This window comes from Vibrio sp. Vb0304, assembly GCF_033338995.1.
Classification (GTDB): Bacteria; Pseudomonadota; Gammaproteobacteria; order Enterobacterales; family Vibrionaceae; genus Vibrio; species Vibrio alginolyticus.
The window spans coordinates 1-57671 of sequence record NZ_JAWOTT010000010.1 but is presented as its reverse complement, the minus strand read 5'-3'; the positions used below and the strand labels follow the sequence as shown (position 1 = coordinate 57671).

General features: G+C 44.3%; 46 protein-coding genes (1 of these 46 running past the window's edge). 38 read left to right on the top strand and 8 right to left on the bottom strand.

Translation table 11 applies throughout. The features are described 5' to 3' along the window. The 28 genes from R7P35_RS13720 to queD form a co-directional block, all read left to right on the top strand. Window positions 1–176: the end of a hypothetical protein gene (locus tag R7P35_RS13720; protein WP_020840900.1), read on the top strand. It extends 406 nt beyond the left edge of the window; the window shows 176 of its 582 coding nt (coding positions 407–582); the start codon falls outside the window, past its left edge; it ends in the stop codon at window positions 174–176. Window positions 177–417: 241 nt separating this feature from the next. Beyond that, window positions 418–840 (top strand): hypothetical protein, encoded by a 423-nt coding sequence (locus R7P35_RS13715; RefSeq protein WP_020840898.1) that lies wholly within the window; start codon window positions 418–420, stop codon window positions 838–840. A 38-nt stretch (window positions 841–878) separates the two neighbouring features. After that, window positions 879–1796 carry a hypothetical protein gene (locus tag R7P35_RS13710; RefSeq protein ID WP_021822543.1) on the top strand — a complete coding sequence of 306 codons (918 nt, stop codon included), beginning with the start codon at window positions 879–881 and terminating at the stop codon, window positions 1794–1796. After that, window positions 1786–3579, top strand: coding sequence for a terminase (locus R7P35_RS13705; protein ID WP_254664655.1), 1794 nt, complete (start codon window positions 1786–1788; stop codon window positions 3577–3579). The genes R7P35_RS13710 and R7P35_RS13705 overlap by 11 nt, the downstream gene beginning before the upstream one ends. An 11-nt stretch (window positions 3580–3590) precedes the next feature. After that, complete coding sequence (locus tag R7P35_RS13700) at window positions 3591–5696, top strand: portal protein (protein WP_065969351.1); 2106 nt, start codon at window positions 3591–3593, stop codon at window positions 5694–5696. Window positions 5697–5715: 19 nt separating this feature from the next. Then, window positions 5716–6228, top strand: coding sequence for a hypothetical protein (locus tag R7P35_RS13695; protein ID WP_046265293.1), 513 nt, complete (start codon window positions 5716–5718; stop codon window positions 6226–6228). Window positions 6229–6232: 4 nt separating this feature from the next. Continuing rightward, window positions 6233–6550: a Gp49 family protein gene (locus tag R7P35_RS13690; protein ID WP_031856816.1), complete on the top strand. Its 318-nt coding sequence runs from the start codon at window positions 6233–6235 to the stop codon at window positions 6548–6550. 26 nt (window positions 6551–6576) lie between these two features. Next, window positions 6577–7062 (top strand): hypothetical protein, encoded by a 486-nt coding sequence (locus tag R7P35_RS13685; RefSeq protein ID WP_020840892.1) that lies wholly within the window; start codon window positions 6577–6579, stop codon window positions 7060–7062. Between the two features lie 207 nt (window positions 7063–7269). Next, window positions 7270–8382 (top strand): hypothetical protein, encoded by a 1113-nt coding sequence (locus R7P35_RS13680; protein WP_139110275.1) that lies wholly within the window; start codon window positions 7270–7272, stop codon window positions 8380–8382. 14 nt (window positions 8383–8396) lie between these two features. Beyond that, window positions 8397–9620 (top strand): N4-gp56 family major capsid protein, encoded by a 1224-nt coding sequence (locus R7P35_RS13675; RefSeq protein WP_021453721.1) that lies wholly within the window; start codon window positions 8397–8399, stop codon window positions 9618–9620. A 59-nt stretch (window positions 9621–9679) separates the two neighbouring features. Beyond that, window positions 9680–10126 (top strand): hypothetical protein, encoded by a 447-nt coding sequence (locus R7P35_RS13670; RefSeq protein ID WP_318092211.1) that lies wholly within the window; start codon window positions 9680–9682, stop codon window positions 10124–10126. A 113-nt stretch (window positions 10127–10239) separates the two neighbouring features. Further along, on the top strand, window positions 10240–10704 hold the full coding sequence (locus R7P35_RS13665; protein WP_020840888.1) for a hypothetical protein: 465 nt from the start codon (window positions 10240–10242) through the stop codon (window positions 10702–10704). Continuing rightward, entirely contained in the window at window positions 10704–11282 is a 579-nt protein-coding gene (locus R7P35_RS13660) for a hypothetical protein (protein WP_064490279.1), read from the top strand. Before R7P35_RS13665 ends, R7P35_RS13660 begins: the two co-directional genes overlap by 1 nt. Window positions 11283–11290: 8 nt before the next feature. Continuing rightward, window positions 11291–11962, top strand: coding sequence for a DUF6682 family protein (locus R7P35_RS13655; RefSeq protein WP_065969345.1), 672 nt, complete (start codon window positions 11291–11293; stop codon window positions 11960–11962). A 19-nt stretch (window positions 11963–11981) separates the two neighbouring features. Continuing rightward, window positions 11982–16526, top strand: coding sequence for a hypothetical protein (locus R7P35_RS13650; protein ID WP_064490280.1), 4545 nt, complete (start codon window positions 11982–11984; stop codon window positions 16524–16526). After that, the gene (locus R7P35_RS13645; RefSeq protein WP_065969342.1) at window positions 16523–17383 is read left to right on the top strand and encodes a DUF4376 domain-containing protein; all 861 of its coding nucleotides are present in this window, start codon (window positions 16523–16525) and stop codon (window positions 17381–17383) included. Before R7P35_RS13650 ends, R7P35_RS13645 begins: the two co-directional genes overlap by 4 nt. A gap of 121 nt (window positions 17384–17504) precedes the next feature. After that, window positions 17505–17729 (top strand): hypothetical protein, encoded by a 225-nt coding sequence (locus R7P35_RS13640; protein WP_020840883.1) that lies wholly within the window; start codon window positions 17505–17507, stop codon window positions 17727–17729. After that, complete coding sequence (locus R7P35_RS13635) at window positions 17729–19339, top strand: hypothetical protein (protein WP_053318068.1); 1611 nt, start codon at window positions 17729–17731, stop codon at window positions 19337–19339. Before R7P35_RS13640 ends, R7P35_RS13635 begins: the two co-directional genes overlap by 1 nt. Then, window positions 19340–21757, top strand: a complete 2418-nt coding sequence (locus R7P35_RS13630) for a phage tail tip protein (RefSeq protein WP_079879343.1) — start codon at window positions 19340–19342, stop codon at window positions 21755–21757. 62 nt (window positions 21758–21819) lie between these two features. After that, window positions 21820–22236: a hypothetical protein gene (locus tag R7P35_RS13625; protein WP_025507223.1), complete on the top strand. Its 417-nt coding sequence runs from the start codon at window positions 21820–21822 to the stop codon at window positions 22234–22236. Beyond that, a complete protein-coding gene (locus R7P35_RS13620; RefSeq protein ID WP_021454682.1) occupies window positions 22229–22906 on the top strand; it encodes a hypothetical protein in 678 nt (225 codons plus the stop codon). The genes R7P35_RS13625 and R7P35_RS13620 overlap by 8 nt, the downstream gene beginning before the upstream one ends. Window positions 22907–22925: 19 nt before the next feature. Continuing rightward, window positions 22926–23432: a hypothetical protein gene (locus tag R7P35_RS13615; protein WP_025558175.1), complete on the top strand. Its 507-nt coding sequence runs from the start codon at window positions 22926–22928 to the stop codon at window positions 23430–23432. Between the two features lie 9 nt (window positions 23433–23441). Continuing rightward, the gene (locus R7P35_RS13610; protein WP_021454663.1) at window positions 23442–23702 is read left to right on the top strand and encodes a hypothetical protein; all 261 of its coding nucleotides are present in this window, start codon (window positions 23442–23444) and stop codon (window positions 23700–23702) included. Window positions 23703–23713: 11 nt separating this feature from the next. Further along, on the top strand, window positions 23714–25465 hold the full coding sequence (locus R7P35_RS13605; protein WP_318092204.1) for a hypothetical protein: 1752 nt from the start codon (window positions 23714–23716) through the stop codon (window positions 25463–25465). 90 nt (window positions 25466–25555) lie between these two features. Continuing rightward, window positions 25556–36013, top strand: coding sequence for a PLxRFG domain-containing protein (locus R7P35_RS13600; RefSeq protein ID WP_318092202.1), 10458 nt, complete (start codon window positions 25556–25558; stop codon window positions 36011–36013). 42 nt (window positions 36014–36055) lie between these two features. After that, entirely contained in the window at window positions 36056–36607 is a 552-nt protein-coding gene (locus R7P35_RS13595) for a hypothetical protein (RefSeq protein WP_053318072.1), read from the top strand. 281 nt (window positions 36608–36888) lie between these two features. Beyond that, the gene (locus R7P35_RS13590) at window positions 36889–37050 is read left to right on the top strand and encodes a hypothetical protein (protein WP_153904392.1); all 162 of its coding nucleotides are present in this window, start codon (window positions 36889–36891) and stop codon (window positions 37048–37050) included. A gap of 345 nt (window positions 37051–37395) precedes the next feature. Continuing rightward, window positions 37396–37773, top strand: coding sequence for a 6-carboxytetrahydropterin synthase QueD (queD, locus tag R7P35_RS13585; protein ID WP_085344009.1), 378 nt, complete (start codon window positions 37396–37398; stop codon window positions 37771–37773). 89 nt (window positions 37774–37862) lie between these two features. On the opposite strand, the gene R7P35_RS13580 is transcribed toward queD, so the two are convergent. From R7P35_RS13580 to R7P35_RS13560, 5 genes are all read right to left on the bottom strand, one after another. Beyond that, complete coding sequence (locus R7P35_RS13580) at window positions 37863–38330, bottom strand: GNAT family N-acetyltransferase (RefSeq protein ID WP_017636099.1); 468 nt, start codon at window positions 38328–38330, stop codon at window positions 37863–37865. A gap of 94 nt (window positions 38331–38424) precedes the next feature. Further along, window positions 38425–40140, bottom strand: coding sequence for an EAL domain-containing protein (locus tag R7P35_RS13575; RefSeq protein WP_042522777.1), 1716 nt, complete (start codon window positions 40138–40140; stop codon window positions 38425–38427). Window positions 40141–40352: 212 nt separating this feature from the next. After that, the gene (locus tag R7P35_RS13570; protein WP_042522776.1) at window positions 40353–41714 is read right to left on the bottom strand and encodes an L-serine ammonia-lyase; all 1362 of its coding nucleotides are present in this window, start codon (window positions 41712–41714) and stop codon (window positions 40353–40355) included. A gap of 97 nt (window positions 41715–41811) precedes the next feature. Next, a complete protein-coding gene (locus R7P35_RS13565; RefSeq protein ID WP_005388284.1) occupies window positions 41812–43065 on the bottom strand; it encodes an aromatic amino acid transport family protein in 1254 nt (417 codons plus the stop codon). 345 nt (window positions 43066–43410) lie between these two features. Then, window positions 43411–44010 carry a CoA pyrophosphatase gene (locus R7P35_RS13560; RefSeq protein ID WP_005376901.1) on the bottom strand — a complete coding sequence of 200 codons (600 nt, stop codon included), beginning with the start codon at window positions 44008–44010 and terminating at the stop codon, window positions 43411–43413. A 231-nt stretch (window positions 44011–44241) separates the two neighbouring features. Between R7P35_RS13560 and R7P35_RS13555 the strand changes: the two genes are divergently transcribed. After that, a complete protein-coding gene (locus R7P35_RS13555; RefSeq protein WP_005388282.1) occupies window positions 44242–44781 on the top strand; it encodes a heme NO-binding domain-containing protein in 540 nt (179 codons plus the stop codon). A gap of 7 nt (window positions 44782–44788) precedes the next feature. Continuing rightward, window positions 44789–46489, top strand: a complete 1701-nt coding sequence (locus R7P35_RS13550) for an ATP-binding protein (protein WP_005376903.1) — start codon at window positions 44789–44791, stop codon at window positions 46487–46489. Window positions 46490–46854: 365 nt separating this feature from the next. Here the strand turns inward: R7P35_RS13550 and pabB are convergent, their stop codons facing one another. Further along, complete coding sequence (pabB, locus tag R7P35_RS13545) at window positions 46855–48219, bottom strand: aminodeoxychorismate synthase component I (protein ID WP_042522775.1); 1365 nt, start codon at window positions 48217–48219, stop codon at window positions 46855–46857. A gap of 270 nt (window positions 48220–48489) precedes the next feature. On the opposite strand from pabB, the gene R7P35_RS13540 reads away from it, so the two are divergent. The 8 genes from R7P35_RS13540 (at window position 48490) to R7P35_RS13505 (ending at window position 56378) form a co-directional block, all read left to right on the top strand. Then, window positions 48490–50007, top strand: a complete 1518-nt coding sequence (locus R7P35_RS13540; RefSeq protein ID WP_005376905.1) for a fumarate hydratase — start codon at window positions 48490–48492, stop codon at window positions 50005–50007. A 174-nt stretch (window positions 50008–50181) separates the two neighbouring features. Continuing rightward, complete coding sequence (locus R7P35_RS13535) at window positions 50182–50367, top strand: hypothetical protein (RefSeq protein WP_005376906.1); 186 nt, start codon at window positions 50182–50184, stop codon at window positions 50365–50367. A gap of 255 nt (window positions 50368–50622) precedes the next feature. Beyond that, window positions 50623–51999, top strand: coding sequence for a YcjX family protein (locus R7P35_RS13530; RefSeq protein ID WP_005376907.1), 1377 nt, complete (start codon window positions 50623–50625; stop codon window positions 51997–51999). Next, window positions 51996–53036, top strand: a complete 1041-nt coding sequence (locus tag R7P35_RS13525) for a YcjF family protein (protein ID WP_025767301.1) — start codon at window positions 51996–51998, stop codon at window positions 53034–53036. Before R7P35_RS13530 ends, R7P35_RS13525 begins: the two co-directional genes overlap by 4 nt. 100 nt (window positions 53037–53136) lie before the next feature. Next, complete coding sequence (gene tyrR, locus R7P35_RS13520; protein ID WP_025767302.1) at window positions 53137–54681, top strand: transcriptional regulator TyrR; 1545 nt, start codon at window positions 53137–53139, stop codon at window positions 54679–54681. Between the two features lie 36 nt (window positions 54682–54717). Beyond that, entirely contained in the window at window positions 54718–55302 is a 585-nt protein-coding gene (gene rimJ / locus R7P35_RS13515) for a ribosomal protein S5-alanine N-acetyltransferase (protein WP_025767303.1), read from the top strand. 1 nt (window position 55303) lies between these two features. Then, window positions 55304–55891 (top strand): HD domain-containing protein, encoded by a 588-nt coding sequence (locus R7P35_RS13510; RefSeq protein ID WP_005376917.1) that lies wholly within the window; start codon window positions 55304–55306, stop codon window positions 55889–55891. 13 nt (window positions 55892–55904) lie between these two features. Further along, entirely contained in the window at window positions 55905–56378 is a 474-nt protein-coding gene (locus R7P35_RS13505; protein ID WP_017636094.1) for a DUF2947 domain-containing protein, read from the top strand. 43 nt (window positions 56379–56421) lie between these two features. Here R7P35_RS13505 and R7P35_RS13500 read toward each other — a convergent pair whose 3' ends face one another. Beyond that, the gene (locus R7P35_RS13500; protein ID WP_017636093.1) at window positions 56422–57384 is read right to left on the bottom strand and encodes an integron integrase; all 963 of its coding nucleotides are present in this window, start codon (window positions 57382–57384) and stop codon (window positions 56422–56424) included. 15 nt (window positions 57385–57399) lie between these two features. Further along, the coding region (locus R7P35_RS13495; RefSeq protein WP_318092199.1) for a hypothetical protein at window positions 57400–57671 on the bottom strand (272 nt) is incomplete at its 5' end.

Genomic DNA, 57671 nt, shown 5'->3' with positions numbered 1-57671 from the left:
CTAGTAAAGAAAGAGTCAAAGCATTCCTAAACAAGAAATATGACTTTTACGCGCCGGATATGGAAGAGAACAGCAAATTCAAATGTATCGAACGCTCAGACTACTCTTTGCAGTTCTACCAAGAAGATGAGGAATATCTGATTGAGTTCCACATGAACCATGTAGATGTAGAGTAATTGTTTGTTCGGGAGGTTGTTAGCATGAACGCTGAAGTAATAACTCAAGAAATGTTCAATTGCATCTTAATAATCGTGGAATACTTTGCCATTCTTTTTATGGGAGTATTCATCGCTCGTAAACGTGGCGTATTTAAAGATAAAAATAATCCTCGAACGCATATTTAAACTAAACAAGCCAGCTTTAAAGCTGGCTTTTTTGTTATCATTCGTGTCATAAAGTTCACAGGTGAGAACAGATATGGCCGTTTATATCCCCGTCAGACACTTAGGAAAGGCTTTTATCGAAAGCCAAGCCAAAACACCGACCAAACAGCAAAGGGACATTAGCAAGGCTTACCAGAAGCTACATGCGCGTGTTCAGCGCAACCTTATCGGCTTGCCACCATATCAAACTGAAGTTCTATTTCATCCAACTCGCAAATGGCGAATGGATTACGCTTGGCCAGACTTAAAGATTGCCTTGGAGGTTCACGGCGGTACTCATTCAAATGGGCGTCACACTCGCGGCGTTGGCTTTGCAAACGACAGAGAGAAGATGAACGAAGCGCAGCTTTTAGGCTGGATTGTTATTGAGATTGCATCGGACAACTTAGGCCAGCTTAGAGGCTGGTTAGAACGTGCCTTTGATCATCGAACGAAAACAATGAATACTGAGCAGTGATAATATGTTGACGCAATTGAACACTCGGAGTTAGAGAAGTGGCGAGAATTAATTGGGAACGCATTAAAAAACAATACCTTAGCGAATACGAAGAAACTGGCGTTGACGTTAAGACGTTTTGTGTTCGCAATGGTTTAGTCTACTCCACAGCAAGAAAATACTTAAATAACAAACTGTTACAGAGAAAAGAGAACAAACCAAGCGAACAGAACGCGAACAACGAAGAAGTTCAGGGCGAAAAATTACAACCAAAAGGGATTACACCGCCCAAAACCAAAATCAAACGCAAGAAAACCGCGAATCAATCAAGTGCCAAAAATGGACACGGTGGCCGTCGAGTTGGCGCTGGCGCTCCAAAGGGAAATAGCAACGCTTTCGTGCATGGCTTGATGACTAAAGCATTTGGCAACCTAGTTAAATACTCTCATCAAGTCGATGACGAATTTAAGTTAGAAGTGCATAAGCTTGCTGCTCTTCAGGCGCTTGAGTGCTACACGCAATACAAAGATGAATTAGCCGACTTCCTCAAAGAGCTTGAAGAACGTGGCGATAAACCTACAGAACTAGAGCAGGAGTTTATTGACCGACTTGAGAAACGAATCGAGTCGAGTTTTGGCATGGTTTGCCACCACACCGGAAAGCTTGAGTATTTAGAGGGCCAAATGGCGAACCGTCGATTAACCAATCGAGCAATAAGCAAGGTTATCGCTCAAACCACACAAGTCGAAGTTGATACCAACCTTAAACGCAAAGGCATTGCGTTGGCCGAAGCGAATACTGACAAGGCTAAGGCTCAAGCTGCCCTTGCTCGTCATGATCTCGACCAGAAACAACGTGAAGGTCTAGGCGACGATGATGATCTAGGTATGTTGCTAGATGAAGTTCAAGATTTGGATGATGATGAAATCATTCAGCGCTTCAAAGATAAAGGTGGAGTGTTGAACGATGATGAATGATGGTATTCAGCCGTATAAGGATTCTATTAATGGCCGTGGCATAAACCTAGTTATGCCAGCGCTTACCGATCAGCAATTCAAAGCGCTTTCACGGCCAGAGAAGCGCCGTTACTTCAGGAACTATATGACCTGTAAGGAATGGCGCTTAAACAACCTTTACAAGATAGAGAGTGATAAAGGTCGCGTTGTCACGTTTCGAATGCGTGACGCTCAGAGAGATCTCTTTGAAACAGCCCATACCTTTGAATTGATTCTTAAAGCGCGTCAGTTGGGCTTTAGTACCTTTATCGACTTGTACGCGCTGGACTCGTGTTTATTCAATAAGAACTATGCCGCAGGTATTATCGCGCAGGATTTGGAAAGTGCTGGCGCTATCTTCCAGACAAAGGTTGTCTTTCCATATAACAATTTGCCTAATTACTTGCGTTCTCGCATTCGTGTAGTTCAACGAGCTGGTGGCGCTAACGGTGGCCGACTCAGTTTTTCCAATGGTTCACGAATCCGTGTTGCAACGTCATTCCGTTCCGGTACGTTGCAGTTTCTACATATTTCAGAGTTGGGCCGTATTTGTGCAGGTTACCCACAAAAGGCCAAAGAGATCCAAACAGGTTCGATGCCTACTGTTCACGAAGGTTGCAAACTCTTTATTGAATCGACGGCAGAAGGCGCGGCAGGACTCTTTTTTGAGTTGTGTAAGAAAGCCGAGGAACGAGCACATAGCGGAGTGAAGTTAGGTGCTAAAGATTTCCACTTTAGATTCATTCCTTGGTTCACTCATCCTAGATATTACTCACCATTGCCATTAGGCGGATTGAAGCTATCCAAATACTTTATTGAATACTTTAAGTCGATTGAGCCATTCGTGATCCGTCACTTAGGTAGACCGTTAACGGATGAGCAAAAGCAGTGGTATGTCGAAACCTATAACCACTACGAAGAGTACACAAAACAAGAGTATCCAAGTACACCACAAGAGGCGTTCTTAACGTCAGGCCGTCGTGTATTTAGCGCTCCTTCCTGTATGGCTGCGGAGTCAGCTTGTACCAAACCGTTGCTTGTCTATGACGTTAATCCAGAGACAGGTGCAATGTTTGATGTTCGAGATAGCGTAAACCGTGAAGGTAAAAGCGAGAACATGCAGAACGGATTACAGGGCTATTTGCTTATTTGGGAATTGCCTGATCCAGAAAAGGATTACGCCCTTGGCGCTGACGTTGCGGAAGGTCTGGAACATGGGGACAGAGGTTCAATTGATGTGCTGGACGAAACTGGCAATCAAGTTGCTCATTGGTTTGGTCATATCGACACAGACCAGTTTGCAAAGATTATCGCAATCATTGGAAAGATGTACGCAGGTAAAAACGGCAGAGCGGCCTACGCTGCGCCAGAACGAAACAACCACGGCCACGCCGTTTTAAACGTTCTACGCGATATCTATCCAATATCCAGAATCTACCAAGAAGAACACCACGACAAGGAAGACGAGGACGAAGAAACAGGACGATTAGGCTGGCTTACCACTCGTAAATCCAAGCCGATAATTATTTCAAACTTAAATGAGCAATTGCGCAATAATACGTCGGGCATTCGATGGATCGGGACAGTTACAGAGCTGAATACCTACGTTTATGACTCCAAAGGAAGCATGAACGCAATTGAAGGCGCATTTGATGACCAAGTGATGAGCTATGCGATTGCGCTAGAAATGGTTGTTCGAATGCCTAGAACCATGACCAAGTTACAGCCACGCACCAAGCGATCAAGCGATTGGCGTACTAAGTGAGGGGAGAATTTATGGCTTGGAATGAAGACCATGCGGAGCATGACGGCAAGGGCTTTAACCTTGCTCAATTACGCCGATTAGTCTCAAACGTGGAAGCACAACCAAACTGGCGCGACCCAGCGCAAAAGTGTTGTGATTACTACGACGGCAACCAACTAGCGCCGGAAGTAAAACAAGTCTACGAAGAACGTGGACAACCGATCATCATCAATAACCTAATAGCGCCAGCTATTGACGCCGTTTTAGGTATGGAAGCAAGAACACGAACTGATCTTGTACTTACAGCCGATGACGATGACGGCGAAGAGCTACGCGATGCACTTCAGGAGAAGTTTAAAGATGCGTGGCGACTTGCACGAGCTGATCGCGCTAATGCCGACGCTTACGCTTCACAAATTAAAGCTGGTATTGGTTGGGTAGAAGTTACCAGAAATGACGATCCTTTCTATGGTGGTGGCTACAACATCAAGCCAGTTCGCCGTCAGGAAATGTGGTGGGACTGGAACGCTCAAGAGGCCGACTTGTCTGATGCTCGATGGTTGCTGCGTAAACGTTGGATAGACGTTGACGAGGCTATTGCTCATTTCCCTGAACACGCCGAAATCATTCGCCAAGCAATGAATAATTGGGAAGACTTTGCAAACCTTGAAAGCTACGAAGAGCAAGACCAAGATTTGCTTGCTGCTTACCATGAATTTGAGAGTTGGGATCGAAATACGTCTGAATGGTTAGATCAGGCGCGTGGCCGTATCTGCTTACAGGTTATCTACTACCGTACATTTAGACGCGGTTATGTCATCGACCTAAAGAATGGCCGAACAGTTGAATACAATCCAAATAATATCGCTCAAGCCGTTGGCGTAAAAATGGGTACATTTAAACCACGAATTGCTACATGGTCAGCAGTACGCGAAGCGTGGTTTGTTGGTATTCATAGAATCATTGATCGTAAATCAGTTGCACCGAGCGGATACTTTCCAATTGTTCCGTTCTTCGGTTATCGAATGGATAAATCCGGCCAACCTTATGGTGTTGTAAGCCGAATGATTAGTGCTCAAGATGAGATCAACTATCGTCGTATGAAGCTTACGTGGCTGCTACAAGCTAAACGTGTCATTGCAGACCAAGACGCAACCAATATGAGCCGCGAAGACTTGCTCGAAGAGGTCGAACGCGCAGATGGTTACATTGAGTTAAACCCTGATCGCAAGAACAAGAAATCAATCAGTGAAGCTATCCAGATTCAGCAAGATTTCAATATTGCGAGTCAGCAGTTTACTGTTATGCAGGACTCAATGAAGCAAATCCAAGACGTTGCTGGTATCTACAATGCAATGTTGGGCCAAGACTCTTCAGCCACCAGCGGAGTGGCTATTAACTCGCTAGTGGAACAAGGCGCGACTACGCTAGCAGAGATCAATGACAACTATCACTATTCGAGAACACGAGTTGCTGATCTGTTAATGGCCTATCTAATCGAAGACCTAGCGAAGCAAAGCAATATCGCTGTAACTATCAACAAGCAAGACGCCCATAAGCGAAAAGTCATTCACCTAAACGTGACCAATGACGACGGCACAGTGACCAACGACGTTAAGCGTTGGAAAGGTCATATCGCTCAAGCTCCAATCCAGCAAACTGCCACATTCCGCGCTCAAATGGCTCAACAACTAACCGCGCTAGTTGCTCAGTTGCCACCACAAATTCAAATGGCAACGCTAGATATGGTTGTCGAGTTAATGGATGTACCTAACAAGCAAGAGATCCTGAACCGTATCAGACAAACTCTAAACATTCCAAAAGCGCCGGAAGATATGACGCCAGAAGAACAAGCAGCTATGCAGGAAGAACAACGCAAGCAGCAAGAAATGGCTGAAATTCAAATGCAGCAGCTACAAAACGAGGTTGCTTTAGGCGCGGCCAAGGTTGAAGAACTACAGGCCAAGATTGCCAAACTACAACGTGATGCAGAAAGCCAAGACGTTAAAGACAACAAGGTTGAGGCCGAAACTGCGAAAGTTTTACAGGAGGTCGCAGAAGTCAAAGCACAAGCAGATAGCACAGTTAATGCAATATTAGCGAACATCGACCAGCAATTGCTAAACCTTCAAATCTAAATGTAAGAGGTAACTAGAAGTGTGGGAACAAGTTAAAAACATCGTGGGCGAATCCGCCCCTTTGGTCGGTTCATTACTTGGCGGTGCCACTGGTAAAACAATAGGTACTCTGATCGCTGGCGTTCTTGGTGTCAAAGATACACCGGACGCCGTTATCAAAGAGCTGATAGAAAACCCTGAAGCTCTAACAAAGATTATTGAGTTTCAGAATCAACACGCAGTTAAGTTGCAAGAAATGGCGCTTAACCAGTTATCTATGCAGCTAACAGACACACAAGACGCGAGAGGCGCACACGGCGATCACTGGATGCCTTCAGCGTTAACTCTGATCTTGTGTGTCATGGTGTCAGGTATGTTTTGCTCATTGTTTTGGTGGACGGTTCCAAAATCATACGAGCAACTAATTATCATGATCGCAGGTCAGGTAATGGGCGCGTTCTCAACGGCTATCGTGTTTTGGCTAGGCTCAACGATGATGCAGGGCTTAGGTCGTACAAAGCAACCAATGAAGTTTATGAAGTGGGGGAAGTAAGTAAATGAAATTACCAGCCGAGTTTAAACCGAATACTGAAATTCAAGAAATGATGGAAGAGCTAGGTTGCACTGGCAAACGTGTAAAGCCTCAAGACATTGTTGATCGAATTGAAGAGGTTGATTTTCAAACCGTCACGCTTGCAGGTAATAAATTCATGTATTGCGGCATCAAGATGAAAGGCGGCTTTGTTGTTGTTGGTAAACCAGCAACTTGTATCGACCCTGAAAACTGGCGTGACCAGATTGGCCGACAAGTGAGTTTTAACAACACATTCGAAGAGATCTACAAGCTAGAAGCTTACAGAAAGATGAGTGCATAAGACGTAATTGTTTGGAGAGAAAAGACATGTATGACAAACGACTAAGAAGCTATCGACCTAAATGGTTTAAGACTTGGGAACTTGTGAGCAAAGCTGCTTATCAGGCGCGTGGTGAAAAGGCCATGCTTGGTATGGATGCTCGATTGCTGATCACCATTGATGAGCTGCGAACGCTGCTTAGTGAAATCGATCCGAAGAAAGCGGCGCTTATCTGTAACAACTGGAAAGCTGGTGGATCTCGTGGTTACTCAGGTCTGCGACTTGCGAGTGACAAACATTTCACTCCATTCTCTGCGCATGGCAGAGGGCAAGCTGTTGATTTGATTAGTAATCATTACACGGCTCAAGAGTTGCGTGATTTGATTATCAAACACAAAGACCGATTCCCTTATCTAACGAGAATGGAAGAAGGTGTGAGCTGGTTGCACTTGGATGTGTTCAACTTACCAGAAGATGCACCAGAGAATGCAATCCTGTTGTTTACTAAATCAGGTGAGACTCGTTACGCCTAGGTAATTATCGAACGTTAATTTTTAGTTTGCATTCGTAAATTTGTGGTACATTTATCAGCAAATTGAGTGTGCGGCGAAAAACTAACGCAACACGAGAACATAAAAAAGCCAGTTAGCGCGATTGCGTTAGCTGGCTTTCTTGTTCGCAAGTGCGGCGATAAGCACAAACCAAACGCAAGCGCAGCGATAAGCGCACATGAGGGGATTATGACTATAGAACTTGACCAAGCACTATTAACTGGCAACGTCGAAGACATTGACGCACTGCTAGATGAAATTGACCTAGATGACGATTTGGGCGTTCTCAGCGGTGAAAATGACCAAGACAACCATTCGACTGATAACGAAATGGGCGTAGGCGAGGAAGATGAGGCACTACCAAGTGTTATTGACAATACTCAGCCAAAAGGTGACGCCAACCTAGATAAATCAGAACAGGGCCAAGAGCCTAAAACGAATGCGGCCAAAGATAGCATTGGGGTTCGAGAGATTGACGGCAAGCTCTACATTGAAGTTGATCCAGACAATGCAGCGGTAGCAAGTAAGGACGGTAAACATACGATTCCTTATGCAGTTCTAGAAAAGGCTCGCAATCAGGCGAGCGAAGCGTCAAGCCGTATGCAGGAGCTAGAGCAACAGTTAAGTGAAGCTACAACCGCCAAGGAAAAACTACAGCTATACACCAAGCAATTAGAAGAAGCTGGTATTACGCCTGAAAAGCTACCTGAAGAATTGCTGAATGATGAAAATGCGCTCAATGCGCTGCGTGATGAGTTACCAGAAACGGCGGCAAATTTACTAACGGCGCTAGTTAAGCGTTTTCAAAGTAAGGCTGCGACCACTCAACAAGAAGCCAATGACGGAGTTAACGAAGTTACTAACGCGCTAAACGCTGACGAACTAACAGAACTTCGCACTTGGGAATCGAGTGACCGTGACCGTTGGGATATGGCCCTAGTTATCGACAACAAGCTCAAGAATGATCCAGCGTTCCAAGCCATGCCACTAAAAGAACGCTTTGCAGAAGTGCAACGCCGAGTGAAGGCCGCTTTCGGTGATCCGGTTCAAGCGTCAATTGATGCTGAAAAGGCACAGAAACAAGCCGAGCAAGGCCAGCAGCAACCTCAACAAACGGCAGAAAAACAAACCGTTGTACCTAATTCACCGTCTAGTCTAGGTGGTTCTTCACTGGACACTACGGCGGCAGCTAATCAGGCATTGTTGAATCAAGACGCACTAGCGCTTGAGCAATCACTTGCCAATATGTCGCCAGAGAAGGTTGAAGAGTTCCTAGCTCAAGCGGTGATAGCTCTAGATTAGTCGAGGATTTCATAATGACTACTATCACTAAAGCTCAAGCTGCTAAAGCGTTTGGTGCCGCGCTGTTTACTCATACGCGCCGCCAAAACACTTTTGTAAACATGCTAACTGGTAAAGCTCCAAAGGCAGTGCCAGCAGACCGCAACCGAAACAAAACTCAAACTGAAGCTGGTGCGCCAGTTGTAATGATCACCGACCTTACAAAACAGGCTGGTGACACAGTTGAAATGGATTTGTTCCACAACTTGGGCGGTATGCCAACGATGGGCGATAAAAAAATCGAAGGTCGTGGCGAGTCTCTATCAAAAGTTGAGTTTGAATTAGTCATTAACCAAGGCCGTCATAACGTCGATTCAGGCGGTAAGATGGCTCAACAACGCACCAAGCAAAACCTACTTCAAGTAGCTCGTACAATGCTTGGTAACTACTTCAACGATCTACAAGATGAAATCGCAACGTATCACCTAGCTGGTGCGCGTGGTGACTTCATGCCTTCCGACATGATTGTTCCAACTGCGGATCATCCAATGTTTGGTGAAATCATGGTTAACCCTGTTACCGCTCCTACAGCGGATCGCCACTTCTTCGGTGGTGACGCAACGGGTATTGCAGATATCGTGGCAGCCGACACGCTAACCCTAGCGAAGATCGATGAAATTGCGCTTTACCTAGAAGAAATGGCACATCCAATCAAGCCTATCCGCTTCGAAGCTGATGAGCTTTACGGTGAATCACCTTTCTACGTTCTATTTGTTACTCCGCGCCAATGGGCCGACCTATGGGCTGACGTTCAAGGGGCTGGCAAAGTGCAAGAGCTGATCGCGAATGCGGTTAACCGTTCGCAAGGCTTTAAGCATCCACTATTCCAAGGTGACCGCCTAATGTGGCGCAACATCTTGGTTCGTCAATACCGCAAACCAGTACGTTTCAATGCTGGCTCTAAAGTGAAAGTTGGCGCAGCAAGCGGCAACGGCACTGAAACTGAAGCTACAGCAGCTACCGTAATTGACCGCGCAATCCTACTTGGCGGCCAAGCGCTAGCAGTGGCTTACGGTAAATCTTCAAGTGGTGCTCAGTTCTCTATGCACACCGAGAAGGTTGACCACGGCAACGGTCGTGAAACGTCTATCGCTTGGATGAGCGGCGTTAAGAAAGTTCGCTTCCAAGAGAAGAATGGCCGAATCAATGACTACGGCGTAATGGTGCTAGATACAGCCGTTGGCGGTTTATCTAAGTAATAAGTGACTGGCTGGCTATCTAGCCAGCCTTTATTCATCGGAATCAAAGGAGAATTGCAATGGCAGTTAAAGTATCACCAGCTGTTAAGCAAAACGTCTACAACGGTACTCACGGTAACCTTTCAGTGATGTTCGCTGAAGTTCCGGCACTTGCTGATGGTGACTTGGTTATCGCAGCAAGCCTTGAGGCTGGCGTGAAGCTGGTGGAAGTTAAGATTCTTACCAAAGGCGAAGCGGTTACTAGTTTGACTGCACAAGCATCGCTTAATGAAGTGCTGCTAGGTGATGGTATTCATGCGCCTCAAGTTGGCACCAAGCTAGAAGATGTGATCGGTACGGCCACGGAAGTTCCGAAAGGTGCGTTGTCGTCTGATGCGGCTGGATACTTTCCGTCAGAAGATGTTGCTGAAAAAGATAAGTGTCTTGTTCTAACGTTCGCAGGTGCCGCAGTTACGGAAGACAAGATCCGTCTAGCGATTTACACCACTTCAGTCGGCACTATCTAAGATAGTCCACTCTGTTGAAAAACAGGCCAGTCAGATAATTGGCTGGTCTTTTTTATATGTTCCGTGGCAATGGCCGCAGCTCAACACATCGAATACACATAAGGGTATTGACTATGACAGCAGAAAAGAAAATTGTTTGGATCGGTGAAAAGCCAATTAAAAAAGTAAACACGCTTGGCCGTGACTACTACTTTAACCGTGGCGAACCAACCAGCGTACCGGAACAAGTGGCGCACCGATTACTGCAAATCAAATCTTGTTTTGCTACTCCTGAAAGTGCTCAGTCTCTAATCGAGAGCCTACAAGCTGAAGAACAAAAGCGCCAGCAACTAGCGGAACGAGCGGCGCAACTAAAAGCTGAAGAAGAGAAAGCAAACACTTGGCTCGTTATGGTTGATGGTGAAGTCGTCAACATTTCCAAATACACCAAGGCGAAACTTGAAACCGTTATCCTAGCAGAAGAGCTTCCGATTGATCCGTTAGCGTTGGAAGTTCCAGAAGGCGAAACACATGCGTCAGCTCTACGCATGGCAGTGCGTGACAAGCTACACGCTAAACACGGTATTCCAGAGGCTTAATGATGAGCGCACTATCTGATTTATATCGGTTAGTGCGTCAGCGTTGCGCTGGCGTTGTCGATATCATGATGGATGACGCCTTGCGCGACTCTTACCGCGAGTTTTGCGAGAAATCAGAGTTCCTAAAAACAAAGGTCAAATTGACCGCCGTTGTGTCTGGTGTGCAAATTCCGGTTGCTGGCATTCCTACCGATTCAGCAATTCTAAAAATTGACAGCGTAGTGAGTAATTGCGGTTCTCCGCTTTACGTCAATGACGACTACGTTTTTGATCCTGTAACCAACGAGTTCACATTCACGAATCACTTTGATGTGGTGACCGTTACGGCGGTACTAAAACCAAAGCTAAATTTCGATGAGAACAACCTTAATTCATACCTAGTTGAAAATTACGGCGAAGCTCTAGCGGCTGGCGCTGCTTACCGCCTCCGACTACAGGTTGGTACAAATTGGTTTAACCCTGATCTCGCGTTGATGTACGAGCGTGAATTTATAGAGGGTTATCGCTGCGCTTACCGACTAAGCAAAGACAACTTCAATTCATTCAAAAACAAAGTGCGCAAGCACAATTTCTACTAGAGGTGTGTATGTCTGCTAATAACACTCCGGTCAAACACTTGATCGATGAGGCAGCTCGTCTCGTTGTCGATAAAAACATGATCCGTTGGGATAAAGCGTTTTGGGTTGATGCGTTCAACTCGGCAGTTCGAGCAATCCTAGCAATTCGATCTGATGCGCTAACGGCCAATGAGGACTTTGTTTGTGTTGAGGGTTCAACTCAGACAATTCCAGTAGGTGCTCGTTTTGTTGTTGATGTTCTGCGAAATAAAGGCGGCGCGGCCATTTCTGGCAATGTGGATTTGAAGATGCTTGATGATTATCGCCCTGAATGGCGTTCAGAGCCTCTTGCTAGCACGGCCAAAGCGTGGCTTTACGATGACCGAAATCCAACCAAGTTTTATATGTATCCTCCGGTAGTTTCTGGAACAACCATTGAGTGCGTATTTGCAAAAGTGCCTACGCCAATAACTGAAAGCGATTACGACTCTGAAACCAAATGCGAACTAAACCCGATGTACGACAACGCAATCATTGAGTGGCTTGTCTACCGCGCATTTAGTGAGGATGCGGAGTTTACCGCTAACGCCGCTCGTGCAACCACAGCATTAAACGCCTTTAGAACAATGCTAGGCGACAAGAGCCAAGCAGATAGCATCGTTCAACAAAAGAGCGCTGATATCAAAAACCAACCACGCTAATTAATTGGAGTAGAGCACAATGAGTAGTAGCTGGTATCGAAGAGGTACGGTAACTGTAACCGACGGCTCAAAAGAGGTTGTAGGCGTTGGTACGTTATGGGTTGATGCCGGAAATAAACCGCTAGCTGGCGATATCATGTTCATAGCTGGCAGTATTTATGAGGTCGAATCGATCACCGATAACGAACATTTGTCACTGTTCAGACCATTTACTGGCGTTCCACCAGCAAATGGTGAGTATGCGATCATTCGAAATACTTCAGTAACTATTGCAACTCGTGTGGCCGCAATGGTCGCGGCGGCTATCAACTCAAAACAAGTGTTGCTTGATGACCTTCGAGGTTATTACACATCAACGGCTGACAAGGTTCTTATTCACACCGATGACGGCTCAACTATAGAGGTTGTGCCACTTCAAACACTGGTGTCAGATATCACAAACCTGATCGCTCAGTCTGAAAGTATTAAAAACGATCTAGCTAATACACAGGCAGCTCTAGATCTTGTTCGTCAATACTCTAATGCGGCGCAAGGTGTCGAAGTTGAACCTGGCAAGTATTCAGCGAAGAGCTATGCGGCTGATGCGGCGGATACGTTGGCTTTAGTGAACAAAGCAAAAAGCGATGTGGATTTAAAAGCCTCTCAAGTTCAGCAAACCAAAACAGATATTGAGCAGTTTGTAAGTACATCAAAAACTGAAATTGATGCCAAGGCTACTGCTATTAGTACGGCTATTGCTACGCAAGCGACTACCGTTAAGGGCGAAATCACAACACTGGTTACGACAAGTAAGAGCCAGATTTCTGCGCAAGTAACTACTGGTAAGAGCGATATTGCCGAGCTTATTACTGGTGGAACGGACAGCATTTCTTCACTTTCTTCTACGAGTCAAAGTGAAATAACGGCGCTAGCTACCAAAAGCAAAAGTGACATTGTGGCTCTTGCTACTCAGAGCAAGAAAGATATTACGACTCTTACGACAACGAGTAAGGGTGAAATTTCAGATCTAGTGGCTGGTGGCACTAATAGCATTACGTCACTTACCGATACGAGCAAGGGTGCAATTAACACCTTAGTTAGTGCAAGCAAAACCGAAATCACGGATCTAGCTACCACAGAAAAAGCAGCCATTTCGCAGCAATCAACCGCAGCAATTAGTGAAATGACTTCACTAAAACAGAGCGCCGAACAAGCAGCATCAACGGCAACACAAAAGGCTACTCAAGCGGCTGCTTCAGCTACAAGCGCAGCACAAAGTAAAACCGATGCTCAAACCCTGAAAACGCAAACTGAAGCCTTAGCGAATGAAACAAAGCAAGTAGCGGAAGAGATTAAATCCGGTAGTTATGTTGGTTGGCAAATCTATTGCCAAAGCGAAGCAAACATGAAAGCAGCACGAATGCTAGCTAGTGAACAGTTTGCGGCTAGTGGATTCGTTGATTTTGGTCGTCACTATAGTTCTGGTAATTATGTTCCTGTCAATGAGGGGCTTTGGTCGCAGTTAGATTCACCAAATAGCCTAAGAATAGGTAAGGTCACCAATGCTTCAGGAACGTCAAAAACTAACCATGCCGTTACGCATATCGCAGGCTTTATTTCGCAACTGATTAATATCAACGATGCGTTTGAACCAAGGGCTTCGATTAAGTTTCCTGAAGCCCCGAACGGCGCAGTTGTTTATGACTCCACTGGTAACTGTCGTGGTTCTGGTAAAGTTAATCTAGATTTGTCTAAGGAAGCTGATCCTAAGTATGGGGATGTTGCTGCTAATAGTAATGAAGCAGTTGCTCGTGCATTTGAGGGAGCTTGTAAAAACGCTGATTTGCGTCTCGGCTTAGAGTATTGGCGTCCATCTACTGCCGATGCGACTATTGATAATGCAGGCAATGGTGTTCTAGCTGTTAGCTATGTTTCTGCGTGGTCTGGTGTTTATCTTCCGATTGAGCTTGTGGCTGGTCAGAAATACGAAATCTGTTTTGAAATAGTTAATAGCGGCGGTCAGATTGGTCAAGGTATTTCACTGCGCGGTTGTACTAGCTTGTCACCGAGTGATGGTGAGGATAGTACCACAGCATGGTATTACCCTAGAAAGACTGGCATTTACAAATGTACTTTCACTTCGACAGAATCAAGCTCAAAAACAATTCGCTTTATAGCGAATAGTGCAGCCGCCAATGGTACTGCTCACTTTAAGTTGCATTATGTGCGGCCAGTAACCGAAGAAGTGGTTATTGAGCGTGTTGATATGTTTGGTTTTGAGTTCTTCTTAGAAGAAATCAGCAAGTCCAATCCATTTGTTTATCCTTATGGTTGTATTCAGTCGCTTGCTTCCACAATGGAAGGTATTGCTACTACAGGCTCTAATCGACCTGTAACTTATTATGCCGCTTTTGATGGTGATACAGGCTCAAAAGGTAAAGGCGTTGACTTTTGGGCTGCAACGGATGAGCAGAAGAGAGCTTTAGTTTCTAATCCTGAACACAACATTTATTTACTTGATGATGGACGCCTTGTTCAATGGCGTGTCCGTCAGAGAACTATTGCAGGTGCAGGTAATGGGGATTGGGAAGGCTTTAGTCCTGTCGATGCAACACAACACTATTTACATTTCTACGGCGTGTTTGGTAACTGTTCGGTGGTTAATCCACAGGGCATTAAAGATGTACTCGGAGGTAATGGCACTTCATTTGGTAAACCTAATAATGTTCTTGGGTATGGCGTTTTTGATGGCAACGTTGAACCTATTCGTCCAGATGAAAGTTTGGGCGCGTATAAAGTTCGTTTCTCTCATGCTTCAGATGGTTCTTACGCAGTAAACGGTGAGTGTTATTTCTATGTTTGCGGTGTAGTTCCTCGATTAAACAAAGGTGCTTATCATCCAAGCTTTAACCCTATGGGTTCGGCAACGTGGAGAACTGACGGTGTCGGTTACTCTAAATGGTATGAAGGTGAAGGTGCTAGGAATCTTATCAACGTACAAAAGTGTTTTGCATTCTCGAACACCACAGGCGTTTATGGTGGTTCTATTGCATCAAGTCATTACGGTCGTCCTGATGCTAAACGTTACGATGCTATCTATGCTTCAGGTCAAGGTGGTGTAATTGACTACCGTTTATCTGCTTGGGATATGGGGAGCAAAGATGAAGCAGCTAAGGTTTTCCAAAAGCTAATCGAAGGTACTTATCGTGGTAAAGAACATCTTCCCCGTATGCGTTCGTTTGTACCTCAATACACAGTAAGCGCCGCTCATGGTACTTATTTGCGGATTGAGGCTAATAAACTATTGGGAAATACAGATTGGATCCCAACAGCTAGCAGCATTGCACAAGGTGTAGAGTGTTCTGGTAGCTTGATCGTCAATGGCGTGGTAAGGAAAGTTAAGAAGATATACAGAAACACTAACCTTGATTACTACCTAGAAATGGAAGATAGGTTAGGTAACGCTGTTGGGGATGTTATTTGTGGTGTTATTGGTGACTATGCGTCTTTTGAGATATCGGGCAATTTCAATATGATTGATGTGCTTGGTTCGCCAGAGCGCATTTTGGCTAAAACTGAACTAGCAAATGGTTGGCTTGGTGGCTGGATTCCGGTTGTTCCAAACAATACATTGGTGGCAAATAAATTTCCGATGACTCACGTTGCGGTGGATAAGGATCTGCGAATGTATTGGAGCGACGGTGACGCAGCTTGGCAAACCGGAACTTATACGTTCGCTTCATCATTAAATGCGCGTGATAACAGTTCTGCAATCCCATCAACTCGCGTTGCATTACATTCTTATACTGCTAGCGCAAAACTTACTAAATCAGCAAACATCAAGCCTATATTAAATGGCGCTAATGGCGTCGGTGATGTTTACGCAACGATGTTTAATGATCGTACTCGTGGTGGATTATTACGGGAAAGTTTTATAAACAAAGTTGTTAGTGGCTACTCGCAGAAGCATCCACACAGCCAAACAGTGAAGCTGAACAAATGTACGTTGCTTGATGGATATTTTGCTAGTAACCCTGATTTCTCGCCAACGCATGAATGTATTGCACTAGGTGAACCAGCTTATGATGATTCAGCAATCAAAGTGTTGTGGAGTCAGAGTTCAAACAACCAACAGGCCAATTTAAATCTATCATTCAATGAGTTGATTTGGGTTGGTAGCTATTCGTCGTTGAATGTAACCAAAATTACGTCCACTAACACTGCGACTGATGGTGTTGCTGGTCAGTTTTATTTAACCGATCCAAGTATTACAAATGCTTTGGGTAATAAGTTGCTTCGCTGCGTTAAGTCTTTTACTGCGTCTTGGGGGGATGTGTGGTTAGAGAACGGAAAAGGCTTTGTGTATATCACAGCTCCAACGGGAGATCCTTTCTTGGTCGTATATGGTTCACAGTCGGACTTATGGGGTGATGATGGAAAACTGCGAATCGTAAGTGAGGTTGGGACATATAAGAATCTCAATGGTGATTTATGTCTATATGGTACGCATGAGCTGGCAATTCCATACGGCTACACAAAGAACAAAGCTCGTGCTGGTTCTCAAGTTAGTGGGGTGGATTTATGATCATTGATACCGACTACACAGCTCTAACCGATATTGATGAGAATATCCGGCATTATTATGCTGAAGATGTTCGAGAACGAGTGATTGGCTACGCAGAGGGGGAGGAAACTTCCCCTATAACTGAGCAATACACGGTTATCGTTCTTAATAAGCCTGAAGAAATTACTTATCAGGATGCAAACCAAAGACGCTGGGAGGGTAAGTCTTGGGAGCAACTTGTTAAGCCAGAGCTTGAACGAGCAATTGCTTGGGAAGATTTTCAAGTAAACCACGATCAATATCTTCAATGGCTGGTGGATGTAGAGAACTTTGTTCCTGAAATCACTATTGGCGAAGATGGTGAAGAAGTTGACACGTTGCCACCAGCGCGGCCAGTGATCGATATGCAAAATCGCCGCGCCGTTTATGAAGTAATTGAAGTGTCATACGACGCTAATTATTACACTCATAATGGTGAATACGATTATTTGGTCAATGATGAAGAGTTTACTGTTACCAAGACGCCAGTTGTCGAGAGAAAGCCTGACAATGTGATCGCGGAGTTTCATCGGAACAAGGCGCAAGCTTTGCGAGATGAAATACAACTATCAAACATCTTTATTCATGGATATGAGTTCCAAGTTCGCCAAGTTGACCGGAACAACATGGATGAAACGCTATGGTATGCAGAGCGAAATAATATGCTGGATAAAGAGACGGTCTGGATTGCAGCAAATAATAAACCTGTAAGACTGACGTACAATCAAATCCAACAAATTAAAGATGCTTATGCGATTCGATTGGAAAAGCTATTTAATCAATATGCCACTTGGACAGAAGGGGATATGCAAACTCCATTCGAATTTTTAGAAATCTAAAGTTCTCGATTGGTGATTTTTGTTTTCAATCGAGAAAGTGTTTTTATTCCGAGTTATTATTGGTCAAGCATTGCAGTTTATGACGGGGTGCGAAAGTACCCCGAATTGAAAGGGGCGAAAGATGTTAGAGAAGTTACTAAACAACAATCCACTAGGCGTTGTGATGTTGTGTGCTTCGATAGTTGGGACTGGCTATGTGATGAATTATCGCTTGAACAGTATCGAGACGACTCAACAAAACATTGGCACTGATGTAAAAGATATTCGCCAAGATATAAGCGCTCTACAGGCCGATGTTGCTGGCTTGAAAGCCGTTGCTGATTACAAAGAGAGAGCAGGTAAATAATGCCTAGAATTAACGTCGCTACTTTCTTTGGAGAACGGCCAAAACAGACGCCGAGACTCCTACCAAATGAATATGCTACAAAAGCGGTAGATTGTCAGTTTCCGGTTGGAAACCTTCAGCCTTACCTTGGCTTGAAGGACACCACTGAAAGCTTAACGGAAAGCCATAGAACGGTTTATAAGTTTTTAGATTGGTGGTTCAAGTGGAAAACTGATGTTGATGTGGTTGTGTCGCCAATTGTTGGTGACCCTTGGAACCGTGTTTATTTTACAAGTGATACCGGAGTTCGTGTTACCAATAACCAGATATTTAATGGTGTTGGTGATCTTCCCGTTGACTCTTATCCATTAGGAGTGCCAGCGCCAGAGCATGGCGTGACAGCAAAAGTAAATGCTCCTGATCCTCTACCAGAAGAAGACGAGGCAACCGACGACGAAACTCGTTTTTATGTCTACACGCTTGTTAGCGAACAAGAAGAGGAAGGGGCGCAATCTCCGATCAGCAATCAAGCTGAAATTAAGTTCCCAGAGAGTACGGTTACGCTGACATTTCAAAGTGAAGGTGTTTTATCCGGCAATATCACTAAACGTCGAATCTATAGAACGTCAACAGAGGGTGGTGTTTCTGACTTCTATCTGGTTGGGGAAATTCCGATTTCACAAAATACGTTTGTGGATGATAAGTCAGCCGATGATCTTGGGTTCCCGCTGGAAAGTGAAAAATACGAAATGCCTAACAAAAAGCTACGGTTTTTAACCCTAATGCCTAACGGAATTATGGCTGGTGGCTATGACCGAACTGTTTGTTTTAGTGAGCCGTATTTGCTTCACGCATGGCCTGTAGATTATCAGCTCACAACAGAGCACGAAATCGTAGCAATGGAATCAGTGAGCAATATGCTATTGGTTGGCACGAAAGGTTACCCTTGGGTGTTCCAAGGTATCACCAGTGATGCGATCAGTGGGCGAAAGCTTGAGTCTATGCAAGCGTGTGTTTCCAAGCGCTCTATGAGAAATATCGACAACCTAATTATCTATGCGTCTCCTCATGGCCTTTGTGCGTTCACTGGTCAAGACGTTGAGCTAATTACCAAAGATATTATTGACTCTAAGCAGTGGGAAGCATTGGAGCCAGAAACCATTGAAGCTTACTACTACGATGGAAAGTATTTGGCTTTTTACGGAAAGGCGCTTGATAAGTCGTTCATATTCGACCCTAAAACGGGTGGCATTACGTTCCATTCTCTAGGTTCAAACCTTGGATTTACTGACTTAGTGACAGGTACGCTTTATGTTCGAAGCGAAGATGGAACAAAATTGGCTGAATGGAACAAGGGCCAACCTAAAGCGTATGTTTGGCGTTCTAAAGAGTATTACGCCATGTATCCAACACTTAGTACGCTGTATATCCGAGCGGAAGATCCGGCATTGGTTGGAATGAAAATTATCGTTGATGGAGTCGTCATCAAAGATTACGAGATAGGTACGTTAACTAATCGACCTATACGCATTCCACCAGCAAGGGGCAACTCATGGCAATTTGAAGTTTATGGCACTGGAATATTAGAAGAGGTGATCATTGCTTCTAGTATGGCAGAGGTTTACGGGTAAATGGCAGTTCGTACATTACAAGGCGGCAAAAAGCTAAAGGGTAAATTCCAATCTATTCCCCACAAGAAAGGAAGTGACGCTGTAATGGATGCAGTTGCCGACAACTTGGAACAGTTGATCGGTATGCGTGGCGAGGGCGGCAAAAAAGCCGTCCTTTGGGAAGATATGAAAAAGCTCGGTTTTGCTGACTACAGAAACGGTAAATTACAGAGCACAATTAATATCCCAAGTTCGGACGGCGGTAGTGGTGATCCGATTGTTGGTGAGGAAGTTCAGACGCCAACTACACCACAAAACTTAGTGGTTAAATCTGGCTTTGGTATCGCACTGCTTTCGTGGGATACCGCGCCATATAAAGGCCATGCTTACACCGAAATTTATCAAGCAAGAGATAACGTATTTGCAAATGCTATTGTGGTGCAAACAACTCCGTCTAGCGTTGCGTCATTGCCGATTGAGCCTACGGGTGATTATTACTATTGGATCAAGTTCGTAAACCTAAAAGGCGAACGTTCAGCGATTAACTCAATTAATGGTACTCATGCAAAGAGCGTTGTTGACCCTCAATATTACCTTGACCTGATCATTAAGGAGATGGAAGAACATCCCGAACTAATTCCTTTACCGGAGGCATTAGAAGGCATTGATTTTTCATCCATTCCAGACGCAGAAACTATTGAGAATATCGACGTATTATTAGCGGAAGCAGCTATGCAAAACGCTGTAACCGTTGATAAGGAAAGCGCATTTCGCAGAGAAGAGAACCGGACATTAAGGGCCGAGATTGAAACCAACTACTACACAGCAGTTGAAACCGATAAGGCAATGGCGGTTTTAAGAGAGTCGGTTACTTCTCAGATCGAGGAAAACGAGACATCAATTCTTGCTCAGATCAAACGAGAGTACGCAACGAAGGTTGAAGTTGATAGCGCGTTATCGGCATTAAGAGAGTCTGTTAAGTCAGAAATTCAGTCTAATGGGGAGTCAATTCTTGCGCAGGTAGGCCAAGAGTTTGCGACTCAAGTTGAGCTTGATAAGGCTATATCTACAGCCAAGTTAGATCTCGAAACTCAGTTAGGCGATTCGATTTCAAGCATTGAGCAAAACTACGCGACGAACGCCAAGCTAACGTCAGCAATTTCTCAATTAAATACGTCGTTGTCAGCGTCAATTGAAGGAGTTGAGAGCAATCTATCAACCAACTATAAAACGTGGGTTGATACTGAAAAGGCGATCAATATTGCAACCAATTCATTGTCTTCAAAAATTGGAGAGGTTGAGAGTAACTTAGCCAACAACTATTACACTGAAGCGCAAACCGATCAGGCCATTGCTAAATCTGCTTTGACGCTGCAATCATCAATTGACGGTGTTAGCTCGAATCTATCCAAGAACTACTACACAAAGACGCAAACCAATCAGGCGATTAGTACCGAGATTGGAAAAGTTAATGCAACGGTTAACGGCGTTTCATCTTCAGTCACACAGATTAGTGAAGCATTGGCCGATCTTGATGATGGCTATTCTGCGTTGTGGGGCGTTAAAACAAGCATAGGTGGAATGACGGCTAGTGTTGCTCTTATAGCCAAGTCTTCCACTGATACGAGCACAGCAAACGCAGAATTTGTTGTTAAGAACGCAGGGTTTAAGGTCGCTTACGACAAGAATACTGGTGGTACAGGTAGCAACAGCATCGTTCCGGTTTTTGGCACTATCAAAAACCCAGCCTATCAGGATTGGGTTAACGGCGGTCAAGTTGGTACAGCTCCGCCAAAATATGTACTCGCAATCGACACTGCATCAATCAAGGTTGCAGACATTAGAGATCTGGTTGCTGGCGATGTAGTGGCAACAAGCGTGCAAGCAAATACAGTGATCGCAAACGTAACGTTACGAGCGTCAACGATTAATGACCCGAACAGCAAGTTCTATGTGAGCGCGGCTGGTGTGGCAAAAATGGTTGATGCTGATGTTTCGGGGAAAATTACCGCGACTTCTGGTGTGCTAAGGAACGTTACGATTACTGATTCTTGCGATATTCAAGGTCGTCTCAATGTTAATCAGATCGTTGGTGATGTAATAAAACCTTATCCGTACACGGTTATGAAGACAGAAAGTACTACAGGACTAATTCAGACGCTCTACTCAGTAAATATTCCAATGGCTACTTGGGATCGTGAGGTTGTTTGGGGGAGTGTGTATGTGACTACGTTCGGTGCATGGTTTGATTTTTTAATTAATGATGAGGTTGTTCATAGTCAAGATGTTGGTGGTATGAGCGCTCAAAACTCACCGATCTGGCGGCATAGTCTTCCGGCTGGTAAGGCTTATAAGGTTAGTTTGCGCGCAAGAAACCACGAAAACAATTCTTGGCATGTGTGGAACTCATCTGGATTAGTGCTCACCTACAAAGCTTAGGTTTAGTGCTTTTGGAATTGCGCCATTTTGTTAAGGTGCTCTAGATCGTTCAGGGGTAAAAAGTGCGGTTCGCTAAAGTTGATCACAACAATTATATCTACATGCTTGTGAGAAAGCTTGTTTACGTGGCTGGTCGTGATGATTTGCCGGATTTGCCGAAAGAGGTGATCAGTAAGTTGGATAGTGGTGATGCACACTTGTTTGTTGGTGAGCGTTGTGGCGCAGTTTTGGAGGTGACGCACGAAGATAACGAGATAGTTATGTATGTGGTTTTTGGATGGTCTGATAACGGGCATGGCATATCAGATTACATCAATGCGTACTATCAACTTGCTAAAGATGTGGGTGCAGAAAAGATTGTTTCATTGGCTCGAAGAGCAGGTGTGTACAGGCTTTGGCGCGCTCACGGATTTAAAAAAGTAGGGTACAATGAGCAAGGTTTAATCAGGTTTGAGAAAAGGCTGGTAAACAATGGGTAAAGGGCCAGAAAAAGCAAAACCAACTGCCGATCAGATTGCAGCAGCAGAGGTGGCGGCTAAAGAGTGGAATAGATATCAAGAGGTGTTTGTTCCAATTGAAAACGAATATATGCGTATCACCGAAAAAATGGGGGACGAGGCAAACTACGAGAAAATAGCAGGAGCGGCCAATACAACGTCGAATAGTGCAACGAGTTCGGCTGTCAATCAGACTCAAAAACAATTGTCGGCATCTGGCTTTAATCCAAGTTCAGGTAAGGCGTCTAGCGCTTCAAACGACATAATCTCAGGCTCCAATGCCAACGAGGTGCAAACTACTGCGCAAGGCCAACACAACGTAACCGAGCGTTTTACTGGCAATCTTCAAAACGTAGTTGCAATGGGGCGAGGTCAGGCGACTCAAGCCACGGCAGGGCTTAACGATATCGCGGCGGCGTCAGCGCGTAAGGCCAACCAAGCTGCAATTGATGAAGCTAACGCCGTATCTATTCCGGCGGCGGTTGCTGGCGCTGGTGCCTCTTTACTTACTGGCACCGATACAGGCAAAGAGATGCTATCAAGCGCTGGACAGGGATTAAGTAATTACTTCAAACCAGATACTTACAAAAGTATGAAATCAGACGATGGCTTTGCGCCAATGGGCGGCGCTAGTTCATACGGTTTAAGTTAAACGTTAGGAGAAAATAATCATGCCTCAAGAGGGTGAATTAGGTTATTACAATCCAAATACTGGCAGTTCAGCCGCGCCAGCCACAACCGCTCCAACCGCCAGTGTTAAAAGCGATAATCTTTCAAACATGATGGTTAACGCTTCTGGTAATCCTGAATACATATACGCGAATCTTACGAGAAAGCAGTACGAAGATTATCTAAAGCGCTTCCAGCAATATGAGAATCAACTTATCGATCTTGCTATGACCGATAAGTTGTTAAATAAGCAGTTAGATAGAAATAACGCAAATGCCACGAAGAACTTAGAACAAGCCAATATCAATGCTGCAAATGCAACTAGAAAGTATGGTTTAGGTGATCTTCGAACTGATCAGCAAAAACGAAACTTGGAAATGAATAACGCGCTTGCGCTAGCTTCAACTAATAACAACACTCGCCAAGCTATAAACGATTTACAAGTCGGATTGATGACGGGTGTTTCGTCAGGAAGCAGAAACTTAATTAACTCAGTTGGTGGAGTTTAGGGGGTTAATATGGGATACGGTCTAATTGATATTGGTCGAAATAACGCGAGAAGTTCGCTTGATACTTATAGAAATCTTTCTAACCAAGAGCAACAGCGCAAACAAGTGAACGAGCAGCTTAAACAGCAATACAAGCAAGGTATTGCGTCAGGTATCGGTACTGGTGCAACTCTAGGTGCAACAATTGGTAGTGTTGTACCTGTCGTTGGTACTGTTGCTGGTGGTGCAATTGGTGCCGTTCTTGGTGGTCTAGCTGCGTCGTTTTTTTAGAGGTTTTTTTCATGGCAAACGTTATTGGTAGTTTTAATGAAGGCGTTCGAGTTGGTGCAGGATTAATTGACCTACACAACCGCCAGCAAGATCGTGAGTTGTGGAGACAGGAGCACAACGAAGACCGAGAACGAAAGAAAATCTTGCAACAGCGAGAAGATATTCGTTGGCAGCAAGGGCTTGAAGATCGAGAACAACAAAAGTTACAGCGTAAAGATGATCTAGATTGGCAAGCCAAAAGCCGAAAACAACAAGAAAAGCAGTGGGCGCAAGCAGAGCTTACATTTAAGCAGCAACAGGAAGAATATAACCATAAGAAAACACTTATGGAACGCCAAGAAGGTTTTCAAACAATCTTCCTTCCAGCGATTGATAAGGCGATTGCCAGCGGCGATTTTTCCTTAATGGAGACGCCGGAGTTTGCAGATTATGTAGCTAAAAACCCTCAATTTGATGTGAACAACATTCTTGGTAGTGATGCTGGCAAGGCTTTAGGTGAGGCGGCGACTTTGTTCAACAAAATGGCACAAGGTGAAATGCCAGCAGAAAATGACCCAATGTTGATCAATGCAGTGGAAACATTGATGCCTGAAATCACCAAGGCAAAAGGTTTACCTACGATCTACACGGATAAGGATGGTAAGCAACATCAAATAGTTGAGAGAAAAGTTTCGGCAGTTCGAATCACTCAAGGCGGTGGCGCAGTTATTGAGCAAGATCTAACTCTTGATAATGGCAAAACTGTCACAGTTCCGGTTACTCAAAACCGAACAAGCAAGCCAGATGACAATATCTTAGTTGTGCCATTGTCGGAGTTTAGTAACCGAATGAAAACCATGATTGATACTCGTCAGCATTTAAACCGTGAAGAGTTGAACAACTGGCGTCAACTTCAAACAGGTCGATCTCTGAACTTCGATGAAAATGGCAATGTTGTATATGGTGGTCGCTCAGGCCGTTCTAGTCGATCTGGCTCTAGTGGTTCATCTTCTTCAATGGCTCAATTGGCGAAGCAACAGCTATCTGAACAAAACGGAATTAATAGTAAGTATGATGAACAGATTGCCAAACTTGACCGCAATATGTTCGATAAGGAACAAGATTATCAGGCTGAAATTGATCGCTTGAATCGAGAAAGGGAGAAGGCACTAGAGCGTCATACGATGATGTATTTGCCACTAACAGGTTATGATCCTCAATATTTAACCAAGGAACAAGCGCAAAATATGGCAAGAAAACGAGCGCAAGCGTTTGTTGAGTCATATCCTGATTATGAGTTCAAAGCGGGCAGCAAAGCGCAACTTCAGTCTTATCTAATGGAAAACCCAGCCGCGACGCCTGATCAGGTAAATAAGGCTATTCAAGAGATGATTAAAAGTAAAGATATCATCAAGAAAAAGCCATCTAATGAAACGCTGATAAGCGAGTCTCAAGAGTTCACCAATAGCGAGAAGAAGGCCGCCGGACAGACAGAAGGTGAACCGTCAAATCAAGGCGAGTTAGAGGCTTTACGAGAGGAAATCCTAAACTCTGATGGAACTTATCAAGAAAAGCTTGCAGCAATTAAGGCAGCGAACTTGAGTCCTGAAGAACAACAACAGGCAATGGATTGGCTTAACTATAGTGGCTTTTATAGCGCAGCCGATAAGCTAACAAGTAACGCCAGAGATAACTTAAAAACTCAGGCTCAACGAGTAGAAGAGCAGCGTAAAAATGCTCTACCAGCCGCACGCTACATGGCATTAGGTTTGGCTAATTGTTAATTCATCGAACGTAAACAAAAATCCCCAATCGGTGCGGTTGGGGTTATACTTCCCCTGTCTATTTCCTATGCAGAATAAGAGGGGATACCGATGGATTTCAGAGAGGCGATGCGTCTAGTTGAGGAAAGGGAACGCAATCAAAACACATCAACGTTTGGTGACGTTGTTGATATGGCTCAACAAGGCGCTTTGCAAACTTTGGCTGGTGCTGCGAATTTCGTTGGTGCAGAAAAGGCAGCAAGTTCATTAGAGAATTGGGCTAATGAGCAATACGAAACCTTATCGCCTGAAATGCGCGAAGCCATGGCGAAAGATATCATCAATGATGATATGAGCTTTGGCGAAGGTGCTAAAGATTGGCGTACATGGTTAGGCACAGCATCTAATGTGCTTGGTGGTATGGCTGTAACCATGTTGCCAGCAGGTGCAGCAGGTAAAGCAGCGTCAATGGCAGGTCGAAGCGCTGCGGTGTCCCAAGGTGCCAATGTCGGTACTAACGCACTTCTAAACTTGGCGGCTGGTAACGGTGGTCAAGCCTTAAATGTTCAACGAGAAATCGAGAACATTCCTTATCACGAATTAATGGATTCTCCACAGTTCAAGCGTTATGTGGCCGAAGAAGCGGATAAGAATATCTCTGATGAAGAGGCGCTAAACAACGCTCGTACTCGATTGGCCCAAGAGGTTGGAGATTCGATTAAAACCGACCTTACTCTAGGCATGGTCAACCTGATCGGTGAAACGGTAGGTGATCAGGCAATGGTTAAACTGCTAAAAGGTAGTTTAGGCAAAACAATCAAAGGTGCTATTGGTAAAGGTGTACTTGCTGAAGGTGGCACCGAGGCCGTACAAGGTGGCGTTGAACAATACCGCTCTAACGTTCATACCAACGAAAAGATGGACGTTGAAGGCGACAACTCCGAAGGCGTTGGCGCGGCTGCGCTTGAGTCTGGTTTAGTCGGTGGTTTGATCGGTGGTGGTTTTGGTGCGCCTAGTGGTGTGGCTGGTCGTTACCGTCGTCGTAACTTTGAAAGCAAGATTGAACAAGCGATCAATCCAGAAGTGATTTCGCAATTGCGCTCGGTTGGTAAAACAGATCAAGAGATTGAGGCTCTTCTAAGACCGAAGATTGAGAACCGCGCTCTTTCTATGGGCTTTGATGCTAACGAATCTACGGCTTTAGCACATCAAGCGTTAGGTGCTGCAATGGGTAAAGTGCCACCAGCAGCAGAGCGTCACGCAACGGAAGATCAAGCGGAAGCACAACAAAGTGTTGAGCCACAACAGCCGGAACCAGTACAGCCACAGCAAGCGCAACCACAACAACCAATTTCTGAAGCTGCAAAACAGCAAGAGCAAGCGCCTGTTAATCTGTTCTCTTCAGACAATCATGCCGATCTAATCCGTGACGGCCAGCAAGCTGTCAGCGCAATCAAAACTTGGGAAAAACAAGACCGAGGCAATGATTACGCGAAGCAATTGCGTCAAGACATGAGCCGTTACTTGGCAACTCTTAATACAGATCTATCCATTGAAGAACGTCAAGCGGCGCAGCGTTCAATGAATTCAATTTACAATGAGTTCTTGAGTGCTATTGGACAGAAACAAAAATCACCAGTTGATAATGAAGTTGCTCAAGCAGAAATGTTTGATCCTGAAACTGGCGAAGTAATGGCAGATTCAGAGCTATACCATTCTCAAGATACTCAACGAGATAAGTTTGAATTGAGCCAATCAATTCAACGTGGTGAGCTTGGTTTTGTCGATGAAATTGCAGCGCAAGACGAAAACTTTAAACAAGGCTTGCAACGCGCCATGGAAATCTCGCCAGCAGCAGTGCTTCAGATTGCAAAAGCGCGTCGTGACGGAAGCATGAGCCAAGAGCAAGCGATCAGCGCTTTGCAGCGTGTCATTAACTCCGACGAGCTAAAACAAGTCGATCAGTTACGCCCAACTGATGAAGAGAGTTTTCTGCGTGATCAGCAAGCTCAAGAGCGCAATGCTCAACAGCAACTAGAGAATCGCGGCATTCGAACCAATGGCTATCAACCAAACGTTGAGGAAACGCCAGAGTTTCAACGCAATCAGGCGCGTGTTCTTCAAGGTATGAGACAACAAGCTCAAACCAACTCGTTTGCTGGTGGACATCAACCAAACGGTGAACGTGACGTTACTCCGTTAGCAACGGGTATCGAGAATCAACGAGTTTATGACGCGCCACAAGTTGAGTTTGATCGATGGTCTGACGTTAATCCTAAAGACGTTAATCGTGATGAGCGATTCACCAAGCTAGCGAATGAATATGACCTAAATCCTGTAGAAACAGAGCAGGAGCGTTATCGTGCGCCTTATATAGTTGCTCAAGAGCCTATTTCCGCATCAACCCAAGAGGTCGAACAGCGCCAACCTAATCGCAATGCTCGTATTCAAAAGAAATTTGATAAGCGCGAGTCTCGAGAGGTTGAGTCATACAGTGAAGAGTTGCCACAGACTGGCGACGAGTATGTTTACCAATCTGGTGAAGCTGCAAAACGTTCAGAGCTTGGCCGTCAACTTGGTAAAGCTCAAGCTGAAATCGCAATCAAAGGCCGTCAGAAAGTTAACCGTGAACAACGCATCAAGAACATCTTGGAAGGCAAGGGTACAAAAGATGATCTGAACTGGTTGGACAAAGAAGTAAACGCTCAAGCTGATAGCAAAAAAGCCAAGAAACCTACCCTTAAAATAGGTCAAGGTATTGATGGAGTGGACGTTAAGCGCAGCGGTAATACCACAACGTTGACGCCTAAAGTCGAAAAGTGGAATGCAACTATTGGCGAGAGATCGGTTTACGTCACTCAAGATAAAGAGCTTAAACAGGTACAAATCCGACTAGCGGAACAAGAGGAACCGGTTACTGCTTTTGACTATGGCAAAGGTAGCGATATGCGCTTGATGGATGCTATTGGAAAAGCTAATCAAGCAGCGGATAAATATGTAAGCCTTATTGTAAAAAGCAATGAATCTTACCTTCAGAGCGAAGCAGAAAAAGCCCAAAGCAAAGGTGTTGTTGACCAATCACTTTTAGTCGAAGAACGCGAAAAGACAGCGAAAGCCGTTGATATTTGGCCTAGTGTTGAGCAACGCCTTGATCGCGGTCAAATGCCTACGCCTGAACAAATGAATGTTTTGCAAGATGCTGCGGAATATATCAATTCAGCAGGCAAGATTTACTTTACTGGCAAGCTAGGTGATTTGCTCCGCTTTGGTGACGTTCTGAAAACTCGCTTATCAAAATATGACGCACTACTTAGTGATGAAGAGTTGGAAGGTTTGGATCGCGAGATTTCCGACGCTAAGAAGGCATACCAAGCAAGTGACAGTGACCTTTCTCGCCAACGCGCTACCGCTCGTTTAGGTCGTCTAAACAAAATCAAAGACGGCAAAGGCACTACTGAAGATCTTAAATGGTTACGTTCAGAGATTGAGTCTGAGCGTCGAGGCATTACCACTCCAGAGAAAGCTAAGGACGTAAATCAGACAATTGCAAAAGAACGCTTTGCTAAAGCAAAAACAGGTAAGGCAGATAACCCACGTTATCAAGCGTACTTAGATACTTTGGAAGCGGAAGAGCTTGAATCTATCAATAGCAATGCTGGCTATATGTCTTGGATCACTCATCGTATTGCGGAGTTCCGAGACGAAAACGGAATTAAAAAGGGTGCCGATCTAACTTCTTCACAGCATAAAGAGTTTGATAAGTATCTGCGTGATTATGCTGATCGCCACTTATCTGAACGAGTGAAGTCAGAGCGCGACTCTACGGCGAAAAAAGCTGAGAACAAACCTACACAATTAAAAGCGATTCCGGCCACAATCAGCCGTAAAGCTAAGGGCAAACTCTCTAAAATCTCGACAGCTCAAAAGAAAGTTGAAGCAGCTCAAGAGAACTTAGATGAAGTTGAAATGCAACATTCTACGGATCGTAGTGGTGTTGATATGGCTCATCCACGAGTTAAAGCAGCACAACGCCGACTAAGAACAGCAGAAAAAGCCGAACAAGATGCTTACAACGAGCTTGGTGAAGTCTGGAAAGAGTACCGAGCGAAAGGCGGTAACGAAGCGGTTTGGGATAAGTTTATCAACGAAAACCAAGGCCACCTAGACGCCAACTCTTGGGAAGATTTGAACCTAGATTTTGGTGAAGATGCGGATTCCGATGTGGAAATTCCAGAGATTCCGGCCAAGGTTCCTCCATTTAAAGATTTGTCTAATCCAACCGTTGAAGAGCTGGATGCGCTAATCAACTACAAACAAGCTGAGATCGCTCACTACAAAGCTCGTATTGCTAATGGTGAGAACGGCGAAGCCATGCGCCTACTAATCAATAGACTAGAAGGTGATATTGCCAAATTAGAAGAGCGCAAAACCAATACAAAAGCAGATAAGCAAGAGCCTTCGCTCATTGATACTCTTCAAGCTGTATCAGATAAGTACGCAGAAAACCCAACTTATCGCGTCAAGAGCTACGAGTTAGAACCAGCTTGGAAAGCAGTATCTAAAGCAATGGAAGAAGCTGGCGCGGATACGCACGACTTGTATTCATTCAGCAATTGGATCACTAGCCAATATCAATCAGATCGCCAAAAAGCAATCGACTTGGCAAAAAGCTATCTGAGTGACGACAAGCCAGAGCCAACGCCACCAAAAGGAAGCAAACTAAAATCTAGCAAGACCACCAGCAACGAAACTGATGCGTCTAAAGCTAAAAAAGGCCGTTCTCGCCCAAGTGGAGCGCGTGAATATCTAAAAGCTATCAACGCGCTTCAAAGTGGCGAGTACACCAAGGAAGAGGCAATTGAGCTGATCGATAACTACATTGATGATGTTCCGGCTTTAGAGGAAGAATTTAGCCAATTCACGAAGCCAGCTATCGGCAATTTCTTTGCTCAAATGGGCCAATGGATTGATACAAGCTTGCGTAAAGACGATCTAGTTAAGCGAGCGGTTAAAGATATCGGCAACCAGTTTGCTGCTATTCAGTCTGATGGTGGAATGTTTGTAGTTAAATCACCTTCAGCTATGCGCAACATTCTTTCTGAAATGAGTGATGCTGACTACAACAAGCTTGCTGAGAAACGAAAACAACAAGCACTCGAGCGTGAGCAGGAAGCCGAGCGCAAGAAAAAGGCTTTTGATAATCCTCAAACACTTGATGATTTCCAAGCCTACGCACGAGCTAACGGCGGCACTATTGATGCTTTCAATGACCAGCAGCTAGCCGAGTTTGACCGTCTATACACTGAAAATCAGTTAAGCAAACTAGCAGAGCAAGAAAAGCGCGAACTAGAGCGAAAAGCTGAAGTTAAGGCCGTTGAAACTGACGGGACTATCGAGTTGAGCAAGGTCGATGTTCTCAACGAAGCTAAAGGTGAACAACGCTATGGCGCTGCGTTTAGCGAAGTTGATAGCGATACTTTCAACGATATGAGAGCCAAGGCGAAACAGCTAGGCGGTTGGTACGCACGAGCTTACAAACCTAAAAACTTGCCAGCTCGTTTTGACTTTAAATCTGAACAAGCGCGTGATGATTTCCTATCTGTAATGGGCGGCTTGAACGTGGATCAAAGCGAACGAGTTAAACAACGCGATCAAGAGAAAACGAAGTCGAAAAAAGAGAAGCAAGTTGAAGCTCTACGCGAAAAAGCGGCATCACTACAGGCGAAAGCTGATGAGTCAAACAACGCACAGCGTTTGACTAATACTTCTCGTCGCGCAGCCATGGCAGCAAGCGCAGCGGCACGAGCAGATAAGCAAGAGGCGCAAGCGAATATCTTGCGTAAGATTGCCGATGGCGTTGAATCTGGCGAGTTCCTACTGCTAGGCAACTTGACTGATATCAGCCAGCTTGAAGAACTAACAAGCGTTATGAACCGTGTTAAATGGGATATGCCTGAAGATGTTCGAGAAAAACTAGCGTATCGAGATCAGCAAGGCAACTGGCATTTAAAACCAGAAACTAAGTTTAATCAGGTTGCTCGTTACGTTCGTTTTCCAGCGCCGAAGAGTACGCCAGCGTCACTTGAATACATTGCGCGAGAAATCGAAAACCTAGACGGTTACAAGATGACGGCTAAATCTATTCGAGCAAACATTAAAGGCTTGAAGGAGCACGAGAGCGTTAACTTGAATGGTGCGCGTTGGGATAAAGTTATTCCTAAATTGCGCCAGCTAGCGCGTAGCAAATCAAACACTGTTTACCGTGTCGAGCACATCAACGAGTTATTCAAGTCGCAAGATCGCTTAATTCGCATGGGTATTAAAGGCGATATCACGTTGCGCCAAGCCTTGCGTGAATATGAGCAAGCGAACAACGGAAAAATGTCAACGCAGAAAGAAAAAACACGCTTACAAAAACTCACAGAGAAGATTGAGGAAACTGTACGCGGTAACCGTAATGCGTTTAATGACTTCTTCCCAACTCCTGAAGCAGAAGTGAAAAAGCTCATTGATTTAGCCGATATTAAACCAGGTATGAAAGTGCTAGAGCCAAGTGCTGGTATGGGTCACATTGCCGATCAAATTGCAGCTCTAAATGGCGTAGATCTTGATGTTGGTGAACTTGCTTTCACTCTAAGCGAATTACTTGAAGAGAAGGGGCACAACGTTGTTGCTGGTGATTTCTTGGAATATAACGCTGGTGAAATCTATGACCGCATTGTTATGAATCCTCCATTTAGTAACGATGCAGATATTCACCACATCAACCATGCGCTAACGATGCTAAAAGATGGCGGTAAGTTGGTTGCTATCACTAGCTCAATGGCTGGTAATCGTGGCAACACAACAAATAAAAACTTCCGTCGTTACCTAGATGAAGTTGGTGCAGAAGAGATCAACCTAGACGCTGGCGCATTCAAGAACAGCTTGAACCCTACGAACGTAGCAACAAAGATTATTGTCATTGAAAAACCAGCGAACGATCAGTACGACGATATTCGTTTCAGCAAGACCAGCGAAGTCAACAAAAAGCCTTCCACCAGCCTATCGCCTGAAAAGGTTACTCAAGCCGCTCAAGATTGGATTAACCAATACGACGGTTTGAAAGGTGCGAATGTAATGGTTGTGCCAACTATGGCCGATCTGCATGAACTGGTTGAAACTGAATCCAATGCGATTGTTAAAGGCGTATGGTTGTCCGGTGATAACCGTGTTGTGCTGGTGGCAGAAAACTTGGAAAACGTTGCTGACGTTCGCCGCACTTTGCGCCATGAGTTTATTGCTCACAATGGCCTATACGCAAACCTAGACGTTGCTCAACAAGCGCAGTTAACCAAGAAGGTCAACAGCCTACGAAACGTTAACTCTTTGAAAGGCATCTTTGCCGAGGTTGATAAATCATATCGAACCGCACCGGAAGACGTAAAAGCGGAAGAGGTGATCGCTAAGATTGCAGAAACAGAGTCTAGCGTTTCTCAACGAATCTTAGACAAAGTGTTGTCTTGGGTGCTTGGTGCATTGCGTCGTTCTGGCATTTTGAGTGCAGAGAAAATCACGCTTTCCGAAGTGCGCAACATGATCAACAACGTGGATAGCGACCTTCGAAAACCTAACGGAATGACCACGCTTTCTAACGTTGTGCGCTTTAGCCAAACAATCTCAAGCATGGATGAGGATTTGGCGCAGCAAGGCGATCCAATTGTGAGCATTGCTGATGCGTTGGCAGCGAAGAATGAGAGTTTCTACAAGCAAATGCTTGGCAAGATCAACGTTCCATTTATTAGCAAGCAGTTTGATGCGCTTAAAAATGGTGGTTGGGCGTTGTTAAACCTACGCCAAATGGCTGAAGTAGGTAGAAAACGAGTAAGCCGTGAGGTTGGCAACATTCTTGAGTCGTATGTAAACAACAAAGATTTGTTTACTACACGCAAAACAGACTTGATTGAGAAAGTTCACAAACAAGCTGATGCCTTGAATAAGTTCCGTAAGGATAAGCCACAAGACGCCGAAGCTACCTTTAGTTTGTTGCACGATGCGACGTTGGCCGATGTTGACCCGTCAAAAGAGTATGTTGACCAAACTGATGAGAAGAAAGCGCTACTCAAAACACTAGCGAAGCTTTACCAAGAGTACGGCGGTTCGCAAACTAAGCGCGGTTCTGAAATTTGGCAAGAACGCCAAGCGCTAGAGCGTGAGATTAAGAACGAGCCGAAACTAAGACTTAAACACAAGGCATTACGCGAGAAGTTCCTACAGCTTTCGCCAGATGCTCAAAAAGTCTTTACCGATGTGCGCGATCACTACATTAGCCAACGCGAGGAAATGGATAAGGCGCTAGAAGAGCGCATTACTGATCTTGCCATGGCTGGTAACAAACGAGCAGGTGAGAACACTTACCATCGTTACATGATGGAAAAATCACGCCTTGGTTTCTATGTTCCGTTGGCGCGTTTTGGTAACTACTGGATCGATGCTGTTGACCCAAGCGGTGAGCGTGTATTCCAAATGTATGAGACTGAAAACGCCATGATGAAAGACGTTAAAAAGCTTCAGGCGGCTGGCTACAAGGTTCAGGATGATAAGAATGCGAACTTAGAAGTTGGACAAGTGCGCTTTGGTCTAAAAATCCAAGAGAGTCGCGGCCTAAATGGTGCTAGCGCGTCATTCGTGAGCGATATTATTAAGGCGATCTCAGGTGCGCAAACTAACGACAAGGTGAAAGATCAGTTAACTGATGAAATCTACCAAATGTATTTGCAAACCATGCCTGATCGTTCAATTCGTAAATCATTCATTCACCGTAAAGGTGTGGCTGGTTATTCAGAAGATGCGGCTCGTGTGCTAGCAGATCAGGGTGTTCGCCAAGCGAACCAACAAGCGCGACTAGAAACAGAGAAGCGCTTCACCGATCTAATGGAAGAGTTGAAGATTGCTACGGATAAGAGCAATAACGTTTCGGCGTCACGCTTGTATAACGAAATGGTTAAGCGTCACGAATGGATGATGAACCCACAACGCGCACAATGGGCGCAAGCGCTAACTGGTTTTGGGTTCTTCTGGCAAATCGGTATTTCACCAGCGTCAGCGATGATCAACTTATCCCAAAACTGGCAGATTGCTTTGCCTTACATTGGCTCACGTTTTGGTTTTAAGGAAACAGCGGCGGAAATGGCAAGTCTATCGGGCCTATTTGCTAAGACGTTCGTTGCTAAAAAATCAAAAGCTGGCTTGCGTGGTGATATGGACATGACCAACGGCATTTTGGGAGACGTACTTAACCAAGAAGAGAGAGAGGCGTTACGCCACGCGATCAAAATTGGTGCTATCGACGTAACTCAAATGGCCGACTTAACAGGTATGGCAGAGCAAGAGTCGTCAAACTATACGGGTAAATGGGCGAAAGCGCAGCAACTAATCGGTGCGCCTTTCCATTGGGCCGAAGTAATGAACCGTGAGGTTTGTTTTATCACTGCTTACCGTATGGCGAAGAAGAACGGACTAAGCAAACAAGAGTCACTTGATTACGCAACTAAAGCGACTTGGGATAGTCACTTTGACTATTCGAGCCGTAACCGTGCTCGATTCATGCAAGGTGACGTTGCGGCGGTAGCATTGCAGTTCAAGCAGTACAGCCAAAACATGACTTACTACTTGTTTAGCCGTTTCTTTGATTCAATTAAGGGCGAAACGCCAGAGGTGAGAAAGGAAGCGCGTAAGCAGTTGCTTGGCACATTTGCCGTTACGTTTGCCATTGGCGGTCTAAACGCTCTACCAGTCGCTACAATCGCGGCAATTGCTAATATGGCCTATGCAGTGGCAGGTGATGACAATGAGCCTTGGGATGCAGAGACAGAGCTAAAATCGCTACTTGCTAAGACGTTCGGTGAAGATATTGCGAAAGGCTTGTACTACGGTTCAATGCCTAGCGTTTCAAGCCGAATCAACATTGATTTGCTTCGCCTTTGGGTACAAGAATCAGACGCACAAGATAGCGTTGGTGTTGCTGAAAACATTCTTCAACAGGCGGCAGGTGCATCATTTGGTATTGCTGTATCTTGGGCGCGTGGTTTGGACTACATGACAGAAGGCCAGTATTTGCGCGGCGTAGAATACATGACTCCAAAATGGATTAAGGACGTGTTTAGAACTGCGCGATACGCTTCAGAAGGTGGCACTGTCACAAACCGAAATGGTGAAATTATCATTGATGATGTGACATTGTTTGAACATGCTCAACAAGCGCTTGGTTTTACTCCGGCTCGACTTGTTCAGCAGTACGACTCAAACAGCGCATTGAAAGGCTACGAACGTCAAGTTACTCGCCGTCGTCAAAGCTTAATGAATGCTTACTGGCTGGCGGTACGCACTAAGGACAATGATGGACGTAAAAGCGTGCTTAACAATATCCGTGAGTTCAACCGCTCGGAATGGGGCCGACAAAACCCGATCACCAACGAAGTTTTAAGCCGTTCGGTGAAGCAACATTTCAAAATGGCGAGTAAATCACAGAATGGTGCGCACTATAATCAAAAATATATGAAGTTGCTGCAAGAGCAACAGAGTTGGTAGCATTAATGGAGTGCTTAGAAAAGAAGTATGGAGAGATCTAAAATGATCGCTAGTAAAAGCATTTTAACAGCAATGATTTTGGGTTTAGCTGGTGGCGCGTCGTGCGCCACCGCAGCGCAACTACCACGTTGCCCGACGGTAACGGAACAACGAAACCCGTATGATTATCATTATGCACGTTTGATGGAGAGCAAACTGTACTCGCGTGACTTTAAAATCAATGTTGCGCAAGGTGTTGATAATGGTTTGTCGGATGAAGAAGCGCTTGAATATGGCAGAGCCAAAGTTGCTGAAATGCATGGCTTTGGTAAGTCGGAACTTGACTTTAATAGTGCAATGCGTGAGGTGGAGCTAAAAGAGCAAATCGAAAAGTATAAGGTTTGCAAGTTCTATGAGGTTGAGTTGGGTGTTCATGGTGATTTGGTTACTAACCTTGATCGAGACAAAATTGAGCGTCAGATAGAAGAGGCTCAAGCCAAAATTGCAGCCCAAACCGATGACTGTATCTACGAGAAAATCAAGGGTGATTCCACCAGCGCAGCAATAGCCGAAATTCGAAGAATATGCCGTTTCAGAGCGCTAAGAAACATCTAAATACCATAAAAAGCCGCTAAATTGCGGCTTTTTGCTTTTTATCAAATATGTATAAAAAAATACCTCTAAATAGCCAAAAAGAACTGGATATATAAACAGTGGTCTGGTAGCTTATGCGCGTTTCCGATTTGTTATGAAATTCGCGAAATTAGACGCATATTTCGTTAAGTAATTTCACTTATGTCGGTAGCCAATCTATTTTTGTTTTTCATTATTTAGAACTTGCTAATTCTTTGGTAAATTATTTGACAGTAAACCACTCGGCTTTTAAGGAGAAAAAAATGAAATATACGTCAAATGACCTTAGAGTGGTCGCTACGCTTATGGAATGTGAAGCTTTGGATGAAGCTGCGAAGGAGTTTATTCAGCGAACAGTGATGAAGGCGGCCAAGCTGCTTGAAGCAGCCAAGTTTATCAACAATAGCAATAAAGAAGAGTCGTAACAGATATGCTTTGCGTGGCAATCCGGCCACTATCTCTGATAGATATGATTCTAATTTATTGATTAAAGGGGAACGCGAAAGTGCTCCCTTTTTTTGTGCTTTTTGGTGTGTGTATAGCTGGTGGCCGGATGTTGTGTATATCAGTTTAACTCACTTGCGCATTGCCTCTTAGCCGACGATAATGACCACATTATCGTTTCGTGTTTGCCCGATCCTTTTCTTAAATCACGCCGATTTGTGTGTATATCGGGGAGCACGAAAAAATACAGTGTGTATATAGGCGTGTATATGAGTTCATGTGTACACTATTTGAGTGCTGTAAAAGTCTATGTAAAACAGAGGTTTATGAAGTTGTCATCCCATTTGTCAGAAATATACAAAGAGTTTATGTTCGAAGCAGCACACCATTTGCCACACGTACCAGAAGGTCACAAGTGTGGTCGTTTGCACGGACACTCTTTCCTTGTTCGTCTTTATGTAGAAGGTGAAGTTGATCCACATACAGGTTGGGTAGTGGATTTTGCAGAGATCAAAGCTGCGTTTAAACCAATTTACAATCGCTTAGACCATTACTACCTAAACGACATTGAAGGGTTAGAGAACCCGACTAGCGAAGTGTTAGCAAAATGGATTTGGCAGCAGCTTAAGCCAAGCTTACCACTGCTAAGTAAAGTAGAAATCAAAGAAACGTGCACAGCGGGTTGTATTTACAAAGGCGAATAAGTCACTTTCTATTGAGCATTAAACAAAGGCAAGCGAGAAGCTTGCCTTTGTTGTATCTGAATGGCCCAATTTTGATTATGCTTCACCAGTTAGCTTAATGGGTGTCGTAGAATCCATTCTTTTTCATTATCACCCAATGTTGTTTCCTCTGTATTAATGAATCCGCACGCATCAAAAAAACTGATAGCGTATTGCTGACTTTGTGGAACAGTGGCGCAAAGAGAGGTGCTTTTAGGGTTAATGGTATACGCATAAAGGAACAGTTTACGCAATGCCTCACTCCCAACCCCTTGACGTTGGAAACGTTGATCAATCATCAAGTACTTAAGCTCCAGTTCGTATCGTTTAGCAAACGGCGCATGTTGGGAGAAACCTTTATCGATAACAAGATAGCCTACTAATAGATCATCAGAATAAATCGTAAAGAACGCCTCTGACTTACTACGTTTTTGATAAGCCATTTCAAACGGTGTAAAAAATCCTTTTTGCTCTTCTTGCACATCCAATTGCATCAAACTTGAAAAATCTTTCAGTTTGGTGGGTTTAATCGCAATCATCGCTCAATCACAAATTGGCGGCATACCTTTATGCCACCACGAGTTTTTATAGAGTATTAGATCTATTTTAAGTAACTAACCGAGTGAAGAAAAGCTAGCAATGAAGAGGGTAATAATAACCTTGGTGAATATAGGCGCCCAATGTTGTGAGTAAGTGAGCACTGTCTGCCGTTTCTACGCCTTCAACAATGACCGTGCAGCGATACGTATTGCCCATAGCAATTAACTGACGCAAGGTTTCTATCTTTTTATCATCAGATTTTAGGCCAATAACAAATTCTCGGTCGATTTTGAGGTAGTCCGGATTCAGCTTGCTGATAAGCGCCACATTATTATTGCCGGTGCCAAAGTCATCAATACTGATTTTACAATCCAGAGCTTTTAGTTTCGCGACATTGTCATAAATCTCAGAGGTATAGTACATCGATGCATTTTCTGTGATTTCGATTGTCAGCAAACGGCAATCCCGATTAGATAGCTCTCTATATAGGATTGAAAAGTTACGCCCTCGCAGCAAAGAAGGACAAACGTTAATGCTGATAGGGATGGGCAACGCTTTTTGTTTGGTGTAGATGGAATCAATCACCAGTAAGGTATGAGTTAGCAGCAATCCATTGCGGATCAGTGTTTCAATAAACCGTTGCGTATTTTTTACCTTAAACCGGGAGAGAGCTTCGTAGTGCACAATCTTTTGTGCCGAAGTGTTATAAATCGGCTCCAGTTTTATTTTGAACTGTCGAATTGCGCACAAGTAAGCCATAAAGGCTTGTAGGGAGCGGTGACGCAGTATAATGAGAAAAAGTAAGCTCAGTAGAATGATACTTTGAAACGGCCCAGAGATGTAATACACCTCTTTATAGCCACTATTCTTTACGTGATAATTGAAAAAGCGTTCATTGGTGTTACCAATCTCTAACGACGTTCCGGTATTCGTTGATAGCTTCATACCGGAAAGAAAAAAACGTGAAATATGATTTTCAACATTGTCGGATAAGTTAATGTTTTTAACACGAACCAAAACAGTTGCGTTATTTAAGTCAAATGATTGGGTAGTGTAATTGCTATTGTTACTCCACTCTTCAAACGCTTTTTTGCTGACAGGGACAACGGTTTCTGGAGTGACTAAGCATCGAATATTGAAACGATCTAGCATCATGCTCGACTCCACCAACTTCACATTATCAAATAGTGACTTCAGTTCGCTTTCATTAGCAAAGCAACTCCTGCGGGAAAGGTTCTCTGCAATTTCGAAGGCGTTATCCAGATAATTATGTTTAACGATGCTGTTTATCGCGTAGTAACAGATAGCAAAGAAAATGATCGCAGTGATCAACACAACCCACATTGCTTCTGAATAGATCTTTTTATTACGCAGGCAAATACGAAGCGCTTTGCGAAGACTATTGGTTGTGTATTGATTGATCTTCTGTTGATGTTCGATGCCATTCTGATGGTTATTTTGCATAGTAAAAGGAATGAAGTATCCGGTCCGGTGAATGTTTTCGATAATGTTTTTGTTAGTGGTTAAATGTTCTTCCGTGAGCTTGCGAAATTTCTTTCTTAGAGCGGCCACCGCGTTTTTAAAGCCATTTTCAGGCAGTGTCATTTTGTATTGTTGAGTGATTTTGCTTTCTATTAACCGCTGACTAATCGGCGTATTTAAACTGCCGTATGTGGCGATAGTTGACAGAATGGCGTACTCATTTGGGTTGACAGGAATGGAGTGGTGGAGTGACTGATTGAGCTCTAGAGATATTTCGTTTTCGGACAAGCAAACGCAGATTTGGTTTCCAATTTCAAACCTAATCATGTGTTGATGTGCTCCAAGTTTAATTTTTGGCTACGTTATCAATAAAGCTAGGGAAGAGATGTGATTTTTTACTGAGATATCCATAATATTTGGATATATTCAACGTTTTAGGTTTTTTTTTACTTGTCCTGATAACGTATTCTCCTAGGTTTTTGGGGTATAAAAAAACCCGAGCATAAACTCGGGTTTTGATTGGTATTCAGAAAGTCGTATTAGCAAATCACTTTGATTGCTAGACCACCTTGAGATGTTTCGCGGTATTTCGCGTTCATGTCTTTACCTGTTTCTAGCATGGTTTCGATAACCTTATCTAGAGAAACAGTTGGAGCTGAAGAGCGACGTAGTGCCATGCGAGTTGAGTTGATTGCTTTTACTGCCGCAATACCGTTACGCTCGATACATGGAACCTGAACCTGACCTGCAACTGGGTCACACGTTAGACCTAAGTTGTGCTCCATCGCGATTTCTGCTGCCATACATACTTGCTCTGGGCTACCACCCATAAGCTCAGCAAGGCCTGCTGCTGCCATAGAACATGCCACGCCAACTTCACCCTGACAGCCAACCTCTGCACCAGAGATAGACGCGTTGCGCTTGTAAAGACCACCGATTGCGCCAGAAGCCGCAAAGTAACGGATGTAATCTTTTTCAGTCACAGTTTGGATGAACTTATCGTAGTAAGCCAGTACCGCAGGGATGATGCCACACGCACCGTTAGTTGGTGCTGTAACAACGCGGCCACCTGCTGCGTTCTCTTCGTTTACTGCGAAAGCAAACATGTTTACCCAATCAACAACAGACATTGGGTCGTTTGTCGTCTTTTCTGAAGTAAGTAGCTGCTGGCGAAGTGCTGCTGCACGACGAGGCACGCGTAGTGGACCAGGCAAAATACCTTCTTCATTCATACCGCGATCCATACACTCGCGCATTGTGCGCCAGATGTTCGCGAAATAAGTACGAGTTTCTTCATCTGAATGAAGCGCATGCTCATTCTTCATGGTTAGTGCGCTGATGGACAATCCACTTTCGTGGCATTGGTTAACCAGTTCCTCTGCCGTTGTAAACGGGTAAGGTACTTTTACTGGGTTCTCAGCTTCTTTACCGAAATTTTCTTCATCAACGATGAAACCACCGCCGATAGAGTAGTAAGTCTTTGAGTACACTTTTTCGTCTTCGATCCACGCGTGGATCTGCATGCCGTTTTCGTGTAGCTCTAGGTTTGTTTTGTGGAAGTTCATTCCACCTTCACGTGGGAACGATACTGTGTGACAGTGCATGCCAACAGGAAGGCGTTCAGTTTCTTCTACACGAGCGATAAAGCCCGGGATAGAATCGATATCAACTTTCTCAGGAGTGTTGCCTGCAAGACCCATGATGATAGCAATATCTGTGTGGTGACCTTTCCCTGTCAGTGATAGTGATCCATAAACGTCAACGGTGATTTTAGTGATGTCGCGCAGTTTTCCCATTGCACGAAGATCATCAATAAACTCTTTACCCGCTTTCATTGGGCCTACAGTGTGTGAGCTTGAAGGTCCAACACCGATTTTATAGATATCAAAAACACTAATCATATCGATTACCTCAGAAGAAAGCCTCCCAAGGGGAGTTGGGAGGCTTAATTTTATCGTTATATTTTTGGATTAATCATACTGCACTGGGCAGAGATGATTAAAGAGCGCCGTAGATTACAGAACTAATTGCAGCAAGACCACAGATTGCTGTGAAAATTTGCACAGGTGCTGAAGTTTTGTACTTAGCCATCGCAGGAACTTTTTGCATTGCGAAGATTGGCATCAAGAATAGGATTGCCGCAATCATTGGTGCACCCATTGTTTCAATCATACCTAGGATGCTTGGGTTAACGATAGCAACGATCCAAGTTGTGATTACAATGAAGATTAGAGACATCTTCTCGATCTTGCTTACTGGTGATTTTGAACGAGATTTCACTAGACCAACTAGACCTTCGTGCGCACCTAAGAAGTGGCCAAAGTAGCTAGAGGTGATCGCTGCGAAAGCAACCAATGGACCCATGTAAGAGATCAGTGGAGATTCATGCACGTTTGCTAGGTAAGAGAGAACAGAGATATTTTGTTCTTGCGCCGTTGCTAGTTGCTCTGGAGACAGAGAAAGTACAACAGAGAAAACGAAGAACATAACAAAGCCCATCAGCATCATTGCTGCGCCACCAGTGATAGCGTCAGTTTTCTTAACTGCGTCATCACCATATACACGACGTTGCTCTTTAGAGAACTGAGAAATGATTGGGCTGTGGTTGAAAGAGAACACAATAACAGGGATTGCTAGCCAAACGATAGCTGGCATTGCACCCCAGTCAGGTGACACTTCCATCATTGAAGTGTTCCAACCAGGAATTAGGTATACAGACAGTGCTAGTAGGATGAACACGAGAGGGTAAACCATTGCTGAAGTTGCTTTCAGCATAAGCTCTTTACCGAATACTACGCCTGCTGTCATTGCAGCAATAAGTGCACCAGAAAGTAGCCAGCGAGGAATAGATTCCATGCCCATTTGGTTAACTAGGAAAGAGTCAACTGTGTTTGTGATACCAACACCGTAGATAAGTACGATTGGGTAGATAGCGAAGAAGTAAGCGAACGTAATAAGGTTTGCGCCAGTCTTACCAAAGTGCTCTTCTACTGTGTCGGTGATGTCCGCTTCAGGGTTTTTCGCAGAAAGAACGAAACGAGCTAAAGATTTGTGTGCGAACCAAGTCATTGGTGCTGCGATTAGGGCTAGGATTACTAATGGCCAGAAGCCACCTGCACCTGCTTTAATAGGAAGGAACAGTACACCTGCACCTACTGCCGTACCAAAAAGGGACAGACACCAGGTAAAGTCTTTGTAAGAAAACTTACTAGACGATTGTGCGGTAGAAACCGCAGAAGTAGTTGTATTCATTTTTTAGTTACTCATTTTGGGAACAGGAAATAAGTCGGGAGTAATTTTGCAAGATTTTACACTAGGAAAATTAGATCTAAATCATTTATTGCTTACGCTTATTGAATGATATGTCAAAAACCTGCTTTTTATCACGAAAATGATGTGCTACTCGTGATTTCTGCTAATGAGTAAAATTAGAAAAACTTATCAATAGGGCTGTTTGTATAAATTTATTTCACCGCAAGCGTTTGCGGTGAAAATGGAAAATTAATCTAATGTGAATGAATGTTTATGAAGCAACGTTTTATTAATATTGATGCGCATAATGATCGCGCCTATAAAAGCACCGATATCAACAACTGTTTAATGTGAAATAATATGTTTTTGCATTGATTCGATAATTTGTGCCGTCATGCCCCAGATGAAATGCTGTCTATATGGGATAGCAAATACACGATGACTGCTTCTTTTTAGGTCAAATTTGGTGCTATACAATTTTTTGGGGTTCAGAATATGGTTGGCAGGAACCTCAAAAACTGACTCTACTTCATTTGGGTCAATATGCGTTTTATATTCCGGAGAAACAAAAGCCAAAAAAGGTGTCACATTAAATTGACTAATCGTTGGTAGTGTAGGCAGTTGACCAAACACATGAATATGCTCATCTTCTATCCCAACTTCTTCTTTGGTTTCCCTTAAAGCGGTATTCACGAGCTGAATATCTTCCTGCTCATATTTGCCACCGGGAAAGCTGATTTGTCCCGGATGATGGCGTAAGTGGGCTGCACGCTTAGTCAGAATGACTTGTAACCCGTCATCGCGTTCCACAAAACCGATTAAGACTGCCGCATCTCTCAGGGACTTTTCTTTCATCCATTTCAGTCGTGCAAGGGACTCTTTGTGGTAGCCCGTTGGAAGCCGAAATTGAAAGTTCTGTAGTAAATGAGTTTTGTCGATAACCAAACTGAGTCCTTATTTATCGTGCCTAACCATTATTTATTATACTCAAAGACGGCAAAGCGTATGGCGTTATCGTTACTGGTTACCAAATAAAACATTCGCATTAAAGCACTCGCCAGCACTTTCCCTCTTTGTGTTGTGTGTCTCACTCTGCTTGAACATATTAATTTGAAACTTATAAGGTTATACACCATTCTTTATTTTAGGACGTCACTATAGGACAAGTATTGGCCAATGAAAGGGATTATTTTCACCGAGTTCATGGAGTTAGTAGAAGAGAAATTCGGTCTTGATGTGTTAGACCAAGTTCTCGATCTTTCTAACGATGAAGGTGTTTACACCGCTGTTGGTAGTTACGATCACAAAGACTTGGTTAAGTTGATCGTGAATCTCAGTAAAGTATCTGGTGTTCCCCCCGAGCAACTGCAAGAAGTGTTTGGAGAGTGCGTCTTTTTGAATTTACTTCGCTCCATTCCTAGTCACGCCAGTTTGCAACAGTGTGAAACGACGTTTCAATTTGTTCGCCATGTTGAAGATTTTATTCATGTCGAAGTTAAGAAGCTCTATCCTGATGCTAACCCTCCGCAATTTGATTTCATTAGTGAAAATCAATCCCAATTGGTATTTGACTACCACAGCGCAAGATGTATGTCTCACGTATGCTTAGGATTGATAAAAGGCTGTGCTGCGCATTTTGGTGAGGTAGTTCATATCAAACATCAAAATCAGTCAGAAGATGGTAGCAAAGTACGTTTTTGGTTAGAGGCTCAATAAGAACGATATGACGGGAAGTTCCTCATTAGAAAGGAAACTCAAACGAGAAGTTGCATCAAGAAAAGCAGCTGAGCAGCTGTTGGAACAGAAAAGCTTAGAGTTATATGAATCCAACCAGCAACTCAGTGTTGCATTGAAAAAGCTGGAGCTGAAATCTAAAAAGGATCTTCGTAAGTTTGAGTTTGAAGAGCAAATTGATGCGACGTTGATTAAGTTCGGTCGTACTTTTTTATCGAGCACGTTCGATGAAGCAATGATAGCGAGCTTTATTGAGCAGCTCACTTCTAACTCGATCATTTCTGCGGCTTACTTGTTTCTTGACGCTACAAAGCTGAGCTCATTGCGTCGTCATCACTTTGGTCACTTACAGCTTCGTCATAACAACGAGATTTTCACCACTCCTAATTGGCAGGGAGAGAATTTGCATTTGCCAGTTATCATTGATGGGGAAACGGTTGGGGAGTTGATTTTCTCCGTGTTGCAAGATCAAATCGATCAGTCTTTTATTTCCAAACAGATGGAGCTCGTGTCTGACTTAGTTCATGGTGTTATTGGTCGACACTTAAGTTTAGAGCGAGAGGTCGAGCTGAGAAAGCGGGCTGAGGAATCAGAAAAAGCGACGAAGGAGTTTGTCGCCATGATTAACCATGAGCTGCGAACTCCTCTCAATGGCGTATTGGGTAGTGCGGAGTTATTGAGTCGAACCCAATTAGAAGAAGAGCAGCGTCAATACTTGAGCAATTTGACTCAATCAGGGGACTTATTGAGAGTTATCATTAATGATCTTCTTGATTTCAGTAAGATGAATGCCGGTATGATGGAAATCATACATAAAGTTTTTGCCTGGGAGGAGCTTGAAAAAGCCATCATGGGTGTATTTGCAGCTAAGGCTGCGGAAAAACGCATCCATTTCTCTATCGACAAAAAGCTGGGGATCCCTGAATTTTTAGTCGGTGACTTAGAGCGCATTACACAAATTTTGGTTAACTTGGTGGGAAACGCGATTAAGTTTACTCACTTGGGTGGTGTCGTGTTACGTGTGGAATGGCTTAACGGCACGGCTTATTTTGAGGTTGAAGACACTGGTATTGGCATCCCAATAAAAGCACAGCCGTCACTCTTTGACCCATTTGTCCAAGTTGATCGCTCGGCGAAACGCAGCTTTGAAGGCTCAGGTTTAGGTCTCGCGATTTGTAAAAACCTCGTGGATTTGATGCAAGGTCAAATTAGCTTTGAGAGTGAAGAGCGCAAAGGGACAACTTTTAAAGTTGCTATTCCTCTTGAGGAAGGGCAAGCACAAGGCACAGCAGAGGGGGAATTGGTCACTATAGAGCGAAGCGATTTAGCAGGACGCTCAATATTAGTGGTTGATGACATCAGAATGAATCAAGTCATTGTTACTCAAATGCTGAAAAAACTCGACATTACACCTGATTTAAAAGCCAACGGAAAAGAAGCATTAGAAGCGGTGAAAAGTAAAGACTACGAACTGATATTCATGGACTGCCGAATGCCTGAAATGGATGGTTATGAGGCGACGATGTATCTGAGAGAGCGTGGCTTTACTCATCCTATTATTGCATTAACCGCTGGCACTACCATCGAAGAGCGTCAAAAGTGCATTGATTCAGGCATGGACGACATCCTCACTAAGCCGTACACCGCAACCGATATCGAACAGATTATGTGTAAGTGGCTTGAGCAGTAGACGCTGCCTCTTAAAAAGTATGTTTGTTGGCCAACGGCTAAAAGCTAAAGTACATGCAAATAAAACACACAAAAAAACGCACCACACCGGATAATGCCGATCATTTAACGATGTTTTTTGGGTCATTCTAGCGAGCCTTGGCGAGACTAAGAATCTAGTAGCAGCACGCCGAGCGGATAATGAAACAAATTTGACCACAAAGTGCTTGAATAGAAGAACCTGTATCACGCTCTTTCGTCGCTGTGCAGGGTGATGAGATACAGAAATATGCCACTCGCTGTTAAATGAGCGGCATTATCCGTTCTGGAGGCGTTTTAGATTGTTTTCGTCAATAGCATTAAAGCGGCGTTGTGTGCTGTTGAAACCTACGATTGCAGCGCTGGCAAAATCTTTGAAAGCTTATCCAACGTTTCTTGATACTCAGAGGCGCAATCGCTATCTGCCACGACGCCGCCGCCAGCCCAAGCGTAAAGTTTGTTTTTTTCCGCTACAAGAGTTCGGATAGTAATGCTGGTGTCCATACGACCATGGCGTGAAATGTAGCCAATACTGCCGCAATACGCGCTGCGTCGATGCGGCTCCAGTTCTTCAATAATCTGCATTGCGCGAACTTTAGGTGCTCCCGTAATTGAACCGCCTGGAAAACACGCTCGCAGCAAATCCGCAGGAGCGTATTGTTCATCCAAATTTGCACGAATGGTGCTCACCAAATGATGCACGGCAGGGAAGCTTTCAATATCGAACAACTTTGGCACGTGAACGCTACCCGGTGATGCAACCCGACCAATATCATTACGCAGCAAATCGACAATCATCAGGTTTTCTGCCTGATCTTTTTCCGCTGTCTGCAAGTCATGGGCATTAGCGTTATCTTTCTTTGGATCTTCGCTGCGTGGGCGAGTACCTTTGATTGGTTTTGTTTCAATGACGCGATCTTTGAGCTCTAAAAAGCGCTCTGGAGAGATACTCAAAATCGAAGACTCAGGCATACGGATAAAAGCGGAAAATGGCGCTTGGTTGGCGGACTCTAATTTTAGATACGCTTGCCACTCACTGCCTTGATACGGTGCGTTAAAGCGTTGCGCCAAATTGATCTGATAACAGTCACCGCTCAACAAGTATTCTTGCACCTTGTCAAAGCGAGTGGCGTAGCTCTCTTTTGTCATGTTTGACTGCCAAGCACCAGACAAAGCGAAGTCAACGGTTTGTTCTGCTTTTTGCTCGTTTAACCATTGCCAAGCTTGCTCGATGTTCTGACCGACTAAGCATGCTTTTTTAAGCTTGTGGTCAACAACGACGGCCCATTCATACAGACCTACCGCCATATCCGGCGTGTTGAGATCTTTTTCTGCCACTTCTGGCATCGTTTCTACGCGGCGACCTAAATCGTAACTGAAGTAACCTAGCGCACCGCCGACAAAAGGCAAATCCAATTCTTTATTTAACTCTACGTGAGGAAGCCACTGTTCTTGCATCTGATGAAGCAGCGCAAATGGGTCATCTTGAGTTGAATAGGCATTCGATGGCGTTTCAACTTGTGTGTTGTCGGCAGTGGTTTCTAACGTTGCAATTGGGTTGGCAACCAATACATCGAAGCGGCTATCGATATGCGTTTTTGATGCAGAACGCAGCAACATCGCCCAAGGCTGGTGTTGAATGCGAGAAAAAAGGTGAAGAGCAAACTCTGGTGCGTATTCCAACGCTTTAAAATCAATGAATTGATTGTCCATGTTGTTCATTTGTGTAATTTGTGACAAAGAGATCGTTCACTGCATGGCATGTCATGGGCAGCAAGAGTATCATATTCCTCTGTGTAGCCAAACTCCCTCTATTCATAGGGTTTTGAGATGGTTTACAAGTAGGCAACTTCAGCATTTCGTGTGTCGATATCAGCCGTTCGACAATTGTTTATAAAAAACGAAGCTCAAAAGAGCAATAAGCTTAACAAACACGATTGAAGCCAAGCCAATAATGGAAGCATAACTATAACGAGGCATGTAATGACGGTAATACGCAAGCAGGATGTGATCAGCAGTGTCGCTGATGCGCTACAGTATATTTCTTACTACCACCCGCTAGACTTTGTTCAAGCTCTTGAAAAAGCCTATCACCGCGAAGAGAGTCAAGCCGCGAAAGACGCGATTGCTCAGATCCTAATTAACTCCCGAATGTCCGCAGAAGGTCACCGTCCAATTTGTCAGGATACTGGTATTGTGACGTGTTTCGTCAACATCGGTATGGGCGTGCAATGGGATTCGACCGACATGACGGTTCAGCAGATGGTAGATGAAGGTGTTCGACAAGCGTACACGAACCCTGATAACCCGTTGCGTGCGTCAGTACTTATGGACCCTGCTGGTAAACGTATTAATACCAAAGACAACACGCCTGCCGTCGTACATATCAACATGGTTCCGGGCGATAAAGTTGAAATTCAGATCGCTGCGAAGGGCGGCGGTAGCGAAAACAAAACTAAGATGGTGATGCTAAACCCATCTGACGATATTGCTGAGTGGGTAGAAAAAACGCTACCAACAATGGGGGCGGGCTGGTGTCCTCCTGGCATGCTTGGCATTGGTATCGGCGGTACGGCTGAAAAAGCAGCGGTATTGGCAAAAGAATCTCTAATGGAACACATCGATATTCAAGAGCTTATTGACCGTGGCCCACAAAACGCAGAAGAAGAGCTTCGTTTGGATATCTTCAATCGCGTGAACAAACTTGGTATCGGTGCGCAAGGTCTTGGCGGTTTGACGACTGTTGTCGACGTTAAAATCAAAACTGCGCCAACGCACGCGGCTTCTAAGCCTGTTTGTTTGATCCCGAACTGTGCGGCGACTCGTCACGTGCACTTCACGCTTGATGGTAGCGGCCCAGCAGAGCTAACACCACCTAAACTAGAAGATTGGCCAGACATCACTTGGGAAGCGGGCGAAAATACGCGTCGCGTAAACTTAGATACAATTACTAAAGAAGAAGTACAAGAGTGGAAGACAGGCGAAACGGTTCTTCTATCAGGTAAAATTCTGACTGGTCGTGATGCTGCGCATAAACGTATTCAAGGCATGCTAGATAATGGCGAAGGTCTGCCTGAAGGTGTAGATCTAAACGGTAAGTTCATTTACTACGTAGGCCCTGTTGATGCAGTTGGTGATGAAGTCGTTGGTCCTGCTGGCCCAACAACATCAACGCGTATGGATAAATTCACCGATATGATGCTAGAAAAAACAGGCATCATGGGCATGATCGGTAAAGCTGAGCGTGGCCCTGCAACGGTTGAATCTATCAAGAATCACAAAGCGGTTTACCTAATGGCTGTCGGTGGCGCTGCGTACTTGGTGGCGAAAGCGATCAAGAAAGCTCGCGTTGTCGCATTTGAAGATTTAGGTATGGAAGCGATTTACGAATTTGAAGTTGAAGATATGCCAGTAACAGTGGCTGTCGACTCAAATGGTGTTAACGCGCACCAAATTGGTCCAGACACTTGGAAAGTGAAAATTCAAGAGATGGAAGCATAAGGCAAAGGGCAATCTTGCTGCGTCTCAGTAGAGAGAATGTGACAAGGTGCTGATTTACCTAGCAAACAATTGACAAAAGTGCAGCGAAACCTGCACTTTTTGTCTATATAATTAAGGATATAAACCTTTAGGCATAGCAATCAAACGTTATGCGAACAATAATTAGGAGACGGCATGCCTCGTTTTATTCAGATTCTACAAATTATTCTTGCTGTAGTGATAGGTGGCTTTGTTGGCTATGACTTGATTCTTCACGGTATCAGCATCTTTGATGAAAAGTACGTGACCATCACATGTGTGTTGTGGCTGATTTTAGAAATCGCTCTATTTGTTATCTATAAGTTGATCGAAGACGACTAGGCTTAAAGAAAGCGGGTTCCTGTTTAACATAGTAATCAGCGCATATAGATTAACTAATGCTGTAGATTAAGTAAGCCTCTGAACCACTCAGGGGCTTTTCTTTTTTGATACAGCATTAAGCCGGATGTTTTGTTCATCTTTTATTAAGGTATATAAAGTTAAACTCATAGAATTCGGGATAGAACAGTATTCATAGCTCGAAATTCGAAGTCGCTGACAACGTTGTTTTAAAGTGGAGTAAGATAAAGAAGCGTAATGAAGAGAATAAAGAAAGAAGTTAATGACTTTATCAACAGAGGTATGGACTCTAATGTTCGAATTGCTGTCACCGGACTTTCTCGTGCCGGTAAGACGGCATTCATCACGTCATTAGTGAATCAGCTTCTTCATACTGCAACCCATGACAATTTGCCTCTTTTGACTGCGGCTAGAGATAAGCGCCTTATTGGAGCGAAGCGTGAGCCTCAATCGAATATGATGGTGCCACGCTTTGCTTACGATGAGGCGATGAGCCAAATTCATGCCACTCCACCTCAGTGGCCAGTACCGACACGTGATGTGAGTGAGATTCGCTTAGCGCTCAAGTACAAACCAAATAAAACTACGAAAAAGCTGTTGAGTAAAACCGCAATTTTAAATGTTGATATTATCGACTATCCAGGAGAGTGGTTGCTCGACCTGCCTTTATTGGACATGGACTTTGCAACGTGGTCGCAAACTCAGTTTGATGCACTTAAAGGCCAGCGTGGCGATTTAGCCAAAGCTTGGCTTTCTGAACTGGAGAAAGTGGATCTCTTTGCAGAAGTGAATGAGAAACTACTTGAGAAAGTTGCACACACATACACAGAGTACCTTCATTCTTGTAAAGACTCTGGCCTTCATTGGGTTCAGCCTGGCCGCTTTGTATTACCTGGTGAGCTAGCAGGCGCGCCGGTGCTACAGTTTTTTCCGTGTCGTGCTGATTCGGAAAGCAAAGCGCCCAAGGGCAGTAACTTAGCGATGCTAGAAGCCCGTTTTCAGGAATACCAACAGAAAGTAGTGAAAGCGTTTTATAAGCATCATTTTGCGACCTTCGATCGCCAGATTGTACTGGTGGATTGTTTGCAGCCTCTCAATGCCGGTGATGAAGCGTTTTACGACATGCGCCAAGCGCTAGAACAGATCATGCATAGCTTCCGCTATGGTCGTAGTAGCTTTTTGCGTCGTTTGTTCTCACCAAAAATCGACAAAGTGTTGTTTGCTGCTACAAAAGCGGATCATATCACGCCCGATCAGCACCCAAATTTGGTGTCTCTGCTCCAACAAATGGTGCATCCAGCATGGCAAACGGCAGCCTACGAGAATATTGAGATGAGCTGCATGAGTATCGCTTCCATCCAAGCAACCACGACGGGGTTTATTTCCTCTGGAGATAAGACCATCCCGGCGTTACAAGGAACAACATTGGGTGGTGAGCCGATGACTATGTTTCCCGGAGAGGTGCCGAAAAAGCTACCAAATGCAGCTTATTGGCAAAACAACGGGTTTGATTTTACGTCGTTTCGTCCGATGCCCTCACCGAATGATGAGCCAGTGAAGCACATACGCTTAGACAAAGCACTGGATTACCTGATTGGAGATAAATTGAAATGAGTGAGTTGAAGCAAAAACAAGTTTTCTCTGAAAAGGTAATGGAAAAAGATCAGCAATCGAATCAACCGGAGTTGACGGCGCAGCAAACATTCGGCGAAAAAGAAACATTTGTACCTGTTGAAGTTAAAGAAGCGCACCAGGAGACCGAACAGGAATTGCAACTCGAGCATGTCATTCGTCCAAAATCGGGCAGAAAATGGCTCGCGACTGGCGCATTTGCAACTTTTGCTGGTTTGGTTGGCTGGCAAGCGTTGGACTCGGTTATAACCGCAATTCAGGCTTCTGATTGGCTGGCCTTAAGCTGGACGGGGTTTATTGCTGCGATCGCTTCGCTTGGTTTAGGAGCTATGGGTAAAGAGCTTTGGAAACTGCGAAAACTACGAAATCATTTTAGTGTTCAAGAAGAAGCAGAAGCACTTGTTAATAGTGAGAGCGTTGGGAAAGGGAAAGCCTTTTGCGAAACCGTAGCAGAACAAAGTGGTGTGATGGCAGAGAATCCGGGCTTTGATCGTTGGCAGAACAGTATTAACCCTGCTCATAGTGACGCTGAAATTCTTGATATGTATGACTCGATGGTGGTGAGCCAACAAGACAAGTTGGCAACGAAAATCGTATCACAGCACGCAACCGAGTGTGCGGCCCTAGTCGCCGTGAGCCCTCTGGCTGCCGCTGATATGTTGCTGGTGGCTTGGCGAAATTTCAAAATGATCGACAACCTCTCCAAGGTATATGGGGTAGAGCTAGGTTATGCATCTCGCATCAAGTTACTAAAAGCGGTATTTGTCAATATGGCGGCGGCTGGTGCCAGTGAGCTCGCTATTGATGCCAGTATGGATTTGATGTCGATGGATCTTGCTGGCAAAGTTTCTGCTCGTGCGGGGCAGGGGCTAGGTGTTGGTATTCTAACGGCACGTTTGGGCTTGAAAGCGATGACCTTATTGCGTCCACTACCCTGGTATCCTGACCGTCAGGTTAAGTTGGGCACCATACGCAAGGCAGTGGCGGCGAAAGTTGCATCAATTACGATGAAACCGTAACGAATATCAACTTTGATGGATAGGATTGCTTGACGCCATTCCAAGCATGATAGAAACTACTGTCAACTTTTCCTGACAGTTGTGAATTGGGATATTTTAAGTGCGTCTTGAAGTCTTATGTGAAGATCGACTCGGCTTGACCCGAGAACTGCTCGATATTTTAGCGTCTAAAAGCATCGACTTGCGTGGTATCGAAATCGATATTAGCGGTATTATCTATTTGAATTGCCCGGATATTGATTTTGATACGTTTAGTGAGCTGATGGCTGAAATCCGCCGTATTCCGGGGGTGAAAGACGTACGTAAAATCCAGTTTATGCCGATGGAGCGCCACAATACGGAGCTGCTCTCGTTAGTTGATAACTTGCCCGATCCTGTTTTTGCCATTGATCTTAAAGGTGCCGTAGACATGGCAAACATGTCTGCACTTTCATTGCTTGGCCTTCACAAGCAAGAAGTGATTGGTACTCAAATCGGTGCTTTGTTACCAAGTGTTCGTTTCTCTCGTTGGTCTGAGGGTGTGAATGGCCGAACACGGGAAAACCTTGTGATTGAGGGCTTGGACTATGTTCTAGAGTTGATGCCCGTTTATATCCGAGACGAAGCGCAAAACTCGACTCTAGCGAGTACTCTAATGACGATTCGCTCTAGTCAGCAAGTTGCCAGAATTGAAGAAGCGCTACCGCTGCATAACCCTCTGGGTTTTGAGCACTTTGTTGGTATATCGAACCGTCATAAAGCACTAATGAACCAAGCTAAGAAGCTGTCTGTGCTTGACCAACCATTGTTGATTGAGGGCGAAACGGGGACCGGTAAAGAAATGCTTGCTAAAGCTTGCCACAGCCGTTCTAGCCGCGCGAGCAAGCCATTCCTAGTTTTGAGTTGTGCTTCGATGCCTGACGATGTAGCAGAAACCGAACTTTTTGGTCATGCGCCGGGTTCATTTAATCATGAACAAGGCCACAAAGGCATCTTTGAGCAAGCAAATGGCGGGACGGTATTTCTTGATGAAATCGGTGAAATGAGTTCGCATCTTCAAATCAAGCTGTTACGTTTTCTACAAGATGGTAATTTCCGTCGTGTCGGTGCAGAAGATGAGATGCATGTCGATGTTCGTATCATCGCTTCAACAAAACATAACCTTGCCGAGCTTTCTGAAGCAGGAATGTTCCGTGAAGATTTGTATTATCGTCTCAACGTACTTACGCTCAGCATTCCTCCGTTACGTAAGCGCTCAAACGACGTTGCACCATTGCTTGAGTTGTTTGTGGCGAAACATGCTCAACAGCTTGGGATTGATAAGCCAGAGTTTGATGATGGTCTAGTTGATGCCCTTGCAAATTATCAGTGGCCAGGAAACATGCGCCAGCTGGATAACATGGTTCTTCGAGCGCTCACGGAAATGGATGGTGATATACTAAACGCGGGTCACTTCAATTTACCTCAGCCTCAGTCAGTCGGCGCTGGTAGTGCAACGCTTAACATCGACGGTTCTTTGGATGAGATCATGCGTGATTATGAATCTCAAGTTCTGGAACGTTTGTATCAGTCATTCCCATCAAGCCGTAAGCTTGCTAAGCGCTTAAATGTATCGCATACCTCAATCGCTAATAAACTGCGTGATTACGGTATCCGTAAGAATTAATCGAATTGAACGAAAAGACGGAATTAATCATTTGTAATGGAAGATAACAGCTCATCTATCGCCGTTCATATGTTGGACGGTGACTTGCTTCTTCGTACCGCTGAAATCGGTGACGCAGATATGATTGCCGAATATTTTCAAGCGAACCGAGAATACCTGAAACCGTTTGAACCGAAACGTGAAGAGGCTTTTTTCTCAGTGAACGGTTGGTTGCAAAAGCTTATCAAGCTCAATGAGCTGCATCGAATGGGATTGGGGTATTATTGCCTTTTAGTCAGAGCCTCTTCGGGTGAAATGCTAGGTACGATATCCTTTAGTAGTTTGAGTCGTTTTCCTTTTTATTCTTGTAACGTCGGATATTCTCTCGCTGAAAAAGCGCAAGGGCATGGTTATATGCGTCGTGGATTAACCATGGCTTGCGACTACATGTTTAACGTTCAGAAACTGCATCGTATTCAAGCTGGCTACATGCCTCACAATAAACGCAGTGAATCTGTGCTAGAGCATGTAGGGTTCAACCGAGAAGGGTATGCAAAAGATTACCTTTTGATTAATGGTGAGTGGCAAGACCACGTTCTAACGTCGCTTATTAATCCGAATTGGCAGCAAGAAGGGCGATAGTATGGAACGATTGGAAAAGCAGTTAGCACTTGTAATCGAGCTCGATAAACTCAAAAGCATTTTGCGCCGAACTCGAGTTAAAAGTGCTGAAGGGCGCCTCGAAAATAGTGGTGAGCATAGTTGGCATGTCGCACTGATGGCAATATTGATGGAAGAGCATGCGAATGCACCTGTTGATATTTGCCGAGTGATGAAAATGTTATTGATACATGACGTAGTAGAGATCGACGCGGGCGATACCTTTGTTTATGATACTGCTGCGTCTCAAGAGCAAGCAGAAAAAGAAATTAGAGCTGCAGAGCGCTTGTTTGGTATGTTACCCAGCGATCAGGAGCAAGAGCTATTGGCGCTTTGGCATGAATTTGAAGCCGCGCAGACCGATGATGCTAAGTATGCAAAAGCACTCGATCGGTTAATTCCAATGCTCTTGAACTACCATAATAATGGTCAGAGTTGGAAGGAACATGGTGTCTCACGCGAACAAGCACTTACCATTAATAAACGAATTGAATTTGGCTCTGTTACCTTATGGGACAAAGCGAAAGAGTTGATTGAAGAAGCCACAGAGAAAGGTTGGCTGAAATCGTAATAAAGGAGACTGAATGTCTTATTTGCCTTTGGACGAATACCAAAGAAAATGGATTTTTACGCATCAGTCGATGCCTGTGCCAGAAGAAGATTTGGCTTTTATTAAGCCGATGAGCCAAGCCCGCTCAGCACAATTTTGGAAAGAAAATATCAGTGCTCAAAGCCCTGATATGGATAGACTAAGTTCCCAAGACTGGCCAATGAACGAGGCGAATTGGTCTGAAACTGTGGATTGGATGGCTGCGTGGGAGTCGGATGATCCTGACATGCCAGCGGAAGCTGAGGCACATATCGATTGGCAAGACGATGTAACCGTTTACTTTTGCTACGAGAAGTACAATGTCATCGAAACGAAATGGTCTATTTTTAAAAAGCACTGGAAGAACTTTCTCTTTTATGACGATGGTCCGATACTAATAGGACGTCGCCGTTCGCAAGCACTTTGGTTTGATTCAAAAGGCAATGTGAAACTCGGTGTTCGTCAATAACGAGTTGTAAAGCAAAGCCACCTTTCGAGGTGGCTTTGTTTTTCTAAAGGCTGGATAATGGACTCAACACACCGCCAGCCCCGCGCTCGATAACGTGAGTATAGATTTGCGTGGTTTTTACATCAGTATGCCCTAATTGTTCCTGAACAGTTCTAATGTCTGCGCCAGATTCCAATAAATGCGTGGCAAAACTGTGTCTTAGTGTGTGGCAAGTTACAGTTTTCTCAATGCTTGCGTCGCTTGCCGCGCGCTTTACCGCTCTTTGTATTGCGCTTTCATTGATATGATGCCTTCTGAGTTCACCAGTGTCTCGATCTGCGCTTAACTTTGTTGATGGAAACAAAAAGTGCCAGTTAAAATCTAGCTCCGCTTTTGGGTATTTACGTCGTAAACCTTCAGAGATATATACGCCCGCATAACCAGGCATGTGCCTATCTTTAAAGTAGTAGTTTCTTGCTAAATTAACTTGAGCTTTGAGTGGTTCATGTAGTTCTTTGGCTAATGTGACTGTACGATTTTTACCTCCTTTTCCTTGCCAAACGCGAACTGCACCATAATCATAATCGATGTCTTGAACTCTTAAGCGTAAACATTCCATAACTCGAAGCCCGGAGCCGTAAAGTAGCTGAATATGGAGTCTATACCTCGGGTCGATATGCTGAACGAATCTTCGGATCTCCTCCCTAGTTAACACAACGGGAAGTTTCTTTTCGGTCAAGGATTTCTGAAATCTCATATCAAGTGATAGTGGGGTTTTAAAATAATCACGATATAAAAATGATATTGAGTTCAGCGCCAAAGCTTGCGTTTTTACCGCAACTTTTTCTTCTACCGCTAAGTAACTCAGAAATTGAATGACATCATCTTCTGCTAGTGTTGATGGGTGGGCGAGCTGGTGAAAAGTGATAAAACGTTTTATCCAAAATAGATAACTTTCGATAGTTTTATTCGCATAATGACGAGTAAGCATGTGCTCTTTTACACTAAGTAAAAACTGACTTTTCATGATAAATTAACCTGTTTATTTATACAGCTCCGTTAATGTATCACCACTTTTGAAATTAGCGTGCTGTGCGCCGCCTAATTGCGCGCGCCACCACACATATTCATACTGTTTTTCTATTTGTTTCATGCATATAAGTGCTACGATTGATAGCGCTTTTGATAAGAAAGAAGGCGGTAGCCTGCCAGAAAAACGGCAAATCGCCGTATAGAAAGCGTTAGTTGCCAAGAGGATAAACGTAACCAAATCACAAGGTTTAAGGTTAGAAATGCTAAAGTTTGGAAGTGAAT

Excerpts from the sequence above, each read along its gene's own strand:
- R7P35_RS13715 (WP_020840898.1), top strand. The coding sequence starts at position 418 with ATGGCCGTTTATATCCCCGTCAGACACTTAGGAAAGGCTTTTATCGAA.
- R7P35_RS13705 (WP_254664655.1), top strand. The coding sequence starts at position 1,786 with ATGATGAATGATGGTATTCAGCCGTATAAGGATTCTATTAATGGCCGT.
- R7P35_RS13700 (WP_065969351.1), top strand. The coding sequence starts at position 3,591 with ATGGCTTGGAATGAAGACCATGCGGAGCATGACGGCAAGGGCTTTAAC.
- R7P35_RS13690 (WP_031856816.1), top strand. The coding sequence starts at position 6,233 with ATGAAATTACCAGCCGAGTTTAAACCGAATACTGAAATTCAAGAAATG.
- R7P35_RS13685 (WP_020840892.1), top strand. The coding sequence starts at position 6,577 with ATGTATGACAAACGACTAAGAAGCTATCGACCTAAATGGTTTAAGACT.
- R7P35_RS13680 (WP_139110275.1), top strand. The coding sequence starts at position 7,270 with ATGACTATAGAACTTGACCAAGCACTATTAACTGGCAACGTCGAAGAC.
- R7P35_RS13675 (WP_021453721.1), top strand. The coding sequence starts at position 8,397 with ATGACTACTATCACTAAAGCTCAAGCTGCTAAAGCGTTTGGTGCCGCG.
- R7P35_RS13670 (WP_318092211.1), top strand. The coding sequence starts at position 9,680 with ATGGCAGTTAAAGTATCACCAGCTGTTAAGCAAAACGTCTACAACGGT.
- R7P35_RS13665 (WP_020840888.1), top strand. The coding sequence starts at position 10,240 with ATGACAGCAGAAAAGAAAATTGTTTGGATCGGTGAAAAGCCAATTAAA.
- R7P35_RS13660 (WP_064490279.1), top strand. The coding sequence starts at position 10,704 with ATGATGAGCGCACTATCTGATTTATATCGGTTAGTGCGTCAGCGTTGC.
- R7P35_RS13655 (WP_065969345.1), top strand. The coding sequence starts at position 11,291 with ATGTCTGCTAATAACACTCCGGTCAAACACTTGATCGATGAGGCAGCT.
- R7P35_RS13650 (WP_064490280.1), top strand. The coding sequence starts at position 11,982 with ATGAGTAGTAGCTGGTATCGAAGAGGTACGGTAACTGTAACCGACGGC.
- R7P35_RS13645 (WP_065969342.1), top strand. The coding sequence starts at position 16,523 with ATGATCATTGATACCGACTACACAGCTCTAACCGATATTGATGAGAAT.
- R7P35_RS13640 (WP_020840883.1), top strand. The coding sequence starts at position 17,505 with ATGTTAGAGAAGTTACTAAACAACAATCCACTAGGCGTTGTGATGTTG.
- R7P35_RS13635 (WP_053318068.1), top strand. The coding sequence starts at position 17,729 with ATGCCTAGAATTAACGTCGCTACTTTCTTTGGAGAACGGCCAAAACAG.
- R7P35_RS13630 (WP_079879343.1), top strand. The coding sequence starts at position 19,340 with ATGGCAGTTCGTACATTACAAGGCGGCAAAAAGCTAAAGGGTAAATTC.
- R7P35_RS13620 (WP_021454682.1), top strand. The coding sequence starts at position 22,229 with ATGGGTAAAGGGCCAGAAAAAGCAAAACCAACTGCCGATCAGATTGCA.
- R7P35_RS13615 (WP_025558175.1), top strand. The coding sequence starts at position 22,926 with ATGCCTCAAGAGGGTGAATTAGGTTATTACAATCCAAATACTGGCAGT.
- R7P35_RS13610 (WP_021454663.1), top strand. The coding sequence starts at position 23,442 with ATGGGATACGGTCTAATTGATATTGGTCGAAATAACGCGAGAAGTTCG.
- R7P35_RS13605 (WP_318092204.1), top strand. The coding sequence starts at position 23,714 with ATGGCAAACGTTATTGGTAGTTTTAATGAAGGCGTTCGAGTTGGTGCA.
- R7P35_RS13600 (WP_318092202.1), top strand. The coding sequence starts at position 25,556 with ATGGATTTCAGAGAGGCGATGCGTCTAGTTGAGGAAAGGGAACGCAAT.
- R7P35_RS13595 (WP_053318072.1), top strand. The coding sequence starts at position 36,056 with ATGATCGCTAGTAAAAGCATTTTAACAGCAATGATTTTGGGTTTAGCT.
- R7P35_RS13590 (WP_153904392.1), top strand. The coding sequence starts at position 36,889 with ATGAAATATACGTCAAATGACCTTAGAGTGGTCGCTACGCTTATGGAA.
- queD (WP_085344009.1), top strand. The coding sequence starts at position 37,396 with ATGAAGTTGTCATCCCATTTGTCAGAAATATACAAAGAGTTTATGTTC.
- R7P35_RS13580 (WP_017636099.1), bottom strand. The coding sequence starts at position 38,330 with ATGATTGCGATTAAACCCACCAAACTGAAAGATTTTTCAAGTTTGATG.
- R7P35_RS13575 (WP_042522777.1), bottom strand. The coding sequence starts at position 40,140 with ATGATTAGGTTTGAAATTGGAAACCAAATCTGCGTTTGCTTGTCCGAA.
- R7P35_RS13570 (WP_042522776.1), bottom strand. The coding sequence starts at position 41,714 with ATGATTAGTGTTTTTGATATCTATAAAATCGGTGTTGGACCTTCAAGC.
- R7P35_RS13565 (WP_005388284.1), bottom strand. The coding sequence starts at position 43,065 with ATGAATACAACTACTTCTGCGGTTTCTACCGCACAATCGTCTAGTAAG.
- R7P35_RS13555 (WP_005388282.1), top strand. The coding sequence starts at position 44,242 with ATGAAAGGGATTATTTTCACCGAGTTCATGGAGTTAGTAGAAGAGAAA.
- R7P35_RS13550 (WP_005376903.1), top strand. The coding sequence starts at position 44,789 with ATGACGGGAAGTTCCTCATTAGAAAGGAAACTCAAACGAGAAGTTGCA.
- pabB (WP_042522775.1), bottom strand. The coding sequence starts at position 48,219 with ATGGACAATCAATTCATTGATTTTAAAGCGTTGGAATACGCACCAGAG.
- R7P35_RS13540 (WP_005376905.1), top strand. The coding sequence starts at position 48,490 with ATGACGGTAATACGCAAGCAGGATGTGATCAGCAGTGTCGCTGATGCG.
- R7P35_RS13535 (WP_005376906.1), top strand. The coding sequence starts at position 50,182 with ATGCCTCGTTTTATTCAGATTCTACAAATTATTCTTGCTGTAGTGATA.
- R7P35_RS13530 (WP_005376907.1), top strand. The coding sequence starts at position 50,623 with ATGAAGAGAATAAAGAAAGAAGTTAATGACTTTATCAACAGAGGTATG.
- R7P35_RS13525 (WP_025767301.1), top strand. The coding sequence starts at position 51,996 with ATGAGTGAGTTGAAGCAAAAACAAGTTTTCTCTGAAAAGGTAATGGAA.
- rimJ (WP_025767303.1), top strand. The coding sequence starts at position 54,718 with ATGGAAGATAACAGCTCATCTATCGCCGTTCATATGTTGGACGGTGAC.
- R7P35_RS13510 (WP_005376917.1), top strand. The coding sequence starts at position 55,304 with ATGGAACGATTGGAAAAGCAGTTAGCACTTGTAATCGAGCTCGATAAA.
- R7P35_RS13505 (WP_017636094.1), top strand. The coding sequence starts at position 55,905 with ATGTCTTATTTGCCTTTGGACGAATACCAAAGAAAATGGATTTTTACG.
- R7P35_RS13500 (WP_017636093.1), bottom strand. The coding sequence starts at position 57,384 with ATGAAAAGTCAGTTTTTACTTAGTGTAAAAGAGCACATGCTTACTCGT.